Origin of the sequence: Nonomuraea coxensis DSM 45129 (assembly GCF_019397265.1) — a bacterium.
GTDB classification, from domain to species: Bacteria; Actinomycetota; Actinomycetes; order Streptosporangiales; family Streptosporangiaceae; genus Nonomuraea; species Nonomuraea coxensis.
This window is the reverse complement of the sequence record NZ_CP068985.1, coordinates 57,672-112,105: the sequence shown is the minus strand read 5'-3', so window position 1 is coordinate 112,105 and position 54,434 is coordinate 57,672. Positions and strand designations below refer to the sequence as shown.

The 54,434-nt window shown below is 67.9% G+C and carries 58 protein-coding genes, 1 tRNA gene, 2 pseudogenes and 1 riboswitch (2 of these 62 cut by a window edge); of the genes and pseudogenes, 24 read left to right on the top strand and 37 right to left on the bottom strand.

What is annotated here, in order from left to right; translation table 11 throughout:
* Both Nocox_RS00530 and Nocox_RS00525 read left to right on the top strand, forming a co-directional pair.
* Positions 1–442, top strand: the 3' portion of a protein-coding gene (locus tag Nocox_RS00530; protein ID WP_157382947.1) for a hypothetical protein. 47 nt of this gene lie to the left of the window's left edge; the window shows 442 of its 489 coding nt (coding positions 48–489); its start codon lies beyond the left edge, outside the window; its stop codon occupies positions 440–442.
* Positions 443–761: 319 nt separating this feature from the next.
* Positions 762–1,172, top strand: coding sequence for a hypothetical protein (locus Nocox_RS00525; RefSeq protein ID WP_020542335.1), 411 nt, complete (start codon positions 762–764; stop codon positions 1,170–1,172).
* A 6-nt stretch (positions 1,173–1,178) separates the two neighbouring features.
* On the opposite strand, the gene Nocox_RS00520 is transcribed toward Nocox_RS00525, so the two are convergent.
* From Nocox_RS00520 to Nocox_RS00500, 5 genes are all read right to left on the bottom strand, one after another.
* Positions 1,179–1,571 carry an SgcJ/EcaC family oxidoreductase gene (locus Nocox_RS00520; protein WP_020542334.1) on the bottom strand — a complete coding sequence of 131 codons (393 nt, stop codon included), beginning with the start codon at positions 1,569–1,571 and terminating at the stop codon, positions 1,179–1,181.
* 117 nt (positions 1,572–1,688) lie between these two features.
* Positions 1,689–2,255 carry a PadR family transcriptional regulator gene (locus Nocox_RS00515; protein ID WP_020542333.1) on the bottom strand — a complete coding sequence of 189 codons (567 nt, stop codon included), beginning with the start codon at positions 2,253–2,255 and terminating at the stop codon, positions 1,689–1,691.
* A gap of 72 nt (positions 2,256–2,327) precedes the next feature.
* The gene (locus tag Nocox_RS00510; protein WP_020542332.1) at positions 2,328–3,125 is read right to left on the bottom strand and encodes an MBL fold metallo-hydrolase; all 798 of its coding nucleotides are present in this window, start codon (positions 3,123–3,125) and stop codon (positions 2,328–2,330) included.
* Between the two features lie 71 nt (positions 3,126–3,196).
* Complete coding sequence (locus Nocox_RS00505; RefSeq protein WP_020542331.1) at positions 3,197–3,775, bottom strand: alpha/beta fold hydrolase; 579 nt, start codon at positions 3,773–3,775, stop codon at positions 3,197–3,199.
* A gap of 14 nt (positions 3,776–3,789) precedes the next feature.
* Positions 3,790–5,580 (bottom strand): flavin-containing monooxygenase, encoded by a 1,791-nt coding sequence (locus Nocox_RS00500; protein ID WP_020542330.1) that lies wholly within the window; start codon positions 5,578–5,580, stop codon positions 3,790–3,792.
* A 154-nt stretch (positions 5,581–5,734) separates the two neighbouring features.
* Here Nocox_RS00500 and Nocox_RS00495 point away from each other — a divergent pair, with 154 nt between their 5' ends.
* From Nocox_RS00495 to Nocox_RS00485, 3 genes are all read left to right on the top strand, one after another.
* The gene (locus Nocox_RS00495) at positions 5,735–7,069 is read left to right on the top strand and encodes a hypothetical protein (RefSeq protein WP_020542329.1); all 1,335 of its coding nucleotides are present in this window, start codon (positions 5,735–5,737) and stop codon (positions 7,067–7,069) included.
* Positions 7,069–7,785, top strand: a complete 717-nt coding sequence (locus Nocox_RS00490) for a hypothetical protein (protein ID WP_020542328.1) — start codon at positions 7,069–7,071, stop codon at positions 7,783–7,785. The genes Nocox_RS00495 and Nocox_RS00490 overlap by 1 nt, the downstream gene beginning before the upstream one ends.
* 99 nt (positions 7,786–7,884) lie before the next feature.
* A complete protein-coding gene (locus tag Nocox_RS00485; RefSeq protein ID WP_020542327.1) occupies positions 7,885–8,403 on the top strand; it encodes a universal stress protein in 519 nt (172 codons plus the stop codon).
* Here the strand turns inward: Nocox_RS00485 and pdxR are convergent.
* Positions 8,359–9,765 carry a MocR-like pyridoxine biosynthesis transcription factor PdxR gene (gene pdxR, locus Nocox_RS00480; RefSeq protein ID WP_020542326.1) on the bottom strand — a complete coding sequence of 469 codons (1,407 nt, stop codon included), beginning with the start codon at positions 9,763–9,765 and terminating at the stop codon, positions 8,359–8,361. The genes Nocox_RS00485 and pdxR overlap by 45 nt on opposite strands.
* A gap of 67 nt (positions 9,766–9,832) precedes the next feature.
* On the opposite strand from pdxR, the gene Nocox_RS00475 reads away from it, so the two are divergent.
* Positions 9,833–10,282 (top strand): carboxymuconolactone decarboxylase family protein, encoded by a 450-nt coding sequence (locus Nocox_RS00475; protein ID WP_020542325.1) that lies wholly within the window; start codon positions 9,833–9,835, stop codon positions 10,280–10,282.
* A complete protein-coding gene (locus Nocox_RS00470; RefSeq protein WP_020542324.1) occupies positions 10,279–11,514 on the top strand; it encodes an MFS transporter in 1,236 nt (411 codons plus the stop codon). Before Nocox_RS00475 ends, Nocox_RS00470 begins: the two co-directional genes overlap by 4 nt.
* On the opposite strand, the gene Nocox_RS00465 is transcribed toward Nocox_RS00470, so the two are convergent.
* The 3 genes from Nocox_RS00465 to Nocox_RS00455 are packed head-to-tail and all read right to left on the bottom strand — an operon-like array spanning position 11,491 to position 15,002.
* Positions 11,491–13,701, bottom strand: coding sequence for a heavy metal translocating P-type ATPase (locus tag Nocox_RS00465; RefSeq protein WP_020542323.1), 2,211 nt, complete (start codon positions 13,699–13,701; stop codon positions 11,491–11,493). The genes Nocox_RS00470 and Nocox_RS00465 overlap by 24 nt on opposite strands.
* A gap of 30 nt (positions 13,702–13,731) precedes the next feature.
* Positions 13,732–14,790: a hypothetical protein gene (locus Nocox_RS00460; RefSeq protein ID WP_020542322.1), complete on the bottom strand. Its 1,059-nt coding sequence runs from the start codon at positions 14,788–14,790 to the stop codon at positions 13,732–13,734.
* Positions 14,787–15,002, bottom strand: coding sequence for a heavy-metal-associated domain-containing protein (locus Nocox_RS00455; RefSeq protein WP_020542321.1), 216 nt, complete (start codon positions 15,000–15,002; stop codon positions 14,787–14,789). The genes Nocox_RS00460 and Nocox_RS00455 overlap by 4 nt, the downstream gene beginning before the upstream one ends.
* 483 nt (positions 15,003–15,485) lie before the next feature.
* On the opposite strand from Nocox_RS00455, the gene Nocox_RS00450 reads away from it, so the two are divergent.
* The 4 genes from Nocox_RS00450 to Nocox_RS00435 all read left to right on the top strand — a co-directional run bounded on the left by Nocox_RS00450 (position 15,486) and on the right by Nocox_RS00435 (position 16,978).
* Positions 15,486–15,605 (top strand): DLW-39 family protein, encoded by a 120-nt coding sequence (locus tag Nocox_RS00450; protein ID WP_020542320.1) that lies wholly within the window; start codon positions 15,486–15,488, stop codon positions 15,603–15,605.
* 15 nt (positions 15,606–15,620) lie between these two features.
* Complete coding sequence (locus tag Nocox_RS00445) at positions 15,621–16,349, top strand: HAD-IA family hydrolase (protein WP_020542319.1); 729 nt, start codon at positions 15,621–15,623, stop codon at positions 16,347–16,349.
* A 17-nt stretch (positions 16,350–16,366) separates the two neighbouring features.
* Positions 16,367–16,439, top strand: a tRNA-Ala gene (locus Nocox_RS00440).
* 125 nt (positions 16,440–16,564) lie between these two features.
* Entirely contained in the window at positions 16,565–16,978 is a 414-nt protein-coding gene (locus Nocox_RS00435; RefSeq protein WP_157382946.1) for a hypothetical protein, read from the top strand.
* Here Nocox_RS00435 and Nocox_RS00430 read toward each other — a convergent pair.
* From Nocox_RS00430 to Nocox_RS00385, 10 genes are all read right to left on the bottom strand, one after another.
* The gene (locus Nocox_RS00430; RefSeq protein ID WP_063711730.1) at positions 16,949–18,283 is read right to left on the bottom strand and encodes an ISL3 family transposase; all 1,335 of its coding nucleotides are present in this window, start codon (positions 18,281–18,283) and stop codon (positions 16,949–16,951) included. The genes Nocox_RS00435 and Nocox_RS00430 overlap by 30 nt on opposite strands.
* Positions 18,284–18,611: 328 nt before the next feature.
* Positions 18,612–19,904 carry a site-specific integrase gene (locus Nocox_RS00425; RefSeq protein ID WP_020547008.1) on the bottom strand — a complete coding sequence of 431 codons (1,293 nt, stop codon included), beginning with the start codon at positions 19,902–19,904 and terminating at the stop codon, positions 18,612–18,614.
* A complete protein-coding gene (locus tag Nocox_RS00420) occupies positions 19,904–20,086 on the bottom strand; it encodes a helix-turn-helix domain-containing protein (RefSeq protein WP_020547009.1) in 183 nt (60 codons plus the stop codon). Before Nocox_RS00420 ends, Nocox_RS00425 begins: the two co-directional genes overlap by 1 nt.
* Positions 20,076–21,410 carry a replication initiator gene (locus Nocox_RS00415; protein ID WP_020547010.1) on the bottom strand — a complete coding sequence of 445 codons (1,335 nt, stop codon included), beginning with the start codon at positions 21,408–21,410 and terminating at the stop codon, positions 20,076–20,078. Before Nocox_RS00415 ends, Nocox_RS00420 begins: the two co-directional genes overlap by 11 nt.
* A gap of 130 nt (positions 21,411–21,540) precedes the next feature.
* Complete coding sequence (locus Nocox_RS00410) at positions 21,541–21,807, bottom strand: hypothetical protein (protein WP_020547011.1); 267 nt, start codon at positions 21,805–21,807, stop codon at positions 21,541–21,543.
* Positions 21,808–21,821: 14 nt separating this feature from the next.
* Positions 21,822–22,475: a DUF2637 domain-containing protein gene (locus Nocox_RS00405; RefSeq protein ID WP_020547012.1), complete on the bottom strand. Its 654-nt coding sequence runs from the start codon at positions 22,473–22,475 to the stop codon at positions 21,822–21,824.
* Between the two features lie 25 nt (positions 22,476–22,500).
* A complete protein-coding gene (locus Nocox_RS00400) occupies positions 22,501–23,835 on the bottom strand; it encodes an FtsK/SpoIIIE domain-containing protein (protein WP_020547013.1) in 1,335 nt (444 codons plus the stop codon).
* Positions 23,828–24,157 carry an SCO3933 family regulatory protein gene (locus Nocox_RS00395; RefSeq protein ID WP_033411164.1) on the bottom strand — a complete coding sequence of 110 codons (330 nt, stop codon included), beginning with the start codon at positions 24,155–24,157 and terminating at the stop codon, positions 23,828–23,830. Before Nocox_RS00395 ends, Nocox_RS00400 begins: the two co-directional genes overlap by 8 nt.
* A 323-nt stretch (positions 24,158–24,480) precedes the next feature.
* Positions 24,481–25,677: a helix-turn-helix domain-containing protein gene (locus tag Nocox_RS00390; protein ID WP_246649826.1), complete on the bottom strand. Its 1,197-nt coding sequence runs from the start codon at positions 25,675–25,677 to the stop codon at positions 24,481–24,483.
* Positions 25,678–25,679: 2 nt separating this feature from the next.
* On the bottom strand, positions 25,680–25,976 hold the full coding sequence (locus Nocox_RS00385) for a putative quinol monooxygenase (RefSeq protein WP_246649706.1): 297 nt from the start codon (positions 25,974–25,976) through the stop codon (positions 25,680–25,682).
* A gap of 185 nt (positions 25,977–26,161) precedes the next feature.
* Between Nocox_RS00385 and Nocox_RS00380 the strand changes: the two genes are divergently transcribed.
* Positions 26,162–26,590, top strand: a complete 429-nt coding sequence (locus tag Nocox_RS00380) for an ATP-binding protein (protein ID WP_020547017.1) — start codon at positions 26,162–26,164, stop codon at positions 26,588–26,590.
* A gap of 938 nt (positions 26,591–27,528) precedes the next feature.
* Here the strand turns inward: Nocox_RS00380 and Nocox_RS00375 are convergent.
* From Nocox_RS00375 to Nocox_RS00335, 9 genes are all read right to left on the bottom strand, one after another.
* Positions 27,529–28,164, bottom strand: coding sequence for a hypothetical protein (locus tag Nocox_RS00375; protein WP_169577090.1), 636 nt, complete (start codon positions 28,162–28,164; stop codon positions 27,529–27,531).
* A gap of 262 nt (positions 28,165–28,426) precedes the next feature.
* Entirely contained in the window at positions 28,427–31,840 is a 3,414-nt protein-coding gene (locus Nocox_RS00370; RefSeq protein ID WP_020547019.1) for a DEAD/DEAH box helicase family protein, read from the bottom strand.
* Between the two features lie 45 nt (positions 31,841–31,885).
* Positions 31,886–33,073 (bottom strand): restriction endonuclease subunit S, encoded by a 1,188-nt coding sequence (locus tag Nocox_RS00365; protein ID WP_033411166.1) that lies wholly within the window; start codon positions 33,071–33,073, stop codon positions 31,886–31,888.
* Complete coding sequence (locus Nocox_RS00360; protein ID WP_026215132.1) at positions 33,070–34,587, bottom strand: type I restriction-modification system subunit M; 1,518 nt, start codon at positions 34,585–34,587, stop codon at positions 33,070–33,072. Before Nocox_RS00360 ends, Nocox_RS00365 begins: the two co-directional genes overlap by 4 nt.
* 356 nt (positions 34,588–34,943) lie before the next feature.
* Positions 34,944–35,273: a hypothetical protein gene (locus Nocox_RS00355; RefSeq protein WP_020547022.1), complete on the bottom strand. Its 330-nt coding sequence runs from the start codon at positions 35,271–35,273 to the stop codon at positions 34,944–34,946.
* A gap of 72 nt (positions 35,274–35,345) precedes the next feature.
* Positions 35,346–37,262 (bottom strand): MGMT family protein, encoded by a 1,917-nt coding sequence (locus Nocox_RS00350; RefSeq protein WP_020547023.1) that lies wholly within the window; start codon positions 37,260–37,262, stop codon positions 35,346–35,348.
* A 513-nt stretch (positions 37,263–37,775) separates the two neighbouring features.
* Complete coding sequence (locus Nocox_RS00345; RefSeq protein ID WP_157383445.1) at positions 37,776–38,093, bottom strand: hypothetical protein; 318 nt, start codon at positions 38,091–38,093, stop codon at positions 37,776–37,778.
* Between the two features lie 429 nt (positions 38,094–38,522).
* The gene (locus Nocox_RS00340; RefSeq protein WP_020547024.1) at positions 38,523–39,155 is read right to left on the bottom strand and encodes an HAAS signaling domain-containing protein; all 633 of its coding nucleotides are present in this window, start codon (positions 39,153–39,155) and stop codon (positions 38,523–38,525) included.
* A 3-nt stretch (positions 39,156–39,158) separates the two neighbouring features.
* A complete protein-coding gene (locus Nocox_RS00335; RefSeq protein WP_026215134.1) occupies positions 39,159–39,521 on the bottom strand; it encodes a PadR family transcriptional regulator in 363 nt (120 codons plus the stop codon).
* A 282-nt stretch (positions 39,522–39,803) separates the two neighbouring features.
* Between Nocox_RS00335 and Nocox_RS42665 the strand changes: the two genes are divergently transcribed.
* The 5 genes and pseudogenes from Nocox_RS42665 to Nocox_RS00315 all read left to right on the top strand — a co-directional run bounded on the left by Nocox_RS42665 (position 39,804) and on the right by Nocox_RS00315 (position 44,654).
* Positions 39,804–40,325 (top strand): hypothetical protein, encoded by a 522-nt coding sequence (locus Nocox_RS42665; RefSeq protein WP_020547026.1) that lies wholly within the window; start codon positions 39,804–39,806, stop codon positions 40,323–40,325.
* Between the two features lie 77 nt (positions 40,326–40,402).
* A complete protein-coding gene (locus Nocox_RS00330) occupies positions 40,403–42,508 on the top strand; it encodes a glycosyltransferase (protein ID WP_020547027.1) in 2,106 nt (701 codons plus the stop codon).
* A gap of 144 nt (positions 42,509–42,652) precedes the next feature.
* Positions 42,653–42,894 (top strand): annotated as a pseudogene (locus Nocox_RS00325) (hypothetical protein); the annotation flags it as partial.
* Positions 42,895–43,158: 264 nt separating this feature from the next.
* The gene (locus tag Nocox_RS00320; protein WP_219495483.1) at positions 43,159–43,617 is read left to right on the top strand and encodes a hypothetical protein; all 459 of its coding nucleotides are present in this window, start codon (positions 43,159–43,161) and stop codon (positions 43,615–43,617) included.
* 29 nt (positions 43,618–43,646) lie between these two features.
* On the top strand, positions 43,647–44,654 hold the full coding sequence (locus tag Nocox_RS00315; protein WP_219495536.1) for an IS3 family transposase: 1,008 nt from the start codon (positions 43,647–43,649) through the stop codon (positions 44,652–44,654).
* Positions 44,655–44,689: 35 nt separating this feature from the next.
* On the opposite strand, the gene Nocox_RS00310 is transcribed toward Nocox_RS00315, so the two are convergent.
* Together Nocox_RS00310 and Nocox_RS00305 are read right to left on the bottom strand one after the other, a co-directional pair.
* A complete protein-coding gene (locus Nocox_RS00310; RefSeq protein ID WP_020547467.1) occupies positions 44,690–45,451 on the bottom strand; it encodes a neutral zinc metallopeptidase in 762 nt (253 codons plus the stop codon).
* 484 nt (positions 45,452–45,935) lie between these two features.
* Positions 45,936–46,145 (bottom strand): NUDIX domain-containing protein, encoded by a 210-nt coding sequence (locus Nocox_RS00305; protein WP_084685963.1) that lies wholly within the window; start codon positions 46,143–46,145, stop codon positions 45,936–45,938.
* A 383-nt stretch (positions 46,146–46,528) separates the two neighbouring features.
* On the opposite strand from Nocox_RS00305, the gene Nocox_RS00300 reads away from it, so the two are divergent.
* Both Nocox_RS00300 and Nocox_RS00295 read left to right on the top strand, forming a co-directional pair.
* Complete coding sequence (locus Nocox_RS00300; RefSeq protein WP_020547465.1) at positions 46,529–46,837, top strand: hypothetical protein; 309 nt, start codon at positions 46,529–46,531, stop codon at positions 46,835–46,837.
* A gap of 134 nt (positions 46,838–46,971) precedes the next feature.
* The gene (locus Nocox_RS00295; protein ID WP_219495563.1) at positions 46,972–47,313 is read left to right on the top strand and encodes a VOC family protein; all 342 of its coding nucleotides are present in this window, start codon (positions 46,972–46,974) and stop codon (positions 47,311–47,313) included.
* Between the two features lie 22 nt (positions 47,314–47,335).
* On the opposite strand, the gene Nocox_RS00290 is transcribed toward Nocox_RS00295, so the two are convergent.
* Complete coding sequence (locus tag Nocox_RS00290) at positions 47,336–47,836, bottom strand: HIT family protein (protein WP_033411440.1); 501 nt, start codon at positions 47,834–47,836, stop codon at positions 47,336–47,338.
* A gap of 201 nt (positions 47,837–48,037) precedes the next feature.
* Here Nocox_RS00290 and Nocox_RS00285 point away from each other — a divergent pair, with 201 nt between their 5' ends.
* The gene (locus Nocox_RS00285; protein ID WP_020547462.1) at positions 48,038–48,472 is read left to right on the top strand and encodes a DUF3626 domain-containing protein; all 435 of its coding nucleotides are present in this window, start codon (positions 48,038–48,040) and stop codon (positions 48,470–48,472) included.
* 330 nt (positions 48,473–48,802) lie between these two features.
* Here the strand turns inward: Nocox_RS00285 and Nocox_RS00280 are convergent, their stop codons facing one another.
* The 4 genes and pseudogenes from Nocox_RS00280 to Nocox_RS44070 form a co-directional block, all read right to left on the bottom strand.
* Positions 48,803–49,231 (bottom strand): hypothetical protein, encoded by a 429-nt coding sequence (locus Nocox_RS00280; RefSeq protein ID WP_020547461.1) that lies wholly within the window; start codon positions 49,229–49,231, stop codon positions 48,803–48,805.
* 150 nt (positions 49,232–49,381) lie between these two features.
* Positions 49,382–50,002, bottom strand: a complete 621-nt coding sequence (locus Nocox_RS00275) for a hypothetical protein (RefSeq protein ID WP_020547460.1) — start codon at positions 50,000–50,002, stop codon at positions 49,382–49,384.
* A gap of 101 nt (positions 50,003–50,103) precedes the next feature.
* Positions 50,104–50,466 carry a cupin domain-containing protein gene (locus Nocox_RS42660; protein ID WP_246649705.1) on the bottom strand — a complete coding sequence of 121 codons (363 nt, stop codon included), beginning with the start codon at positions 50,464–50,466 and terminating at the stop codon, positions 50,104–50,106.
* A gap of 234 nt (positions 50,467–50,700) precedes the next feature.
* Positions 50,701–50,922, bottom strand: a pseudogene (locus Nocox_RS44070) (hypothetical protein); the annotation flags it as partial.
* 239 nt (positions 50,923–51,161) lie between these two features.
* Here Nocox_RS44070 and Nocox_RS00265 point away from each other — a divergent pair.
* Positions 51,162–51,734, top strand: a complete 573-nt coding sequence (locus Nocox_RS00265) for an RNA polymerase sigma factor (RefSeq protein WP_020546416.1) — start codon at positions 51,162–51,164, stop codon at positions 51,732–51,734.
* Positions 51,727–52,566 (top strand): CU044_5270 family protein, encoded by an 840-nt coding sequence (locus Nocox_RS00260; protein WP_020546415.1) that lies wholly within the window; start codon positions 51,727–51,729, stop codon positions 52,564–52,566. Before Nocox_RS00265 ends, Nocox_RS00260 begins: the two co-directional genes overlap by 8 nt.
* 59 nt (positions 52,567–52,625) lie before the next feature.
* On the opposite strand, the gene Nocox_RS00255 is transcribed toward Nocox_RS00260, so the two are convergent.
* Positions 52,626–53,069 (bottom strand): anthrone oxygenase family protein, encoded by a 444-nt coding sequence (locus tag Nocox_RS00255; RefSeq protein WP_246649825.1) that lies wholly within the window; start codon positions 53,067–53,069, stop codon positions 52,626–52,628.
* A gap of 77 nt (positions 53,070–53,146) precedes the next feature.
* Here Nocox_RS00255 and Nocox_RS00250 point away from each other — a divergent pair, with 77 nt between their 5' ends.
* Entirely contained in the window at positions 53,147–53,806 is a 660-nt protein-coding gene (locus Nocox_RS00250; RefSeq protein ID WP_020546413.1) for a TetR/AcrR family transcriptional regulator, read from the top strand.
* Between the two features lie 36 nt (positions 53,807–53,842).
* Positions 53,843–53,934, top strand: a riboswitch (SAM riboswitch).
* A 7-nt stretch (positions 53,935–53,941) separates the two neighbouring features.
* Entirely contained in the window at positions 53,942–54,310 is a 369-nt protein-coding gene (locus tag Nocox_RS00245) for a hypothetical protein (RefSeq protein WP_020546412.1), read from the top strand.
* Positions 54,311–54,379: 69 nt separating this feature from the next.
* Here the strand turns inward: Nocox_RS00245 and Nocox_RS00240 are convergent, their stop codons facing one another.
* Positions 54,380–54,434 carry the 3' portion of a type II toxin-antitoxin system VapC family toxin gene (locus tag Nocox_RS00240; protein ID WP_020546411.1) on the bottom strand. Its footprint extends 356 nt past the window's final position, so 55 of the gene's 411 nt are visible here — the last part of the coding sequence; its start codon lies beyond the right edge, outside the window; its stop codon occupies positions 54,380–54,382.

Here is a 54,434-nt window from a genome sequence, read left to right as displayed (position 1 = left end):
CACGTGGATGGGTCGTGTGAAGACCCGGGCCGTGCACACCGGCCAACGCATGTCGCCGATGGCGGGCCAGGCCAAGATGGCCGCCACGCACCGTATCGAGGACGCCCGCTCATGGGCGGCGCCGCGGCTGGAATCCGCTGCGCACGGCATCGAGGACCAGGTCGCCCCGTACGTCAGCTCCATGCTGACCGCGGCGGCCCGGAAGATCGAGCCGGCTCGGACACGGTCGCGCAAGTGGCCGATGCTCGTTCTGATGACCGGACTCGCGGTGGGTGCGATGGGCTACATGGCCTACCGCCGCAATGCCCAGCAGTGGACCGAGCACATGAAGGACTCCGCCTCCGATGCCTCACGGTGGGTCAACGAGAAGGCGGAGCGTACCGCCGATTCCGCGAACCGGATGGCGGAGCGGGCGGACGAGACGTCTCGCAAGATGTCCTGATCCGGCGGCCAGGGTAGGCGCCTCCGTGCTCCGGCACGGGGGCGCTTGTCCTTTTCCAGAGGGGTTCCACCGCCGCGACTTCTCCGACCGCAGCCAAACGACTACTGTCTGCTATATAGACGAGGAGATACAACCAGTAGACAAGAGAGGCGAGCCATGGATCTGTACGAGCACTCGCTCGACCAGCCGGTCTTCCGCCGTCTGTGCGGAGGCAACCAGGGCGAGGAGGACTAGCGAGACCCCAGGACGGGCGGGCGGCCCCTGCCTGATCACAGCAAGCAGGGGTCGCCCGCCTCAAGGTTACGGGAGCTGTCTGATCATGCACTGGCACGCCTACCAGTGGACCGGCAACGGCGCCGACCGGGGCGACGAGTCCGGGAGACGGCCAGGTTCGCCCGGCTTCCCCACCTCTCCGCTGCCGCCCATGCGCACCGGTGACTGGCTGGCCAAGCCCGCCTCTCGCATCGCCGGCACCTTTGACGACATCGAGGCAGCTGTCGGCTGGCTGGCCCACGAGTACGGCAAGGCGGGCGCGTCCCTCATCCGGCCGGAGCGCATACCCCTGGAGGAACGCCTCATCCATGCCAGGGACGCGCTGCCCCGGGGCGTGGACGTGCAGTGGGGCGAGTGGCTGAAGGGCGGCAGGTTCGTGACCCTGGGGCTGATCTGCTGTCCGAACCGGCACGTGGCGCGCCCCTGCCCCCTAAGGGCACAGGCGCACGCCACGTGACGTGGCTCAGGACTGGATCACCCGTGAGTTGTGGAAGGAGGCGAAGCGCCAGCCCTCGGGCGTGCGCAGGGCCGTGAAGGTGACGGTCGAGGTCCGGCTCGGGTCGGGGACGCCGTTCACGGACGACGCCCCGCCCACCACGACCACGGCGACGTCGTCGGTGATGTACCTGATGCTCGGCTCGACGTCGCTCTCGTCGAGCTTGATCGACGTCTCGAACAGCCCGCGGTGCGTCTCCTCGATGGCCTCGCGGCCCTTGAGGTGCAGGCCGAAGAAGGTGACGTAGTCGGCGTCCGCCGTGAACAGATCGGCGTAGCCGGCGGAGTCGCCGGCGTTCCAGGTCTCGGTGAGGCGGGCGAGCAGGCGGTTGATCTCGTTCGTGGCTTCGGTGGTGGACATGACGCGGTTCCTCTCGGTCGCGGCGCCTATCCTGGGAATGCGAGTCCGGACAGGGCAGGCGCCTTGGGTCGGATGCCGGCCGCCGGGGTGTTGGCGCACCCCGGCGGCCGTTCTTTCTCACAGGGGCGGGCTCCAGTCGAGCTCGCCCCTGTCCAGCCGGTCGAGCAGGTCGCCGAGCCAGGCCAGCTCGGCCCGGTGCAGCGCCTGCTCGTACTCCAGTTCCAGCACGAGCACGTCGGGCAGGCCGTCCTCGGCCAGGGCCCGCCGGTGGGCGTCCATCCCGGCGAGGACGCCCTCGATCGTCGCGGCGCGGGCGCGCAGCGCCCGCTGGGCCTCGGGCAGCGGGAGGCAGCCCATGAGCGAGACCGCGGCGACGAACGCTCGCCGGTCGGGGTCGGGCCGTTCCAGGAGCCGGCGCAGCCGGGCGGCCAACTCCTCCCGGCCCTCGTCGGTGATCTCGTAGACCGTGCGCTCGGGCCTGCGGCCCTCGCGGTCGGTCTTCGCGGGCACGATGAGCTCGTCCCTGGCCAGCCGCTCGACCGCGTGGTAGAGGCTGCGCGGCAGGCCGGTGATGTAGTCCTTGTGCCAGTCGACGATGAGCCGGTGCAGCTCGTACGGGTGAGCGGCGCGCAGCGTGAGCAGGGCCAGGACGGTCAGCCCGACCAGATCGTGGCGGCGCGCCATGATGCTCCTTTCTATAGTGCAATTTGCACTATAGCCAGACGCAGCACCGGAAGTCGAGGGGGTCGGCGGCGATCAGGCGTCGAGCTGCAGGAAGGCCCGGTCGATCGCCTGCCTGCTGGTCTCCTCCGGGTACGGGAACCGGCCGATGAGGTCGCGCAGCCCCTCCGTGTGCGCCCGCCTGGCCAGGTCGGCCACCAGCGCCAGCTCGGCCTGCTGCCCCGACGCGAACGCGCGGTCCACCACCGCGCCGTGCCCCGGCACGATCACCGGCTCGGGCATCTCCCTGAGCATCGCGGCCAGCGTCACCGGCCAGTCCAGCGGGTACGAGTCCGCGAACGCGGGCGGCGCCCCCTCCTCCACCAGGTCACCCGCGAACACCACCCCCGCGTCCGGCACCTGCACCACGACATCGTTGCTGCTGTGCCCGAGCCCGAAGTGCCGCAGATGCACCATGCGCCCGCCGATGTCGAGGCTCGCGGCGCTGGTGAACGTGCAGTCCGGCGCCACGACGGTCACCTCCTCCAGCTCCTCGCGCCACTCCGGGTTCCGTTCCACGAGGACGGCGCGCTGCTGCTCGCCGTACGTCTCGATCTCCTCGGCGCAGCGGGCGTGGCCCCAGATCTCGGCCGGGCGGAAGAGCGCGTTGCCGAAGTAGTGGTCGAAGTGGGAGTGACTGTTGACGACCGTCCAGGGGCCGTACGTGATCGTCCTGATCGCGGCGATCAGGTCGGCCGCCTGCCGGTGCGAGGCCCGGGTGTCGAGCACCAGGCAGTGCCCGTCGTCGCCCACGACGAGGCCGGTGTTCATGTCGTAGGACCGGTGCCGGCGGACGTAGACCCGGTCGCCGATCTCCTGCCACTTCTCGTCCATGGCAACGAACCCTACTTTTCACCCCCGTCCAGGGCATGTCCCCCTTATTCCCAGCAGAGCCGTGCGGGGAATCAGGGGCTGAAGAAGCGGGTGAGGACGGTGGCAAGGGACGTGGGGTCGGTCCCCTGGACGACGACCCGCTCCGGCACCGGCAGCGCCGCCGCGATGGCGTCCGCCGCCCGGTCGAGGAAGCCGCCCCCGGCGAGGGGGCCCGTGGCCACCAGGGTCGGGCAGTGGATCTTGGCGAGCCGGTCGAGCGTCAGGCGGTCGAGCGTCAGGCCGTCGGCCGGCTCGTCGGGGGTGTCCTCCGCCAGGGCGTACGGGACCTCGTACACGGCGAGCCTCGCCACCGGCAGCCCGGCCGCGGCCGCCTCCAGGGCGAGCGCGCCGCCGGAGGAGGCGCCGTAGAGGTGCGCGGCCCCGCCCGCGGCCTCCATCAGCGCCGCGAGGTCCTCGAGCTCGCGCTCCACAGCGCATGGAGGCGCGCCGTCGCCCCGCCGGTCGGGGTTGTGGACCGTGAAGTGCGCGGCCAGCTCCGCGGCCAGGATCGCATGGTCGGCGCTCGCGCCGCCCACCAGGACGACCGCCGGCCCCGACCCCAGCCGGTCGTACGCGATGGACGTGCCGTCGCTCGACGTGACGCGGTGCATGCGACTCCCTCAGCTCAAGGGTGGAACCGGAGCCCTTCGAACGCCCCGGAGGACCGCCACCGGTCAATATAGGCGAAGAACGCCGCCGCGCCCCCGGGATACCCGCCGTTCAACCGCCCGCGTACGCCCAGGTCACGGCCCTCGTTGTTGTAGTAGCCGGGTGTGCAGTCGGGCGAGCCGAGCAGCGGGCCGTTGCCGGACAGCAGCAGGTCCACCCAGCCGTCCTCGGCCTCCTTGGTGACCTCGACCTCGGTGTGTCCGTGCGCCAGGGCGTGCGCGACGACGGTGGCGACCGTGCGGCCGGCCTCGGTGAGGTTGTGGGGGATGTTGGAGAGCAGGTTCGCGCCCTGGGTGTGGCCGATGAGGAAGGCGTTGGGGAAGCCGTGCACGTGGATGCCGTGCAGCGAGCGCATGCCGTCCGCCCAGTGCTCCGACAGCAGGCGGCCGTCGCGGCCGGTCAGGTCGTAGCCGGCGCGGCGGGTCCAGTCGGTGCCGACCTCGAAGCCGGAGGCGTAGATGACGCAGTCGACCTCGTACTCGCGGCCGGCGGCGACGACGCCCTTCTCGGTGACGCGCTCGACGCCCTTGCCGTCGGTGTCCACCAGGTGGACGCCGGGCAGGTTGAACGCCTGGAGGTACTCGTCGTGGAAGCAGGGGCGCTTGCAGAGCTGGCGGTACCACGCCTTGAGCCCGCGCGCGGTCTCCGGGTCGCGTACGACGGCGTCGACGCGGGCGCGGATCTCCTCCATCTTCTCGAAGTCGGAGTCCTCGAAGGCGGCCAGCAGCGTCTGCGGGGTGACCTCGGGCAGCTCGGCGATCCTGGCCCTGACCCGGCGGGCGAGGTCGGTCCAGCCGTCCATCACCAGGTCCTCCTCGGCCTGGGCGCCGGTCTGCATGGCGGTGAAGTTCTCCAGCCAGCGGCGCTGCCAGCCGGGCGTGGCGATGCCGGCGAACCACTCGGGGTCGGTGGGGCGGTTGCCGCGCACGTCAACGCTGGACGGGGTGCGCTGGAAGACGTACAGCTCGGCGGCGGCCCTCGCCAGGTGGGGGACGCACTGGACGGCGGTCGCGCCGGTGCCGATGATCGCGACGCGCTTGTCGGCCAGCCGGTCCATGGGGGCGCCGGCCGGGTCGCCGCCGGTGTAGGCGTAGTCCCAGCGGCTGGTGTGGAAGGCGTGGCCGCGGAAGTCCGCCATCCCGGGGATGCCGGGGAGCTTCGGCACGTGCAGCGGCCCGATGCCCATGACGACGAACCGCGCGGTGAAGGCGTCGCCGCGGCCGGTGCGCACCAGCCACCGGCCGCCGAGCCATTCCAGGCCGGTGACCTCGGTGTGGAACAGGGCGTCGTCGTAGAGGCCGTAGTGTTTGCCGATGCGGCGGCAGTGCTCCAGGATCTCGGGCGCGTGCGCGTACTTCTCGGACGGCATGTGGCCGGTCTCCTCCAGGAGCGGCATGTAGACGTACGACGCCGTGTCGCACTGCGCTCCCGGGTAGCGGTTCCAGTACCAGGTGCCGCCGAAGTCGCCGGCCTTGTCGAGGACGCGGACGTCCTGGACGCCGGCCTCCTTGAGCCTGGCCCCGGTGAGCAGCCCGGCGAAGCCGCCGCCGATGACCGCGACGGTGACGTGGTCGGTCTTGGGGGCGCGCTCGGTCCGGGGGGTGTACGGATCGTCCAGGTAGTCGGCGGGCAGGCGGAGGTACTGGTCGTTGCCGTCCGGGCGGAGCCGCTTGTCGCGCTCCTCGCGGTATTTGCGGCGCAGGGCCTCTTTGTCGATTCCGTCGATGCTGCCGGTCGCGGCTGTCATGCGTCCTCCGGTGGATTGTCCGAGGCAATTCCAGAATCACATTCGGTGCCGGTCGCCGACAAGACCCCCACCGTCGGCGGCCGTCGGGCGAGCTCGGGGCCGCTATGGTGATTAATCCGTACATGAGGAAGCTGCCCGAGGAAGCTGCACCGCCTTGGCTCACCGCGCGCTGGTCATCGCCCTGCTGCCCGCCATCGGGCTGCGCGTGCTCGCCGTGCTCGGATTCCCGCCCGCGCTGCTGTTCTACGGGGACTCCTTCGCGTTCCTGCGCGAGGAGCTGACGCCCGGCACCGCCCGGCCGTCCGGCTACTCCCTGCTGCTCGCGCTGCTGCGCCCCGCCCACAGCCTGACGCTCGTGACGGTCCTGCAGCACCTGCTGGGACTGGCGCTCGCGATCGGCGTGTACGCCCTGCTCAGGCGGCGCGGCCTGCCCGGCTGGGGCGCGACGCTGCTGGTCACCCCGCTGCTGTACGACGAGTTCCTGATCCTCCTGGAACACATGATCATGGCGGACGCGGTCTTCGTCGCGCTCGTCACGGGAGCCGTCGCGCTCGTGGTCCGGCGCGTCACCCCCGCCACGGCGGCGACCGCCGGCCTGCTGCTCGGCCTGGCCGGCATCACCCGGACGGTCGGCCTGCCGCTGCTGCTGCTCACGGCCGCGTACCTGCTGGTCCGCCGGTACGGCTGGCGCCCCCTGCTGGCGCTGGTCGTGGCCGGGGCGATCCCGCTCGGCGCGTACGCCACCTGGACCAAGGCGGAGAAGGGCACGTTCGCGCTCACCGAGGCGGACGGCAACTTCCTCTGGTCGAGGACCATGAGCTTCGCCGACTGCGCGGTGATCGACCCGCCGGAGCGCCTCGCCGTGCTCTGCCCGGACATGCCCGTCGAGCAGCGCCCGTACCCGCCCCACTGGCTGTGGGAGGACTTCTCGCCGCTGCTCAAGGTGCCGGGCACGGCCCACCGCAACCAGCTCGCGGGGGAGTTCGCCCGGCAGGCCATCCTCGCCCAGCCGGTCGACTACCTCGCCGCCGTGGCGACCGACCTCAGGCAGCTCCTGCGCTGGGAGCGCACGGCCGTGGACGAGAAGACGCCGTACAAGCTGCCCGCCGCCGAACGGCCCATCAGCCAGTCGGTGCGCGGCATCGCGGAGGCGTACGAGGCCGGGCCGGCCGCCACGCGCGTCGTCGAGCCGTACGCCGGCTGGCTGCGGGCCTACCAGCGCTTCGGGTACGTGCCGTTCCCGCTGCTGATGGTCGCGCTGGTGGCCGCGTTCGGGCTCATGGTGTGGCGGCGGCGCTGGGACGCGCTGCTCCCGGCGCTGGCGGCGCTCGCGCTCGTCGTCTCGCCGCCGTTCCTCGCCGCCTTCGACGTCCGGTACGTGGTGCCGGCGATCCCGCTGATCTTCCTGGCTCTCGGCCTCACCCTGGCCGGCCGCGCCCCGGAGCCGGCCGCCCCCCAGGAGCCCGCGCGGCTCAGCCGGGCAGGCTGATGCCGAAATTTCGGGACCTGCCGGAATATGCGGCGGCGATCGCCCCGGTCATCGACGCGGCCTGCGTCAACGTGCACGCCACGGCGCTCCGCGCCGCCACCGAGCTGGCCGAGACCTCCAGCGTCACCCCCGGGCTCCTGCTCGACCTGCGCTTCGTGCTCCCCCTGCGCCCGGTGACCCGCGCCGGGCTCGCCGCGATCCACCGCTACCACGACCCCGCGGCCCTGGAGGACGCCGTCCAGGAGCACCTGCGCGAGGGCACGCTGACCGGCGGGGACGACGGCCTGCGGCTGACCGCCCGCGGCCTCGCGTACGTCCACCGCCTGTACGACGTCCACGCCGCCGCCACCGCCCGCGCCTGGGCGGGCCGCGACCTGCCGGCCCTGGCCGGCCTGGCGGGGCGCGTCCTGGAGCACGCCGAGCGCGTCCCCGGCGGGGCGCTGGAGCTGGTGGCGCCCCCGTACGAGCCGGGCGGCGCCTCCCCCGGCGTGCTGCTGTTCAACCGCCTGGCCGCGCTCCGCTACCACCGCGCCGACGCCCACGCCGCGGCCTGGGAGGCGGCGGGCCTGACCGCGGCCGAGATCGTCGGCCTGCGCGACGGCCCGGTGCGCGCCGGCGTCGAGGCGGCGACGAACCTCCGCGCGGCCGGAGCGTACGCGGCGTTGTCCGCCGCCGAGCGCGACACGCTCCACGACGGCCTGCTCACGCTCATCTGATCCGCGTCCGCGAGCGGCGACTCCATAGTTCGCAAAGTCCCACCTCCCGGTAACCGGCCGGGTGGCGCACTATGGTCGTACTTCTCATCAGGAGGCACCGTGGAACAGGATCTGCCCGGCGGTGCGAGGCTGATCGTGGGAGTGGACGAGTCCCCGGCCTCGCGCTGGGCGCTGGCCTGGGCCATCGGAGCGGCCAGGCTGCACCGGATGGCCCTGGTCGCCGTGCACGTCAGCCGCGCGCCGGTCCATCCCTTCCCCGAGGCCCTGCCCGTGCAGCACGCGGTCCGGGCGGGCGAGGAGGCCCGCTGCGCCGAGGTGATCACGGCGGCGTTCGAGGACGTGGCGGGCGGGGTGCCCGACGACCTCACGACGGCCGCGATCGGCCGGGTCGGCGACCCCGGCTACCATCTCGTCGATCTCGCCGGCGAGGGCGACCTGCTGGTGCTGGGCCGGGGGAGACGCGGGCTGTTCAGCCGCATCTTCCTGCCCTCCACCAGCATGTACTGCGCCCGGCACGCGCGTACGACGGTGGTGATCGTGCAGCAGCCGGCCGCGCCCGACGACCCCGAGCTGTCAGGTGACCGCGGCCGGCGGTCCTGGGGCCGCCGGCATCCGTAGCGAGCGCCGCAGCCGGCGCAGCCCCTCAGGGAGCAGGTCCGTGGTGATCCCGCCGTAGCCCAGCACCAGCCCAGGCTGCGGGACGCCGTCCGCGCAGTACGCCTCCAGCCGCTCCACCGCGAGCCCCGGCGCCGGCTCGACGGACACGCCGGGCGCGAGGCGGGCGCACAGGTGCAGCCCCGCGCTGGAGGGCACCGGCCGCAGCCGCTCCTCGGCGGCCAGCGCCTCGGCGATGAGCGCGTGGCGGGCGGCGTACTCGCGGGTCGCCTTCCTGATGTGCCTGGCCAGCAGCCCTTCGTCGATGAAGCGGGCGAGCGCCGCCTGCGTCGGCAGCTCCCCGTGCCAGTCCGAGAGCTGCCTGGCGGTGCGCAGCGCGGGCGCGAGCGAGGCGGGCGCGACGAGGAAACCGAGCCGCAACATGGGGAGCAGCGTCTTCGAGAACGAGCCGACGTAGACGACCCGGCCCGCCCGGTCGAGGCTCTGGAGGGGTGCGAGCGGGCGCTCGCCGAAGCGGAACTCGCTGTCGTAGTCGTCCTCGATGAGCACCGCGCGGCGGCGCTCGGCCCAGGCGAGCAGCGCGGCGCGGCGGGCCGGCGACATGGGCGTGCCCAGCGGGAACTGGTGGGACGGCGTCACGTACACGATGCGGGCCGCGCCGGGGATGGCCGCGACGTCGATGCCCTCGGCGTCCACCGGCACGGCGGCGACGCGCGCCCCGAGCGAGCGGAACAGCAGGCGGGCGGGCCAGTAGCCGGGCTCCTCGACGGCCACGCAGGTGCCCGGCTCGATCAGCACCCGGCCGATGAGGTCGAGGGCCTGCTGGGCGCCGTTCGTGATGAGCACGTCGCCGGGGCCGGCGTGGACCGAGCGGCTGAGCCCGATGTGCCGGGAGATCGCCTCGCGGAGCGCCGGGTGCCCGGCCGGGTCCGCGTAGCCGCCCGTGCCGGCGCGCAGCTCGCGGGCCACCAGGCGGCGCCAGGTCTGCATGGGGAACAGGCGGGGGTCGGGCATGCCGACGCGGAAGTCGTACGGGGCGGCCGGGATCTGCGCGGGCGGGCTGAGGTCCGCCCAGGGCGCGCGCGGGCGGATGACGCCCTTCGGCGCGGCCCGGCCGCGTACCGGCGCGGCGGAGACGAACGTGCCCGCGCCCGCCCGCCCCTCAAGGAAGCCGTCGGCCACCAGGCGGTCGTAGGCGAGCGCGACCGTGTTCCTGGAGATGTCCAGCCGGCGGGCCAGCTCGCGCGTCGGGGGCAGGCGCTCGCCCGAGCGCAGGCGGCCGTCGAGGATGGCGTCCATGAGCTGGCGGTACACCTGGGCGGCCAGGTTGCCGCTGCCCTCATGAAGGGTGATGTGCACGTCCATCTTGGCCCAATCATTTGGCTTGAAATTGGAGCTTATCGTGGGACAAGCCGGGCGCGAAGATGAAGTCATGACCGAACGCATGAACCTCGGCTCCCTGGCCCGCGAGGCCTACCGTGGAATGGCCTTCCTGGACCACTTCGTCGCCGCGAGCCCGCTCCCCTCGTCCCTCGTCCACCTGATCAACCTGCGCGCCAGCCAGATCAACGGCTGCGTCTACTGCGTGGACATGCACAGCGCCGACGCCAAGAAGGAAGGGGAGAGCGACGCGCGGCTGCACGCGGTCGCGGTGTGGAGGGAGGCGCCGTTCTTCACCGAGCGGGAGCGGGCCGCGCTCGCCTTCACCGAGGCCGCCACCCGGCTGTCCACCGACGACGTGACCGACGCCGTCTGGAACGAGGCCGCCGCGCACTTCGGCGAGGAGGAGATGGCGGCGCTCGTGGTCGCGGTGGCCGCGATCAACGCCTGGAACCGGATCGGGGTCTCCACCCGCATGACGCCCGAGTCGTACCAGCCATGACCGCCGTCACTCTCGCCGCCCCGGCGTCCGCCGCCGGCCGCCGGGGCTCCGGGCGGCGGGTGCTCGCCCAGGCGCAGTTCGCGAACTCCGTCGGCGACGGGGCCTACCTCGTCGCCTCCGCCTTCTACTTCGCGAAGGTCGTGGGCCTGCCCCCGGCCCAGATCGGGCTCGGCCTCACGGCCGGCTGGGCCGCCGGCATGGTGGCCGGGGTCCCGCTCGGGCACCTCGCCGACCGGCGCGGCCCGCGCGGCATCGCCGTGACGCTGGCGGTCGCGACCGCCGTCGCGGTGGCCTCGTTCGCGCTGGTCCGCTCGTTCGCGCCGTTCCTGCTGGTCACCTGCTTGTACGGCATCGCGCAGACCGGCCTGTCGGCCGCCCGCCAGGCCCTGCTCGCCGGCCTCGTGCCGCCCGCCGGGCGGACCGCGGCCCGCGCGATGCTCCAGGCCACGCTGAACGGCGGCCTCGCCGTCGGGGCCGGGCTCGGCGGGATCGCGCTCTGGCTGGACACGCCCGCCGCGTACACGGCGCTCTTCGCCCTCGACGCGGCCGGCTTCCTCGTCGCCGCCGCCCTCCTGCTGCGGCTCCCCGCACTCCGCCCGGCGGGCGGAGCCGCGGGCGGCGCCGTTCCTTCCGGCAGGCTGACCGTGCTGCGGGACCGGCCGTACGCGCTGGTCACGCTGATCAACGCGGTGCTGCTGTTCTACATGCCGCTGCTCAGCGTCATCGTGCCGCTGTGGATCGCCGGGCGGACGTCCGCGCCGTCGTGGGTGGTGGCCGCGCTGCTCCTGGTGAACACCGGCAGCGTGCTCGCCTTCCAGGTGCGGGTGGCCCGCCGGGTGCGGACCCTGCGGGAGGCGTCCGCGTCGGTGCGGCGGGCCGGGCTGATGATGCTGGCGGCCTGCGCGGTGTTCGCGCTCAGCCCGTACGGGTGGCCGTACCTGCTGCTGGGCGCGGCGCTGCTGGTGTGGGGCGAGATGCTGCTGGCCGCCGGCGCCTGGGAGATCAGCTTCGGCCTCGCCCCCGACGACCGCCAGGGGCAGTACCAGGGCTTCTTCGGCACCGGCACCGCCGTCGCCCGCATGCTCGGCCCGGTCGCGCTCACCGCGCTCGTCCTCGGCGGCGGGACGCTCGGCTGGCTCGTCCTCGGCGCGATGTTCGCGGCGGCCGGCGCCGCGATGGCGCCGGCCGTCCGCTGGGCGCTCCGCCGCTCAGCGGAACGCGCGCAGCCGTAGGCTGTTGCTCACGACGAACACGCTGGAGAACGCCATGGCCGCCCCCGCGATCATCGGATTGAGCAGCCCCGCCGCCGCCAGCGGCAGCGCCGCCACGTTGTACGCGAACGCCCAGAACAGGTTGCCCTTGATGACCGCCAGCGTCCGGCGCGAGAGCCGGATCGCGTCCGGCGCCACCCGCAGGTCGCCGCGCACCAGCGTCAGGTCCGCAGCCGCGATGGCGGCGTCGGTGCCGGTGCCCATCGCCAGCCCCAGGTCGGACTGGGCCAGCGCGGCGGCGTCGTTGACCCCGTCGCCCACCATGGCCACGACCTTGCCCTCGCCCTGGAGCCGCTTGACGACGTCCACCTTCTCGGCGGGCAGCACGTCGGCGATCACCTCGTCGATGCCCACCTCGTGCGCCACCGTCGTGGCCACGGCCTCGTTGTCGCCGGTCAGCAGCACCGGGGTGAGCCCCAGCGCCCTGAGCTGCGCGACCGCCTCCTTGCTGGTGGGCTTGACGACGTCCGCCACCACCAGCAGCGCCCGCGCCTTCCCGTCCCAGCCGACGGCGACGACCGTACGGCCCTTGGCCTGCTCCTCCTCCAGCTTGCCCGCGAGGTCCGCGGGCAGGTGCTGCGACCACTCGGCGAGCAGCCGGGGGCGTCCGACCAGCACCGCGTGCCCGTCCACGACGCCCTGCACGCCGAGCCCCTCGACGTTCGCGAAGTCCTCGACGACGGCCTCCGAGGCGGCCTCGCGGGCGACGGCCTGGGCGATCGGGTGCTCGGAGGCGTTCTCCAGCGCCCCGGCCAGCCGCAGCACCTCCTCGCGGGTCTCCCCCTCGGCCAGGTGCACGGTGGTCAGCGTCATGCGGCCCTCGGTGACCGTGCCGGTCTTGTCCAGGACGACGGTGTCCACCTTGCGCGTGGACTCCAGCACCTCGGGGCCCTTGATGAGGATGCCGAGCTGCGCGCCCCGCCCGGTGCCGACCAGCAGCGCCGTCGGCGTGGCGAGGCCCAGCGCGCACGGGCAGGCGATGATCAGGACCGCCACCGCGGCCGTGAACGCCGCCCCCGCCCCGTTGCCGGTGCCGAGCCAGTAGCCGAGCGTGCCGACGGCCAGCGCGATCACGACCGGCACGAACACGCCCGAGATCCGGTCGGCCAGCCGCTGCACCTGCGCCTTGCCGGTCTGCGCCTCCTCCACCAGCCGCGCCATCTGCGCGAGCTGCGTGTCGGCGCCGACCCTGGTGGCCCGCACGATGAGCCGGCCGCCCGCGTTGACGGTCGCGCCGGTCACGCCGTCGCCCGGCTTGACCTCGACCGGCACCGACTCGCCCGTCAGCATCGAGGTGTCCACCGCCGAGGTGCCCTCCTCGACCACGCCGTCCGTGGCGATCTTCTCGCCCGGCCGCACCACGAACCGGTCGCCGGCCTGGAGCCGTTCGACCGGCACCCGGCTGCCGTCGGCCAGCTCCACGTCCTTCGCGCCCAGCTCCATCAGCGCCCGCAGCGCCGCGCCCGCCCGCCGCTTCGAACGGGACTCGAAGTAACGCCCGGCCAGGATGAACGCCGTCACCCCCGCCGCCGCCTCCAGGTAGATGTTGCCGGAGCCGTCGGTGCGCTCGATCGTGAACTCGAACGGGTGCGTCATCCCCGGCGTGCCCGCCGAGCCGAAGAACAGCGCCCACAGCGACCAGCCGAACGCCGCCAGCGTGCCCATGGAGATCAGCGTGTCCATGGTGGCCGCGCCGTGACGCAGGTTGGCCCAGGCCGCCTTGTGGAACGGCCAGCCCGCGTACACCACGACCGGCGCCGCCAGCGTCAGCGACAACCACTGCCAGTTCGGGAACTGCAGCGGCGGGATCATCGCCATCGCCACCACCGGGACGCTCAGCACGATCGCGGTGATCAGCCGGCGGCGCAGCTCGTCCGGCTGCCCCTCCTCCTTCTTCTCCGCTTCCTCCTCGGCGGCGGGTGGGGCGGGGAGCGCGGCGGTGTAGCCCGCCTTCTCGACCTCCTCGACCAGCGTCCGCGGATCGAGGTCCTCCGGGAAGGTGACCTTCGCCTTCTCGGTCGCGTAGTTGACCGTCGCGGTCACGCCGTCGAGCTTGTTGAGCTTGCGCTCGATCCGGTTGGCGCAGGACGCGCAGGTCATGCCGCCGATCGTGAGCTCGACAGCCTTGCCCTCGGTTACGGAGGACATGTCACCTCTCCCTTCGTCGCGTCCGTGCCGTCAGTGGCCGTGGTCGTGGGTGGCCGAGGGCGCGTGCCCGTCGGCGAGGGTGGCGGGAACGGTGAAGCTCGCCGGCCGCACCTGGTCGTCATGCTGGAAGTCGAGGAACAGCCGGTAGTTGCCGACGCTCGGCGCCTCCACGTAGAACGTGATCTCCGGCCCGGCCTGCGCGCTCTCCTCCGGATGCACGTGCAGGTAGGCGAGGTCACCCGCGCGCAGCGCGACCAGATGTCCGTACGCGCCCAGGTAGGGCTGCAGATCCGTCACCGGCTTGCCGTCCTTGCTGACCGTGAGCGTGAGCTTGCTCGACCGGCCCGGCACCAGGTTACCGGCGAGGTTCACCGTGTAGTCGCCGACCGTCGCCGTACGGCTGACGTGCGGCAACGGCTGCGGCCGGTAGTCGCCCGCGGCCTGGAGGTCCGCGCCCAGCGTCAGCTTCTCGCCGCCCTCAGGGCCCTCGTGGCCCTCGTGGCCCTCGTGGCCCTCGGGGCCCTCGGGGCTTTCGGGGACGAAGTCGGCGAAGGCGCGGTAGGCGCCGGGGGCGGGCAGCGTCAGGCGGGTCTTCCAGGTGCCGTCCGCGGCCAGCTCGGGGTGGACGTGCTGGAAGCTGGTGAGGTCGCGGGAGACGACGATGAAGTGCATCTTCTTGTCGTGCTCGACCTTGTAGGCGGTCACCGGGCGCTGGTCGGGGCCGGTGACGCGGAACGTCAGGTCCATGGGGCGGCCGGCGACCGGGGTGGTGAGCAGGGAAAGGGTGTAACCGTTCTGGGACACCTGGAGCCCCCCGGGGGTATCGCTCTTGGTCTTACTGTCGGCCTCGCCGTCGGCGTGGGCATTGTCGTGGGCGTCGTCGTGGGCGTGTTCGCCCTGGGCACCCGTCTTGTCCTCGGCCTTGCCGCTGGTCGAGTCGCTGGCCGGCGCGGCGGCGGACGCGGAATCCCTTCCGTCGCCCGAGGCCGCGACCCGCCCCACGCCCAGGGCCCCGCCGAACACGACAGCCAGCCCCAGGACGTACGCGCCCAACTTGCCGGCCGCGCCTAGCTTGCCGGCCGCGTTCACGACCGGCCCGTCAGTTCGTACCCGGCCTCTTCCACCGCCGCGGCGATCCTCGCCTGCTCGACCGGCTCGTCACTGCTGACCGTGAGCAGCCCACTCTCCAGCTCGACCTCGACGGAGGTGACGCCGGCGACCTCGCCGACCTCCTCCTTCACCGAGCTGACGCAGTGTCCGCAGGTCATGCCCTTGACGGTGTAGGTGGCGGTAACGGTCATCACGGTCTCCTCAACATGCTCAAGTACGTCCTCATCGAATCTAACACCGTACCCCCCTAGGGTATTTCGACGTCTTGCCTCTCCCCTTGACGTACGGACGAAAGCGCTCCAGCGGCGGGCCGTTCGCTCACGGCGTCCAGCCATCCCGGCGAAAGTAGCATACCCCCCTAGGGTATGTTCAAGCCCCTGAATCCGGACACGCGGCCCTGTCGGCACGTGAGAACCGTCACCCCTGGATATGGTGGGCCCTTGAGGACGACGCGAAGACTCGCCGAGCACTCGCTAGCTTGAAAAGTTGCCTGAGCAGTTGTTTCGGCACCTGCTCGTATCCCTACCCATCCCCCAATCCACACATTTCACCGCCCAATCCGCACATCTGGTCCGCGCTCAACACGAGGACCGCAGCCATCCCTTGCTAGGCTGCATGTCAACCGTTGGGTCTCACCCCGGCAGGTGAGGCCGTCGAAGAAGTGGGGTCACACCGTGAAGAAGCTGCTCGTTCTTGCGCTGATCGCCCTCGGGGGGTTGCTGATCTGGCGTAAGGTGCAGGCCGACCGCGCCGAGCTCGATCTCTGGACCGAGGCGACCGGCAGCGAGAACTAACCGACCGGCGAGGCGATGAGTGACATCGTCCCCATCAAGCTGGTGTGCCTGGACCTTGCAGGCACCACGGTCGGTGACATCGCCATGGTCGAACGCGCCTTCGCCGAGGCGATCGCGACACAGGGCATAGTGCCCGGGACCGGAGCGTACGCGCGAGCCATGGTTCACGTGCACCGGTCCCGGGGCTGCCCCAAGATCGACGTCTTCCGCGGCATCTTCCCCGGCAACGAGGCCCAGGCCCAGGCGGCGAACCTGACCTTCGAGCGCTCCTACGAGGACGCCCTGGAGCGCGCGGGTCTCGAACCCATGCCCGGTGTCCTCGAAGTCCTCGACAAGCTCCGCGGCAACGACGTGAAGCTCGCCCTGATCACCGGCTTCAGCCGCACCACGCTGAGCCGCGTCCTCGGCATCCTCGGCTGGCACGACCGCATCGACCTGGCCATCTCCCCGGAAGACGCGGGAGGCCGCGGCCGCCCCTGGCCCGACATGGTCCTCCACGCCGTCCTCCGCCTCGGCGTACCCGACGTGCGCAACGTGGCCGTGGTCGGCGACTCGGAGAGCGACATGCTCTGCGGCCGCCGCGCCGGCGCCTCCATCGTGGCCGGCCTCATGACCGGCGTCCACAGCCGCGAACGCCTCCTCAAGGGCGGCGCGACCCACATCCTGGACTCCATCGTCGACTTCCCCGGCCTGATCCTGACCGACGACCTCGACACGACGCAGGTGGCATCCTCCGCCCGGTAAGCTATCTTCGTCTCGAAGGGGCCTTAGCTCAGTTGGCAGAGCGCCTGCTTTGCAAGCAGGAAGTCAGGAGTTCGAATCTCCTAGGCTCCACCGCAGCTCAAAGGCCACATCCCGTGATCGGGAAGTGGCCTTTTCGATCTTGTACAGCTGCAAAGTACAGCTACACCTCCAGTTCGGCTAGCACAGGAGCAAGCAAGCCCGCGATCATGATGCGCGTGGCATTACTCAGGTTGCTGGCGATCGGCCTTCTCAGCGGTGTCGTAGCGCTGCCGTTCTTGTGGATCCAGCGCGGCGAGAATTTCGAGCACGCACGACTCGCAGCCTTGATGGCGCTGGACGCTGGACAGGTCGTAACCGTTCCACTCGGGTTGCTGGTGGGCATCGTGCTGACCGCCACACGGTCGTGGACGCGTACACCTGGCTATGCCCTGGGTTCGATCACGATGCTGTTCGGCGTGATCGTCGCGACGCAGGCTTGGGCCACGATGAACTGGGTCGAAGGACGACCTTCCGGGGTCGGTGATCCAGACGGCGAGTTTGTCATGGCCTTCCTTGCCCTGTTCTCTGGCGTGATCACGACCTTTGTCGGGTCATCGAACTTACGCGGGGATAGCTCGGTTTCGGCTTGAGCGGGTGGTTGCGCAGCGTGATCGGAGGCGTTGATTGCTCGTGTTGCGGAAGCCGTACGCGCAGCGCGCTTCGAGCTTGATCACGCGATTGGTCCCTTCGCTCTTGGCATTGGTGATGCCCGTGCGGATGAACGCCTCGATCTCGGCCCACCAGGCGGCGATGCTCTGGGCCAAGGTGACCAGTTCGGGCAGGTAGGCGTGGTCGGCGCACCAGGCGAAAAAGGCGTGCAGGCGGTGGGCGATCCGCGAGCGGGCCGGGTTGGTCCGGGCCAGCGCGAGCAGGTGACGCAGTTTCTCCTTGGCGTGCCAGCCTGCCAGCAGATGCCTGCCGGCGGTGCCGATCCTGCCCACGTCGCGTTCCAGGACGGCACGCTGCTCGGCGGTCAACTCCTCGGCATTGGCGCGCAGCAGGCGGCGGTGGTCGTATTCGGGGTCGCCCTTGCGTCCACGGCGTCCGCGCATCTTCCAGGTCAGCCGCCGCCGCAGCTCAGCGAGCTTGGCGTTGGCCAGTTGCACCAGGTGGAAATGGTCCACCACGATGATCGCGTGTGGCAGCGCGGCGCGGATCGCCGAGCGAAACACCGCGCACATGTCGATCGCCACGTAGGAGACGGCGTTGCGCCATGCGGCGGGCCGGGCGTTCAACCAGGCCGTGACCGACGTCGCCACGCGGCCTTCGACCTGGCCGAGCAGCCCTTGCTCCCCGCACAGATCGGTGAAGCCGACATGCCATCGGTCGGCGATCAGCCGGTACTTGCCGGTGGCCGCATCCTGTTCCCAGCGGGGAGCGCCCCGCCGGATCTCATCGATCCCGATTGCCGAGGTCGGCAGCGGCTCGGCGGGCAGCACCTCGGTGGCATAGGCGCGCATCTCGCGCATCGCCACCGGCCAGGACAGCCGATGGTCACGCCCGGCCTGGGAGATGGTGCGCCCGCCGTCCACCACGCTGCGCCCGCAGGCCCGCCGCAACCTGGCGGTGGTCCGCATCCTCGCGCCGACCTGCGGAACCTGCTCGGTGAACGATCCGCGCCGACAGCGTTCCTCCCGGCACACCCAGCGGCGTTTGTGCCACAGCAGGCTGATCGTCTCACCGCCGGCGCACAGGTCGCGGGGCGAGGTGAGCACACGTTCCTTGACCCGGGTGGCGAACACCCCGCACGCCGGGCAGGCCCGTGCCGTCTCATCATCAGTGATCATGTGGACCACCCGATGGCCGTCATCGTCGCGTTCCACCCGCACCACCGCCACGCCTTCCAGGCCCAGCAGCAGTGTCGCATCCGAAGAAATCTCTATAGTGTTCTGCACGCCCGTGGTTTCTTGAAGATCGACTGCCTAGACAACAGTCATGATCCACAAGAGCCGCGGGCATCTTGCATCCGGGGTGATCTTCAGCCTTAGCCGTCACTCAACGTGACCAGAGAGCGGACTCCTGCCGCCCCTCCCCGATCAAACTCGAAGACCCCCTTTGTCGGCGTGCTCATCCTTCTCTTTCGATGGACTGGGTATGAGTCGCAAGCGGAACCGTCGTCGCGTGGCGGCGGCAGGAGAAGTCGTCAGCCCTTGTCACACGTTGAAGGCCACTCCCCGTGAGTCGAGGAATGGCCTAATCGATTTTCGTCAGTGCTGGGTCTCGCTAGGAGTCGAGATGATCACCAAGCTTCTTCAGAGCTCGGCGCGTCTCTGCGGACGAGACTTCGCTGTATACGTTCATGGTCACGGAGATCTGTGAGTGACGAAGGATCTGCATGGCCACGCGTGGATGAACGTCGAGGGCGACGAGCAAAGACGCGCAGGTCTTGCGGGTGGCGTGGACATGGACTCTTCGTACGTTTGCCTTGGCGCAGGCGTTCGCGAAGCTGCGCCGGAAGTTGGACGGTTCGATCGGCCGACCACTGGCGGTGGTGAAGACGAGGCCGGTCTCCTGCCAGTCGTCTCCCGCCGCATCCCTGGCGGCATCGCGTACCCGTTGACGGGTACGGAGGGCCGTCGTGACGATCTCGGGAAAGGGCAAAGTGGCGTCGGAGGCATCCGTCTTTGTCTGGCGGTGCAGCAGCTTGCCGGCGACTCGCTGGAGTTGCCAGCCGATCGTCATCTCGGCCTGGTCGAGGTCGACGTCCTCCCAACGCAGCCCGAGGACCTCGCCGAGCCGCAGACCCAGGACGAGCACCAGGACGTACGCCGGGTACATCGGGTCCTCCCGAGTACGGGCTGACTCCAGGAAGGTCCTGGCCTCGTCCACCGACCAGGGCTTGACCTTGCGCTTCCGAGGGACCGACATCTTGACGTTGGCCGCGACGTTGCGCGTCAGGGCTTCTTCGCGGACGGCGTTACTCAGGGCGGCCCGCAGCGTCATGTAGGCGTCGTGGACGGTCCACTCCGAGGGTTCGGACTTGCAGCACTTGCCGACCGCACAGCAGTGCTGACGGCGCTTTGGGTTGCTGTGGATTTCTGGACGAGCGGCGTCCTTGCGTTGGTCGCAGCATTGGCAGGAGCGGCGGATCTTGTTCACCCACGTCTGGACGTCCCGCACGGTCAGCTTGTCGAGCCGCTTGGAGCCGAGCGCGGGCGTGATGTAAAGCCGGGCGAACATCTCGTAGTTCGCGGCGGTCTTGGGCGCGAGGTTGGGCTCCACGACGTTGGCGAGCCAGTACGTCAGGTAGTCCGAGAGCTTCGGCGATTTGGTGACCACCGGCCCCCTGCGGGCCAGTTCGTGAAGCTTGAGCCACTTCTCGTGGGTCTCCTCGCGGGTCTTGCCGTACGCCCACTTGCGGGTTTTCTTGCCTTCTGGCGTGGTGACCCAGACGTAGCCTGCCCAGCCGTTCTTGTACGGGAAGATCGAGCCTTCGTTGTTGGCGCGGGTTCGCCGGCTCTTGCGAGGGCCGCGCTCGGGCTCGTCGGGTGTCGCGAGGGTGGTCTTGGTGGGCATCAGGCGGCCTCCTCGCATAGCTGGGTCACGTACGCCTCCAGCGCGGAGGCGGGGATGCGGCGGCAGCGGACGCCGACGATGATCGAGCGGAGTTCGCCGGAGCGGATGAGGTTGTAGAGCGTCCAGCGGCTGACCTTCAGGACGGCCATCGCTTCCGGGACGGTGAGCAGTTCAGCGGTCATCTGGTTCCCTGAGGTGTGGCGCGTGCTGGCCGGTGATGGCCGAGGCGAGGAGCTGTTCGCCGAGGGAGAGCCCTTGTCCGGCGTAGGCCCAGTGAGCAACGACGAGAACGGTGTCCTCGTCGAAGAATGGGAGGTGTCCGGTGCTGATCTGTTCGGCGCGCATGTGTTCTTCGCGGGCGGCGCGCAGGGCGCTGAGGGTGGTGGAGTAGCGGCGGGACTTGGTGGAGAAGTGGCCGCGGAAGCCGAGCATGTGGGCCCAGTGGGTGAGCCGTAGGTCAGCCAGGCCGGGCTCACTGCCCAGCCGCATGCAGGCGGCGATCAGCCGGCGGGCGTGCTCGCGTACCGGGAGTGCGGCCAGGTCGTCCAAGGGCTGAATACGGCGGTCGAGGGTGCCGACGCATTCGGCGGCCTTGGTGGCGTACTTCGCGATGTAGGCGGCTACGGCTCGTTCGGTGAGGTCGCCGTCCATGGTGATGGGGCGGACGTCGAGCTGCGTGCCCCAGCGGAAGGTACGGCTCAGTGGCTTGATCTCCGCGGTGACGACTGCGGCGGCGTGCTGGACGGCTTGGGCCAGGGCGTCACCGGTCGCCCAGGGCGGTGGCGGCGAGTCGGGACCGTCGGGTCCGTCGAGGCGGATGACGGCGTGGAAGTGGACGACGCCGCGGCGCTGGTATTCGGCGACCTTGGCGAAGGCGATGCTGACGTGCTCCTGTAGGGCCTTGACGGTCAGGCCGTTGAGGCGGGCGAAGCGGCGGCGCAGGGCGAGGGTGAAGCGTCGCCACAGTTCGGGGCTGATGGCGTTGAACAGGACCGAGCCGTCGTAGTCGTAGCAGTCGAGGCACAGCGGTTCGCCGAGGCGCGGGTCGTCGGCGCTGTGGCGGTCTGTGCAGGACATGACCTGTCCGTGCGAGCAGGTCTCGGCGTCGCGGCGGGCGTGGCAGGGCAGGACCTTGCCGTTCTTCTCCCGCCGGACGTGTACGGCTCCGAAGGACGGCGCGGTGAGGGTGACGAACAGGCACGGGTGCGCGCTGACCGTCTCGGGGACGCCCTTGCCGCCGATGAGGCCGGCGCGGACGAGCTGGTAGGTGTCGGCGCGGTAGACCTCGGCGCAGGCCCGGCAGCGGGAGGCGCGGCGGGTCTTGCACGCCACGCGCAGGACGCCGTCCGGTTCGGTGCTGGTGCTGTAGCGGTGCAGGAGGTGGCCGGTGGCCTGGTCGTAGTGTTCGACCTTGCCCCGCAGGTGGATGGGCTGGCGGCAGCCGCCGGTACGGCGGATCTGGCCGGCCCAGCGGTCGTAGTCGGATTGGTTGAGCCGGTGGATCATTCCAGCCACGGCGTGGCTGTGGGCAAGGTGGGGCAAGATGGGTTCCGTCCTATCCAGTGACGCTGGTGTGGATGGCCCCCGGCCTGGCGCGGATCTTGGCGGATGTGTGGCCAGGCGGGGGGCGCTACGGCTATGCGCCGTGGTTGTCGATGCCGGTGCCGTGGCAGTCGGCGCAGGTCTGGTCGTCGTAGAGGCCGGTGCCGTTGCAGGTGCAGCAGCGGTAGTGGATGAGGGGCGTCGCGTCCGCGGTCATCGGCATGTCGGCGTCTTGGGCATCGGGTACGAAGTGATGAACGACGGTGCTTCGTGGGATCGGTACGTCGGGACGGGCTTCCAGCAGTTCGGCCAGGGCGCGTAGCCCGGCGATGAACGCGGGCCGCGAGTGAAGAGCGGACATGGACGCCGTTCCTCTCAGTGAGCTTGAACGGGTTGCAGGACGTGGAGGAGATCCGTGGCGAGTTGCTCGGAGACACCCAGGCGGGCACGGATGAGGTCTGCCGAGATGTGCTCGCCGTGCTTGGCGCGGTGCTCGTCAGCGACGCGGCGGGCGTAGTCGACGAGGGCCGGAGCTGGTGTCGGGCTGTCGTGGCGGGCCGGGACATCCCGGGACCCTGCGGAGGCTGAGGACGTCTGCGCGGAGGGCGAGGACGTCTGCGGGACGTCCTGTGGTGTGTCGGCGCTGGTGGTCGTGGCGCGGCGTTCGAGCATGGAGACCGCGACCAGGAAGGCACCGGCCGGGGTGGCGGCGGTGATCCAGCCCCAGACGGTTGGTGTGGCTTGGGCAAGGTTGGCCGCCAGGGACAGGATGATGCCGCCAGTTAGGACGAGGACGGGCCAGGAGACCGGGCCGCGCCGGGTTCGGCCGGTCTTCTTGTCGCGTTGGCGTTCGCGGGCGGCCATGACGCAGGTCAGGTCGATGCAGATGGCGATGGCCCAGGACATCCAGCCGGTCTGTCCGTGTTCGCTGGCGGTGTCGCGGATGTGGGTGAACGAGCCTGCACCCGCGATGAGTGCCAGGACGAGGACAGAGCCGGTGTCGAGGAGCCAGGCGGTGATGCGGCGCATCTCAGTTCCTCCTCGGAGTGCCGGTTCAGGCGGTTTGCTGGTCGGGCGTCTCGATGGGTTGGGCGGTCACCACCTCGGACCAAGGCGGCGCCAGGTGCGCGTAGGTGCGGGCGGCGCGCTCGGCGGTTTGCTCAGTGACGTAGAAGGAGCGGGCGCGGTACCACTGGCCGTCCTGGCCGGCGACGATGGCGACGCCGGGCGTCTCGGCGGCGATAGTGCGAGCCGAGTCGAGCGCGGCGGGGTCGAGGTCGCCGAGGGTCATGGTGGCGGTCTCGGGATCGTTGACCCGGTGGCAGATCCGGCCCGAGCACTGCGCCCGGAGCGCGGTCACACCGGGACCGAGGTCGGAGCCGATGCGCTGTCCGCAGCAGAACAGGTAGATGCCGAACGCCCGGCCGAGCTGGGCGACCCGCAGCAGGGCTGTCGAGGTCTTGGCGATCTCGTCTTTCTCCGACTTGTCGGCCATCAGGTAAAGCTCGGCCAGCTCGTCCACCAGGACCACGATCGGTACCGGCCGCATGGTGGGCGGGAGTTGCCAGATGTTGCGGGCGCCGGCCATCCGGCACACGCCCATCCGGTCGGTCATGAGCGCCACCAGGTCCTCCAGCAACCCGCCACACTCGGCGCGGGAGGTGGCCAGCGCGGACAATCGTGGTGCGTACGGGGTGAACTCGACGCCGCCCTTGAGATCGAAGCCGATCAGCGCGACCGGTTGCGGGGCGAGGCCGACGATGAGGGCGTTGGCGAGGTTGGACTTGCCGGACTGTGTTGCTCCGGCGTTCAGCCAGTGCGGCACGGTGCGGAAGTCGATCACCCACGGTGTGCCGGTCTCCAGGCGGCCCACGGTGACCTTGAGCAGCTCGGTGGACGGTGGCAGTTCATCGACCTTGACCAAGGGGTCATGGACGGTGGCGGCCAGCCGTACCCGGCCGGGCTTGTCGGAGGAGACGCGTACGGCGTGCACGCCCCAGGAGTGCGCGAGCCGTTCGGCGACCTCGGCGTAGTCGGCGGGAATCTGTCCTTCCAGGGTGTGCAGGGTGACGCGCCAGCCGTGACGGGCCGGCAGCGGTAGCCACATGAACGGCTTGGTGTCCACGGCGATGCGCTGCCACTTGCGCCGCACCCGGACGACGCCGGTCGAGGCGACCAGGCCGGGAACGGTGGTGAACCAGAAGCGCTGCCGCTTCTTGGTCAGGCCGCAGCCGAGGGCGACCTTGCGCCAGGTCGCCCGGATGGTGATGGCGATGATCGGGAAGCCGATGACGAGCCAGAAGGACGGGTAGTGGAAGCGGCGCCAGGCCCAGAGCCCGGCCGCGAGAGCGGCCAGGACTGCGAGCATCGTGTAGAGCTGGTCAGACATCGGCGGCCTCCTGCTGCGGAAGCAGGGCGGTCGCGCGGTAGGAGATGCCCCATCGGCCGGCGATCTCCCAGACGTAGCCGAGCAGCCCGACCGCGTTGACGGCGTCGCCGGCCTTGATGGGCGGCTCTCCGGTGATGCCGATCTTGACGAGCTCGATCCGGCCGAACTCGTCCTCCACGGACACGGTGACCTCGTAGACGGTGTTGCCGTTCTTGTCGGTCTTGATCTCGCCGGTGTCGCGGTTGAGCACGCGAGGGCGCGGGGCCTTCACGCAGGTGATGGTGAGCTTGCTGACGTCCACAGGGATGGGGACGGTACGCATGGCGAATACACCTCTCGTCAGCCTGTTGATCAGGCGTTTCAGGACGAGGGAGACCGTGCCGTCAGCTCGGAGGCGATAGCATCGAAGCGCCAACTAGGGTGCTAACGCATCCGGCCTGGGCGGGTCTCCCGCTCAGGCCACTTTCATGTGTGGCCTTCTCTCCGCCTTCCGTGAGCGGACCTCCTTGATCCACCCCTGAAACGCGAAGAGCGTTCGTGCTGGGCTGCCACCCTCCGACTACGGAGAGTTCCAGCTACAACACGAACGCTACCTGATACTGAGAGTAATCACTAGTACTTAGAGTACGTGGACACGTACTTTTTCTACGCCCCCACTCGCTCGGCCAGTTCCCGTAGCTCCGTCGATGCCGGGTCCTGCATCGACACCAGGTCGGAGACGAGCTGCCGTACTACCCGATGGTTACGGATCTGCTCGGGCGTCACGTCCTCCGCCTCCAGCAGCCGCGCCACCGCCTCGTCCACCTGGCGACGCTGCGCATGCGCCCGCGCCAGATCCACCGCGAGCCGTGCCCGCCGCTCGGCCGACAGCGTCGAGACGTCCACCGCGGTTCCGACCCGCAGCGCATGCCCGGCGTCACCGACCTCCACCGCTACGGCCACCTCATGCAGCGCCACGTTGGCCGGCCCGAACTCGGTGTTGTAGTCGTTGCGCCCTTCACCGACCCGCGCGGCCATGCCGCGGGCTCGCGACAGGTGCTCGTAGGCGACATCGGCCTGATTGAGCCGCGAGGCCGCGACCGCCCGCTGCAAGGTCAGGCCGCCCCACAGCGACATCGCTTCCACGTTGCCCTGATCGGTCAGGAACCACAGCGCCTCAGCAGCCGTACGCGCAGTCTCCTCCACCTGATCGAAGTGACGCGCCCCCAGGAACACGAACCCCAGCCGGAACGCCCCGGCCGCCATCATCAACGGGTTACCGGCACGCTCGGCCGCGCTGATGGCCCGATCGGCCGCGATCCACGCCGCCTCCGGCTCACCCAGCTTCGCCAGCGACGCCGAACACGCCTGATAGGTGACCGCCAGCAGCTCGAACAACTCGGCTTGCCGTTCAGCGGGCGCGGACCGTACCGCGTTCTCCAGCGTCGGGACGAGCCCACGCAGCAGCTCCGTCAGCTCGACGTAGCGGCTCTGATGCGTCAGCTCCCAGGCGTGATCCACCCGCGGCTTGAGCTGTTCGGTCGGCGGCACCGGCGTGGCGTGCAACATGGCCTGCAACGAGTGCGCCCCGGACAGCACCAGCCGTAGCCCGGCCGTCCCCGGCATCTCCTCGGTCGTGGCCGCCACCACCGGCGCCTCAGCGGCCAGCTCCGACAGCGGTACGTCCAGCGTCTCGGCGACCTTCTCCAGCACGGACATGCGATCGACCTTGCGGACGCCCCGCTCAACTTGCGAGATCCACGCCACCGACCGGTCCACCAGCCGCGCCAGCTCAGCTTGCGACAGGCCACGCCGTTTGCGTTCTTGGGCGATGCGCCGTCCGAGCGCCCGCTGATACTCCATGCTCACGACGTCGTGCCCTTCCCGCTCAGCAGATCCAGCCAGTCGACCTCGACCGAGGCCAGCAGTTCCTCGCGAGCGGCCAGGAAGCGCCTGGTGTGCTCGGTCTGCTCGTGGGCGTCGAAGGCGTCGCGGTCCCGGTACAGCTCGTAGAAGATCCGCTGGAGCGGCTGACCGTCCACCCGGTGCGAGGCGTACACGATCGTTCCCGGCTCGTGCCGGCGGATCGCCTCGATTGTCTCACCGACGAGGGCGTCGAACGCTGCGGCGCTCTCCTCGTCCTTGCAGGTGAATCGCACCATGAGTCCGAACATGTACGCCTCCTGAGTCGCCGTCACGGTCTGGGATCTCGGTGTCTTCACTCGACCAGTACTTATTGTGCGGCGCAAGTACATCAAGTCGCTTGTACTTGAAGTATAGCACCAGTACTTTAAGTACGGATAGCGGATCGCAGGGCGTTGACCTGCATGAACGCAAGGAAACGGCGATGTACCCAGCGCTGAACAGCCGCCAAGAAATCCACCGGTGGTGTCGCAACTTCCCCGGCACCAAGGCCCAGATCAGCGAAGCGCGCCGATTCGTCAACAGCTACCTCGGCGACCGCCCCGAGGCCTACACCGCCGAACTCGTCACATCCGAACTGGCCACCAACGCCATCCGCCGCACCCGCAGCGGCCAGGCCGGCGGCCGATTCGGCGTCACCCTCCACGCAGGCACCACCCTGCTGATCCTCGCCGTCCACGACGAAGGCGGCCCCTCAACTCCGCGCCGATGCCAGGCCGAGAACACGGATCAGAACGGCCGTGGGCTGTACCTGGTGGAGAGCCTGACGACACGCTGGGGCGTCCACGGCGACGACGGCGGGCGCACGGTATGGGCGCTCATCCCTCTCAACTCCACCGGCCAACCCACATGAGCGACTGCCTGTCACCTCACCCGCCTCAGCCGCAGCCGAACCACATGCGGCTGGCCTGGTTCACGGCTCGTACGGATGCACGACGACGAATCATCGCCTGGACCTGCCACTGCGACGCGGTCATCTACGAGCTCTGCACCACAGGCGGACAGTTCTTCCTGCTCCGCACAGACCTCGCCGCGAAGGAGGTCCGCGAGACCCGTCGCATGCGGCTCCGAGAAGGACAGGCCGTGTGGCAGGCACTACTGCAGGGCCGAGCACGGTAGGACAACAGCGCCAGTTACCAAGATCATAAACTCGGCATCGTCGCTGGATGAGAACTTTCTCTACGGCTTTAAAGGCGGCCCGCTGCGCGGCCCGCCGGGCGCGCCGGGCGGTCTGCGTGCCCGGCTGCGGCTCTTCGGCCGGTCCGGGCACGCACCGCCCGCGCCCCAGAATCGGCATTACTGGGTACCTTTACCGCGAGCATCCATCGCATCACCGCTCGCCGCATTAGCTCGGACGGCCGCCAGTCGCCGGTCATCAATCACACTGGAAGTCGTCCCGCCGTCAGGGCTGGCCTATGGGTCAGCCGCCATACATATACAGGTTGCGATCGCGCGGTGGTCACTCACCATACGAGTTGAGGGCGATCGAAGGTCCGGGGCTTCGTTCCTCAGCCCCGACCCACCGAACGGCGGAGTGATGCCTCGTGCGTGGCGGACGGGCGAGGACTCAGGAGGTGATCGAACTGCGGCGTTCAGTCGCGGTGACGTCGCGCCAGACGCCATGATGGCGGCCCATGCGTTCGCCGACACCGATCACTCGGAATCCGGAACGGGTGTGCAAGGCCAGACTGCCGCGGTCTCGGGGAGTGCCAGCCACCATAACGATCAGCCAGACGCTGCAGACAATTCAACGTTACGGGGTGCTCCCATATCTCGGACGTTCAGAGCCCGCTACTCCGCGGACCTGATCCACCGTTCGACCGGGATGAGCAACAAGTCGCTGATCGGGCCGAGACTTCCGGGGGATACAACGTAGAGCTCCGACAAGCAGGCTTGCCAGAGGGCGAACGTCTTCCCTGCCTCCGTAGCTACCTTCCTGACGTAGCCAAGTTCTGTACGGGCAGCAGGACCGGAACCGTTGTTCGCGGCCTCATTGGCTTCCTGCCAATGCTCAAGTGCCTGGCCAAAGAGGTCTCGGAGATGATTTGCACACGCGTTGACGCGTTCGTTCAGAGCCGAGACCTCGTAATCAACGTCATCATGGTCGTCGGATTGGGTGGGCTCGCGCTTAGGTAGCCTATCTTTGGACAGGGTCGGGATCTCCGCGCCGCACGACATGGAATCCCCTTCTCCATTCTTGATCTCGGAAAGCTTGATTAGGTACTCGAGATCGTCTTCGATGTCCTCTCTGAAAAGGCCTACGAGTTGGCTCACCGCCTGTTCTACCTGTATGAAGTCGTTCTCAGCGAGGTAGTCGTCGATGCTGAACGCGAGTTCCTCGATCTGGCTGTACACCGCACCGAGTTGCTCGTCCAGCCCGGCGATCTCGTTGTCCAGCCGTTCTTCAAGGGCCTCGAGCTCATCCATCCGCCACTGTGGGGGGGTGGTCATGGTTACCTCCAGGATGAACGCTGGTTACGAAACCTACTAGCTGCGGCTGACAAAATGGATTATTCGACTGCTGTACGTGTGGCTCCTCCGTGTCGGGCGATCCGGGGCCGAGGCGACGCGACCGTCCCTTTGGTGAACGTCGCCTCGGTTGCCTTGCCCGCCCGCAAGGCCAGCTTCATCGAGCACGCCCTAAGTGACAACACACCCTGCTCACGAAGATATTACCTACTGTTGATCGTCAACTCGCTTCAGCTTCTGTTGGGATCGCGGTCTCTTTCACCAGCTTCAGGACGTTGACGATGACGTCGACGTCGGAAGCGTTGCGGAAGACAACGTCGGGATCACCAAGCCGCTTGAAGGGTGGTTCATACAGGTCGCCGACGTCCAGATAGCCGTTTTTCGTGAGGGAGTCGATGATGAGCTCGAGGAACCTGTACTCGGCAGGACTGAGGTTGCGGCCCTGCTGGAAATCATCAAAGGCACGGATGGCAGTTTCGCGGCTCAGGCCGGTGATGGAACGCAGGAACAGACCCAACCCTTCGTGCTGCTCAGCGATCTCGTCCATGTCAGCCTCGGTGCCGAGGCCTAGGTCGAGAAAGGCGTTCTTGAGTTCGTCCAGATCTGAGCTGGTGATCTGGCGGCCACGCAGGAGCTTTTGAACGACGAGGTTGTCGTCGTGGCTGCGCAGATAGGTGCGAACCTTCCGCTCGAACTTGGTGCGGTCGGTGCCGATCTCCAGGCCCCTGAGCTCGGAGTGGCTGAGCTCGCCGAGCTCGTCCTCAAAGTCCGTGTAGACGACGGCGCGGTGTTTGGTGGGGATGAGCCGGACCAGGCCACGCATGGTGCGGCGCATGGTCTCCAGCATGGGCAAGGTGATGTCCTGCCACCAGTCCTCGCCCGCGACGTCGGTGAGAAACTCGACGTGCCGGCCAATTACGGGATTGTTGAGGGTGGTGGGGTCAAGCAGGTCCTCGGCGATCCGCTGTACCTGAAGCTTTAGTGCGTTATACCCGGGATCAGCGACAAGCAGCCCGAGTTGTAGCCGCAATGCGAGCAGATCGAACCGTTTGGCCTCCTCGCTGGTGTCGTCGTCTTTGTAGGTTGAGGGCAAGCCAGCCAGCTTCTCCTTAAGCTCGTCGCGCTTCTCGGCGGTGATCTGCTTCCACGACTCGGGGTCGAGGAAAGCGTCCACCTCGCGCAAGTGCCGCCGCACCTCGACGTTATTCCTGTTCATGCCGGCCACCTCGCCCTGCAAACGGGTGGCCACGTCGTTGCGTACGGTGGCATCGCCTTCGGTCGAAGGTTGCTCCTGGTCCAGGACATAGAGCAGGTCGGCGCGCTGGGCGAACAGTCGCTCGCTCAGCGACTTCTGCGTACGTCCCTGGGCTTCGGGGATATCGGCGTTGAAGTGCTCCACGTTGCGCGCCAGGTCGAAGACAAGGAACTGTTGCTTGTCCTGCCCGGGGCCGAACAGGTCCTTACACAGCCGTGTACCCCGGCCGATCATCTGCCAGAACTTTGTCTTGGAGCGGATAGCCTTAGCCAGGACCAGGCTCACGACCTCGGGGATGTCGATGCCTGTGTCGAGCATGTCTACCGAGACTGCCATACGCAGCGCCGAGTCCTTGCGCCGGAATTCGTCGATCAGCAGATCCGCGCCCCGCGTCCGATGGCTGATCACTCTGGCGAACTCGCCTCCGTGCTCTGGATAGAGCAGGTTGAACCGCGCGACGATGAACTCAGCGTGCCGCTGATTGCGCGCGAACACGATCGTCTTGCCGAGTCGGTCGCCGCCGTCGACGCGGTAGCCGTAGGTCATGACGGTCTGGAGCATCTTGTCGATGGTGTCGTCGTTGAACAGGAACCGGTTGACCTCGTCGGCGGTGACCTCGGTCGGGGCTCCGTCCTCCTCGTCCCAGTCGAGTTCGTCCCAGCGAGCCTTCTCCTCCTCCGAGAGGTCGTCGTAGCGGACGCCGCGCTGCGGGAACTTCAGCGGCACGTTGATGGTGAACGGACCGACCAAGTAGCCGTCCTTCTTGGCCTGCTCCAAGTCGTAGGCGTCGGTCGGGTTGCCCTCCTCCAGGTTGAAGACCCGGTAGGTGTTGCGGTCGATCTCGTTCTTGGGGGTGGCGGTGAGTCCGACCAGCAGCGCGTCGAAGTAGTCGAAGATTGCCTGGTACTTGTTGAAGATCGACCGGTGCGCTTCGTCCACGATCACCAGATCGAAATAGCCTGGCCCGAACTTGCGTTCGCCGCTGTCGGACACCTTGTTGATTAGGTTGAGCATGGTCGGATACGTCGAGACGTACACCCGGGCGCTGTCGTCCTTCTCCGTTAGGAGGTTGATTACAGGCGTGCCGCGCAGGTGCTGCTTGAACGCGTTGGTCGCCTGCGCCACCAGCTCCGTGCGGTCGGCGAGGAACAGCACCCGCTTGATCCAGCCGGCCTTCTGCAACACGTCGACCAGCGCGATGGCGGTTCGTGTCTTGCCGGAACCTGTCGCCATGACGAGAAGAGACTGGCGTTGGTTGTCCCGGTCGAAACGTTCCCCAATCCGGCGGATGGCACGATTCTGGTAGTAGCGCTCAACGATCTCCTCGTTGATCGGCGTGCTGCTAAGCGCCTGCCGAGACGCCCGCCGCGCGATTAGCGAACGCAGTTCGTCCTTCGTGTAGAATCCCTGGGTCGGCCGCGGTGGGTACTTGTTGCCGTCGTCCCAGATCCAGGTCTCGTAACCGTTGGTGTAAAAGATGACCGGACGCCTGCCGAATTTGCGTTCCAGGGCATCGGCGTACCTTCTGGCCTGCTCCTGTCCTTCCATGGCCGAGTGAGTGGTGGCCTTGGCCTCCACTAGGCCCAACGGTCTGCCGTCGTCGTCCCACAGGACGTAGTCCACCTTGCCCTTGCCGGACGTGGTCGATGGCAGCCCTTCCACCGGGTACTCCCGGTCCTCGGCCTTGTCCAGCGGCCACCCTGCCTCCTGGAGCAGCAGGTCGATGATGTGGGCGCGGGTTTCGGCCTCGTTGTAATCGTGAGTGTCACGCCGTTGGGCGTTAACGAGCTTGGCTGCCTTGATCTGCTCCCGCAGCCGCTGTATTTCGGCGTCGAGATCCTGGCTGCGCCGGCGCTCCCTGGCCAGCTCCTCCTGCTGCTCGGCGAACCGGGCAGCCATCGCCTTCAGTTCGGCCTGCTTCTTAAGCCGTACTGAGGCGGGCTCGGGTACCGGTATCAGCGATGCGTCGAACCCGAGCCCGGACGGCGGGACGTCCGCCTCGTGCTGCGCGTAGTTGCGGGCCAGCCAGTACAGCACATGGAACAGCTCTGCCACGGTCCGCGTCGCGTCCCTACTGTGCACCTGCCTGGCCGAGTGCACTGCCAGGTTGCCCTGCCTGCGGATCACGTCCATCTTTGCCCGCAGCCCCGGACCTGCCAGGCTGACCAACGTCGGCTCGTTGATCATCGCGCTGAGGTCGCGGTGGTAGGGCTCCCTCAGCGAGGCATCGGCCCTATACAGCCAGTTAAGCGCCAGCTCGATCGTTCGCCGTGCGTAGAAGCACGACGTCCGAGGGTCGGCGATCGCTAACCGCTCCGCCCGGATCGCCTCGCTGTACAGCTCCAGCCACTCCGTCTTCAGGAACCCGAAGTTGCTCACGACAACCGCCCTAACCCACTAGCACGGACAGAGGTCGCGATTCTCTCACAACTCCCCGCGAAACGCCTTAGCTTGCAAGGAAGAGAAGAGCTCATCAAGTGCTTCTAGGTGTGATACGTGCGCCGCTCTCTGCTGCTCCGTCGCCTGCAGCCTCTGCGCGAATTCCTGTTGAAGCTTGAGGGGCGGCGCTGGGATGCGGATGCTCTGTAGCTCGCGGGCGTTGATGTTAGCCATGCCGACGATGCTCTTGCACATATTTCGCAATATCTTCTTGCCATAACGGCTATTCAGGAAGGCTGAGATGTACTCTGGGTGATTTTGTGGATTCGTTCGCACTCGTACGAGGTAGCCTGCGTAGGCCATTGGGGTGTTCTCGCGAAAAACGGCGGTCTTGCCTACGAGGTCCGCGCTGTTGGTTCGATTAAACAGTATATCATCCTTGCGAACAATGTGACGTTCTCCCACTTCAGACGTCGGGAGATATTTCAAACTGGAAAGATCAATTCTTCCTTGGGCTGTGAGATTCCCCATGCGAAGAACCGGAAAATCTCCAGCCGTGTGCGCCTTTTGGCTTGTGCCATAGGTTGCCGACTCGATCAGATCGCTGACTGTGCGGATTACCCAGCCCTTCGGGTTTGTGGCGGGGTTGCCGAACATGTCTAGGAAGATGGACTGTGCAAGGTCGTCAAGGAGAGCAATAGCCTGTTGCCGCTTGGCTCGCAGATCGTCTACCTGATCTAGCAGACCTGCGAGCCGCCGCTGCTCCTCGAGTGGTGGAACTGGAATATTCAATGCAAGACATCTGTGAATATCCAGGTTGGAAATGTTTGTAGTCTGCCGACCAAAGCTTCTGACAGCTGCTTGGACTGTCGGCGAGGAAAACCACCAGTAGAGATAGCGCGGATGAAGTCTGGCGGGGTCGGCTCGCAGTGCCGTTATGAACCCTCCGAACGTAGCCTCATTGTCCAGCTGTGGAGTCCAGCAGCACTTTCCAACAAGGTTCCAGCTATTTGCGCTGGACACGAGAACGTCGCCGAACTGAAGAATCTGTTCAGGGCGCTTGACATGCGATCGGGAGATTGACCAAACGTCACTCAGGTCGAGTTCGGTTTGAATATTCCTTGTTCGCATACACCAAAGACTGTCCGGCGAATTCCCGCTTACTATATCGGACGGCTTGAAGGTCACTCCCCGAACAAAGAAAGCTACTTCGCCGAGAGAATTAGTCTTCATCGGATAGCTGCCTTCAGAATAGAGAGGCCAGACTGAATCTCGGATTCGAGTGATTCCAGGTCCGCGATGATGTCCAGGGGCGGACGGTGTTCGCCCTCGTCGTGGACGATTTCCTTGTAGCGGTTCAGGCTAAGATCGTAATTTTGTGAGACGATGTCGGCTTTGACAACGGTGAAGCTCTGGGCGGTCCGGGGGCGCTCCAGTTCAGAGTTGCCGCGGCGGGCCCAGCGGGCAAGAACGTCGGGGAGGTTGTTCTTCTCATGATCGGCCTCATCGAGGGCAACATTGGGACGCGGCCCCAGCTTCTCCTCCGACAACAGTGGGGTGCGCTTGTCGTCGAGGCTGTATCCGTCCGCGGTAACCTCGTAGAACCAGACGTTGTCGGTACCGCCCGCGTTGGTCTTGGTGAAGAAGACGATCGCGGTGGAGACCCCCGCATACGGCTTGAAAACCCCCGATGGCAGCTTGACGATCGCGTCGAGCCTGTGGTTTTCGACCAGCATCTTGCGCAGACCCACATGGGCCTTGCTAGAGCCGAACAGCACTCCGTCCGGGACGATGACGGCAGCGCGGCCGCCGGGCTTTAGCAGTCGCAGGAACAGGGCCAGGAATAGCAGTTCGGTCTTCTTGGTCTTGACGACCTGGAGCAGGTCCTCGGCGGTGGTCTCGTAGTCGAGGCTGCCGGCGAACGGCGGGTTGGCCAGGATCAGGGAGTACTTCTCCGTCTCGTCGGCAACGTTCTGGGCCAGCGAGTCGCGGTAGCGGATGTCGGGCTCTTCGATCTCGTGCAGCAGCATGTTCATGCTGGCGATCCGCAGCATGGTCGAGTCGAAGTCGAATCCGTGGAACATGCTGTTGTGGAAGTGCAGTTGCTGGTTGCGTTCCAGAAGGGCGTCGTAGTGCTCGCGTTGGACGTACTCGGCGGCGGCCACCAGAAAACCAGCGGTCCCGCAGGCCGGGTCGCAGATCTCATCTCTTGGGCTTGGGTTCATCATCTCGACCATGAGCTGGATGATGTGCCGAGGTGTGCGGAACTGGCCGTTCTGGCCGGCCGTGGCGATCTTACTGAGCATGTACTCGTACAGGTCGCCCTTGACGTCACCCTGATCAAGGGGCAACTCGTCCAGGATGTCCACAGCCTTGGTGAGCAGGTTCGGGGTGGGGATAGTGAACCGAGCATCTTTCATGTGTTGGGAGTAGGTGGACTTCTCACCGCCGAGCCCTCGCAACTGTGGGAAGACCTCGTTGGCTACGATCTCGTACATCTGGTCCGGCTGTTTCTCCGTGAACACCGACCAGCGCAAGTCCTTGGTGTCGGCCGAGTAGATCGGGCTATCGACCTCCCCGCCGGTGCGGTTGGCCTTGTGTTCCTTAGTGGTCTGGATGCCGTCCAACCGCTTGATGAACATCAGGTAGGTGATCTGTTCGATGACCTCCAGCGGATTGGAGATCCCGCCGGACCAGAACGCGTCCCACAACCTGTCGATCCTGCTGCGTAGCTCACCCGTAATCACGCTGGGAGCATAGTGCAGGCCAGCGACAGCAGAGGGCTTGTTCCCGAACGATGCGGTCGTTGGCGATGGGGCGCTTGCCTTCCGTTGCAGATCTATCGAACTTGCGTTCGGACACCCGTCAGGGACGGACGTCGCCCGTTCGGGCACCTGTCCTGCATTACTGTGTGCGCCGCCACCAGAGCGGACCACCTTGCCGGAGATCAGCGGCCATACACAGCGCAGACGGGAACATTCACCGGATGATCCTGTATAGCCCCTGCGCCGCTTAGGCTATTTACCTCAGCTCAGGTGGCCTGAGCGGTCCTCTTCTGCACTCCCCGAAAGGTGCGGGCGCGCCCGGTGACGAGCGTAGGGGGTCATATTCTTTTGACAACGATCGTGTCCGGGACGAGCTTCTCCAGGTCGTCTACGTCCGAGGTGAAGACGGTGACCTGTCCCTTTTGCTGCCGTGCGATGACGGCGAGAACCGCGTCGATCGCGTACTTGTGGCCGTGCAGCTTGGCGTCGGCCAGGAGTCGGCGTGCCTGGCGGGCCTCGTCTTTCCCGATATTGGAAACGTTGAGCCGGGAGAGCACCCAGTCCCAGCGTTGCTCGGTGATTCTGCCGTCGCAGGCCTCAACCATCGTCATTGGAGACGTCACCACCTCTGCCTGACCCCGGACGGCGAGGTCGAACCAGGCGATCATTTTTCTGTCGCCACGCGCGGCCAGGGACAAGGCCTGGCAGTCGCGTACGAGGCTGTCTGGAGACCTGCAAGATCATGCCTCTTCACCACCTGCGGCCAGCAGCGCGCCAATGGAACTGGTGATGATGTCGGCCGCAGCGGGCCGGGCCAACGCGATCGGAGTGAGGGACGGACGCTTGGCATAGTTCGCCGCGACCAGTTGCCCGGGCACACCAGCCCAGCCAGGCAGCCCCGACAAGGTCTCTGCCAGTTCTGACAGGACCTCAGGGGCAACTCCACGGTTGCGCATCCACTCGAAGTTGATCGAGAGCACGGACTCGCTTGCCCCGGTGTAGATGCTCCAGACGGCGACTTCGTCCGTACCAACGCTGAATCGTGCCGTGGCGGAGGGGTATGCGCCCTCGCCGTAGTAGTAGCCCCGGAATGCCGGGTGACGCTCGGCGTGCCGGTACACCTCCAACAGGGTCCGCGCCACGTCATTGGAACAGTACTGTTCGATGGTCTGGAGAAGGCTTTCCTCATCCCACTTGCGTCGGGCACGAGAAGTTGTTGTTCGGCGCTCGCCGGCAGACATCGGCACAGCTCCCAGGCCGCCCGCCTCCGCGGGGGCGGCGTCGTAGTCCGCTGTCGGCAGCGGGTCGCCGAGGGCGAGTTGGATCGCAATCGCTATCGATTCGAGCCAGTCGATGGTGGCCTCGGCTGCTTGCGCCGTGATTGCGAGCTTCTGTCCGGGGTTATCGGGGTCGTGGTCGGCCGTGTGGGCGATGTTGTTGCGACGTCGAGCGATGTCTCGCATTCTGGCCCGCACGCCGTCAGAGGTCACCGGTGACGTCGGATCCTGCTCAGTGAGGATCTCGGCCACCTTCACCCAGAGCTTAACGGAGCTGACGTGCGCGAACCCCTCTTGAATCTTCTCGGGGTTCTGGAACGTCTTGTACTCGAACTCCTGCTCCAGGTGCGTACGAAAGACCTCAGCAAGCGGGGCGTCGTGATGGTGGATCTTCTCAAACAGCGCGACCGGTAGTGTCAGCTTGTCGAACTTGGCCGGTCGGGGCGCGCCCGGCTGCAACGCGAGCGCGACGCCCCGCTCGATGATCTCCCGCGTGATCCAGTGGTCGAGCGCTGCGACCGACTGAGTCCAGGCCGCGCGGTAGAGGTCGGTGACATCGAAAGCACCAACACCCAGCCGTTCCAGGTTCCGTCCACCATCGAGGAGTTGCCGCGCGTAACCAAGGTTCTGCTGGAATTGCTCGAACGGTGCCGGAATGCCCCATCCGGGCTCCTGCTCGGGCTCAGAAGCTCGTAGCACGCCAGCGTCGGAAAGCATCGCCCGGAGCTTGCCCGCGGTCACCCGCTGACTGGAAGCCGCTCGACCGTACTGGTCGAATGTCACGCCCTCTTGCTCCAGCACCTCGCGCGGATCATCGGTTCGCTCCGGGTCGAGCCAGCGAAACCCTGGCGAGATCTTGCCGCCGGACTGGAGGACCCGGTGGGCACCCGCGGCCTCGCCCGCCTCGGCCATGAACCCGCCCACTGATTGGGCGGACATGCCGACCACCTCGGCGATGTCCCCGTAGGTCGTCCAGGAACCGGGGGCCAGCCGAGCGAGCGCTTCCAGCACCACCTTCCAGCGCGGATCGGCGTACGTCCGCGTCTGGGCAGACTGGCGACGCGCACGATACTGACGCACTAATTCCCGATAGAGCTCAATTCCCGGAAAATCCTCCACTGCCTGAACCCCGGCCGGAGTAATCGCCCAGCCGTTCCGCTTGGTCATCCAACCCAGCGACGCCGCCTCGCCCGTGCGAAACCCCAACTGAGCGTGCCATCGCACCTGACCGTGCGCGTTGAGTACCTCCTGCCCAGGATCGATGGAGACCCGCCCGGCCACTGCTTCTCGCACTTCGGCAGGCTGCATCGGACGGCCCGCATCCCGAAGGATCTCCAAGGCCGCACGGAAGATGGGTGCGATGTGCTCGGTGAAGGACATGGGGGGGATTCCTTGTTCTTCAGTTGCATGGGGGTAAGATCAACATTCTAAGGCTGCGATAGTTCCCTACGTCTCGTCTTGGCTGAGTGCGTCCGTGATCGCCTCGAACTGGGCGAGGGTCGCTTGGAGGCCGCGGTGGATGATTGCTTTCCGGGATATGCGCGGGATGATCTTGCTCGATCCAATCGCTACATCAGCTGTTTGCCCAGCTCAAGGCACCTGAACGCGCGGAGAAACCCCCACTCTCCTAAACCGGGTGTCGGTTGGCTGAGGCCGTGACGATCGCGGACTTCGGTGCCCGTCTCACAGGTGGGGGCGATCGCCGGCAAGGCCCTCCTCCGTCGGGCCTTGCCACCGGGTGACCATGGCTGAGCTGATAGCAGCGCTGACAGCAACGTCCCTACACGCCGACGCGTCCGCGCCACCGCCTACACCCGCCTGACCACGGCCTCGATCAGGTGAGCAGGGTGTTTGTGCTCCGCCTGACAAGCAGACGTTCACTTGCCCTACGGGTTAACAGGAGCTACGCCGTACAGCAAACTGGTTGCCTTGCAGGTGCTCTAGAACGAGCGCTGGCGGGTTTCCTTTCGGCCACGGAGCCAGGTCTTGCTTGATGAGCCAGTGGCCAATCTCTCCGCTCCTGAGCTCGGTGCAGCGTCGCCAGAAAGATGGTGTGATGGGGACAGCGACGAGTTGATCCTTTTCTAGTTCCAGCAGCACGCTGTGCCAGCGCCGATCGAAGAACCGGTCCCGGTCCGCCTTGGAGATCCGAAGCCCGTAGCCAGAGCCGTTGGGGTTATGGCTGCCGTTGTTCCATCCGGTGACGCGCATGGGCTGCTCCATCGGTCGATCTGGCCTCAGGGTGTCACGTCATCGGGAAGGCGTACAGCAGCGAAGTACAGCAACAGAGCCGCACAACTTCTCACTCCGACACGCACCACCACACGCCGGAGCAGGCGAAGGAGTTGCCCAGGTGGTGACTGGCTCCCGTTTGCAAGCAGGAAGTCAGGAGTTCGAATCTCCTAGGCTCCACCACCCTCACGACACGAAGAAGCCCAGGTCAGGCATGGCCGCCTCACCTGGGCTTCGATCTTCATCCGGCCCCGTCCGGCTCCCGTGCCCGTTGCGATCGAAGATCCACTGCTCGTTCCTCACCCTGGCTCGCCGAAGGGCATGGCTGAGGTTGGCATACCTACTAGTTGGACGACCTGCCGTGAGCTTTATACGGCTCGACAGGCTCGACCGCTTCCTTGCCGCTTTTCAGGTGCGGTGGGCTCGTAGAACGAGGCGGATCACGGTGAAGACGGATGCGAGCGCCAGGACGGCGGCGAGAAGGACGCTCAGGGTGGGATCCAAGCCGCTGCACTCCATCACAGCTTGACCGCCTCCCTGTGTCGCGGCGCCTACGCAAGTCTGGCTCCCGGCGGTCAGCATGAGAACCGGAAGGGCCAGGCCGCCAGGAACCAGCAAGGTTCCGAGCAGCTTGTCTCCGAAGGACCATCGTCGTGAAGACCACATCAGGATAAGTCCGATGAGCCACCCGATTCCGAACAGGAAGCCCCCGACGAGTAGCAGGATGACAGCGATCTTCTCCAGCAACCTGGAATCGGCCCGAGCGGTGGCGTTCGCCGAGGTCTCCGCGGGAAGGTCAGCGATAGCCGCCGCGGCGATCGCGTCAGGGTCGCCGAGGTGGCTGAGGATGCGGCTCATGGCGGCGTCATCCTCGACCCCGTCAGGTGAACCGGACGCGGCCTCGGCCCGAGCGACCGCGATGTGTGAACGAACGTCGGCGAGCAACTCGGCTCGGCGGTTCACGGGGAGGGCGGCTGCAGCCCTTTCGATCTCGGCGAGGTATTCCTCGGCAATCGTGTTATGACGCAGGTCTTTAGTCATGACTCAGGGCGCCTCGTTCTTCGGCTCGTTCTTGGAGAGGAAATGCAGGACAGCGGCGTGGAACCTGGGCCATTCCGCTGTGAACTCCTCGAGCGCCCGCGCACCGGACGGCGTGAGTTCGTAGTACTTGCGTGGCGGGCCGCTGGTCGACTCCTGCCACGTGGTCTCGACGAGACCTTCTCGGCGCAACCTGGATAGCAGTGGATAGATGGTCCCCTCGCTGGTGACCATGGCGTCCACCTCTCCAAGCTCGCGAAGCAGCTCAATGCCGTAGCGCCTGCCGCCTCGAAGCAAGGCCAGCACGCAGTACTCCAGGACACCGCGCCGCAGTTGACTCATTGCCTTCTCGGTGTTGCCTGGTTCCATGCAATGCAAGGTACTAGGTAGAGCATGCTCAATCAAGGCGGTATGCCGACGCGGGCGGCGGCGCGCCAACGACCCTCAGGCGAAACTCCTGCCAGTTCTTGGCGAACCAAGGTTCGAGTGGAGGCCGAGAGGTGAGCGGACCTGCGGAATCAGCTACGCTTATGCCCGATTCCTCCCCAAAGCAGGCTATGTGTCCCCCCTGTCTCTGCCCGAGAAAAATCCGCTCCCCCTGACGGCGCGGTCTTCGTCGACCACAGCGGTCGGCGGAGGAGATGGCTCTCGGTGGGCGCGGCCGTGGTCAGCACGCTCACCCTCGCGATGACGGCGACGCTCGTGGGCGCGGTGCTCGCGGACACGCCGCTGTCGGACGACGGCTGGCCCGGATGGCCCGCAAGCCCGCCCGGCACGATCCTCGACGCCACTGCTTCCAGCGGCGAACCGGCCGAGCGCGAGCTGTCCTCCGCCCCGTCCAAGACCCCGCCGACCCCGTCCCGGTCCGCGTTCCGGCGGGAACCCGGCCCTCGCACGCCTGCCGCGCCTTCCCGTACGCGCCAGATGACCCGGTCAGCGTCTCCCACCACCGCGTCCGCGCGGCCGTCGCGCACGTCCGAGCCGCCGGAGAGGGCGCCGGAGAGGGCGCCGGCGACCGGGCGCGAGACGGAGGCGGCGGTGGAGCCGGAACTCGGCACGATCCACGACATCGTGCCGCCCCGCAAGCCCGAGGCGACGGCGAGCCCCGAGCCCGAATCCATCGGGCAACCGTCGCCGGCCCCGGCCGCCATCGCTTCCGGAGCACCGGCGTGACTCCCGCCCGGCGCCGCCGCCGTCCCCGCCCCGGCACGACCCCCGGGCCTGTGCGGGCAGGTGACGCCGGTCATGGGGTGAAGAGGCGGGCGCGGCGCCGGGACGGCGAGCCGTCGGGTCACTGGCTGTTGCTGCTCACCGTGATGGCGCTGGTGGGGTGCGCGCTGGTGCTCGACGGCTTCGTCAGGAACGTCGCCGGCGAGACGGGGCCCGCGCCCGGTAGCGGCAACCCCGTGGCCTGGCTGGAACCGCTGCACCGGGGCGGCCCGGTGCTCAACCTGACCGGCGACGAGCCGTCCAGCGCCCGCCCGAAGGCCCGCACGGTGGCGCTGACGTTCGACGACGGGCCCGACCCCGACTGGACGCCGCGCCTGCTGGACGTGCTGAAGGCGCAGGGGGCCAAGGCGACGTTCTTCGGTGTGGGCTCGAAGATCGCCGCCCATCCGGAGCTGACCCGCCGGATCGTCGCCGAGGGCCACGAACTCGGCAACCACACCTACACCCATCCCGACCTGGCCGCTATCCCCGCCTGGCGGGCCGAGCTGGAGCTGAACCTCACGCAGAAGGCGCTGGCCGGAGCCACGGGCCTGCACACGACGCTGGCCCGTCCCCCGTACTCCTCAACCCCGGGCACCATCACCGTCGAGCAGTGGGACAGCCTTGCGGCGCTCGGCCGCCAGGGCTACCTGATCGCGCTGACCGACCTCGACACCCGGGACTGGCTCAGGCCGGGCGCGTCCCACATCGTCAAGGCCGCGCTCCCGTCCGGGGGGCGCGGTGCGGTGGTGATGATGCACGACTCCGGCGGCGACCGCGCCCAGACGGTAGAGGCCGTCAGCCGGCTGCTCGACGAGCTGGACCGGGCCGGCTACCGCGCCGAGACGCTGACGTCCGCGCTCGGCATGCCGTCGGCCCACCGCCCGGCCGAGCAGACGGCGTGGATCGCCGGCACCGCGCTCGGCCTGGCGCAGCGCGGGGCCGGCGCGTTCACGGCCGCGCTGTGGTGGGTGCTGTTCGTCACCGGGGCCCTGACGCTGGCACGGCTGGTGCTCCTGGTGGTGCTGGCCCGGGTGCACGCCCGCCGGTCGCGCGACCCGGAACGGGCCGGACGGTGGGACCGTCCGCCGGGGGTGACCGTCATCGTGCCCGCGTACAACGAGGAGGCGGGGATCGCGGCGACCGTGCGCTCGCTTGTGGCGACCGCGTACCCCGGACCGGTGGAGGTGCTGGTGGTGGACGACGGCTCCACCGACGGCACCGCCGAGGCCGTCGCCGCGACCAGGCTGCCGGGCGTACGGGTGATCAGGCAGGCGAACGGGGGCAAGGCGGTCGCGCTCAACACCGGCATCCGGCACGCGCGCCACGAGATCCTCGTCATGGTCGACGGTGACACGGTGTTCGAGCCCGGCACGATCGGGCATCTGGTGCGCCGGCTCGCCGACCCGCGTGTGGGCGCGGTGAGCGGCAACACCAAGGTCGGCAACCGGCGCGGGCTCATCGGCCGCTGGCAGCACATCGAGTACGTGATCGGATTCAATCTGGACCGGCGCGCGTTCGAGCTGCTCGACTGCATGCCGACGGTGCCGGGGGCGATCGGCGCGTTCCGGCGCGACGTGCTGGTCGCGCTCGGCGGGGTGAGCACCGACACGCTGGCCGAGGACACAGACCTGACGATGGCGCTTTGCCGGGCGGGCTGGCGGATGGTGTACGAGGAACGGGCGATCGCCTGGACGGAGGCGCCCGCGACGCTGCGCCAGCTCTGGCGGCAACGCTACCGCTGGTGCTACGGCACGATGCAGGCGATGTGGAAGCACCGCCGCGCCCTGGCCGAGCCGAGGCCGTTCGGCCGCCGCTGCCTGGGTTACCTGGCGCTGTTCCAGGTGCTGCTGCCGCTGCTGGCGCCGGTGGTCGACCTGATGGCCGTCTACCACGTGGCCGTCGGCGACCCGCTGCCCGCGGTGGCGGTGTGGACCGGGTTCGTCGTGGTGCAGGCCGCCTCCGGCTGGTACGCGCTGCGCCTGGACGGGGAGCGGGTCTCGGCGCTGTGGGCGCTGCCGCTGCAGCAGGTGGTCTACCGGCAGCTCATCTATCTGGTGGTGTTCCAATCGGTGGCGACAGCGCTGCTGGGGGTGCGGCTGCGCTGGCACACGGTGCGCCGGCAGGGCACTTTCGCGGCACCGTGAGGGCGCGGATTGCCCTTACGAGGATGACGAGTGGCGTGTTGGTGCCATCCAGCTACTGGGGGTGCGCGAGGTGATCGGTGTCATCGAGACGCGCCGCATGCCGGAAGCCCAGCCGCAGTGCCCCTTGTGTCCCTCTGTGTCTGGCCCATCGTGTCCACCTTCGCCACCGTCCGGCATCGGACCAAGGTCACCAAGGGTCCCGGCTTGCGCGCCGCCGGGCTGGCGATGGCCTCCAAGCTGATCGAGTCGGCACAAAAGCGCCGGCGGGCGGTCAACGCACCACATCTCATCGCCCTGGTCCGCGCCGGGGCGACATTCGTGGGCGCAAGCTCGTCGAGCGGCCGGACGAGACGTCCCCAGAAGGACGGCCATCCGTCGCTGCTTGAAGCTTTGATCCACGGATATTGACGATTGCTCCCGTCCCGCACGGACACACACCACGACAGCTGCGAGGTCAGCTGCGGGACAAACAATCTTGAGACGACGACGAGGACGGCCACGGCGGGAGGCCGAAGACTTTTGACGTCGCGTAGACGTCTGTCGCCGGCCCTCGGGCCGCGTTGTCATCCCCTCTCTGTCAGACTGCTGTGAGACATGGGATGAACGAGTCCTTTTGATACGAAGCAGGGCGAGACAGGACGATCGAGACAGTGACGATGACCCTCGCCGACCAGGCCGCCATGAGCGGGCAGAACGGTCAGGCGACCGACAAGCAGGTGAGCCGGCCGACGCGCCGGACGTTCACCGCGGCCTACAAGGCACGGATCCTGGCGGCCTTCGACGCTCTGCCCGAGGGCAGCTCCGAGCGTGGCGCCCTGATGCGCCGGGAAAGGCTGTATCACTCGCACATCGAACACTGGCGAAAGCAGCAGGAGAACGGGACGCTGGCCTCCTCGACAGGTAAACCGAAGAAGGACACGGAATCTGAGGAACTGGCCCGGCTGCGGGCCGAGAACAAGAAGCTCAAAGCCGACGCGGCCAAGCTTGAGGCCAAGAACGAAAAGCTCACCAGCGAACTGGGGAAGACGAAGACCGCGCTGAATATCGCGGGAAAAGCATTCGCGCTGCTGGACGACATCTCACGCAGCGCGGACTCCGACGAGACCTGAACCGCATCATCGACGAGCATTTCCCGGGCATGGAGACGGCCGTCGGCACGACCAAGGCGTGCGAGGTACTCGGCAAGGCCCGCGCCAGCCTGTACCGGCAGCGAAATCCGAAGCCGCGCAGGCAAGGTCCGCGCCGGCCGTTTCATCACCCGGCGGAGTTGTCCGAGGAGGAACGGGCGCAGGTGCTGGCGGTGCTGGACTCGTCCCGGTTCGCCGACAAGTCGGCGGGCCAGGTATGGGCGATCCTGCTGGATGAGGGCACCTACCTGTGCTCGCAGGCCACCATGTACCGGTTGCTGCGCGAGCGCGGCCAGTCCGGCGAGCGGCGCGCGCAGGCCACCCATCCGGCGAAGAAGAAGCCCGAACTGGAGGCCGACGGACCGAATCAAGTATGGAGCTGGGATATCACGAAACTGAAAGGCCCGGCGCGCGGCGTCCACTACCTTCTCTACGTCATCCTCGACATTTTCTCCCGCAAGGTCATCTGGTGGGAGATCTGGCCGACCGAGAACGGCACTCTGGCCAAGGAGTTCATCGAGCGCGCCATCGAGCGCAACGGCGGGATCGCACCTGACGCGATCCACGCCGATCGCGGCACGTCGATGACGTCGAACACCGTCACTGGCCTGCTCGCGCAGCTCGGGATCGATCAGTCGCATTCACGGCCGCGCGTGTCCAACGACAACCCCTACTCGGAGGCGCAGTTCAAGACACTCAAATATTGCCCGGCGTTTCCCGGGAGGTTCGGCTCGATCGAAGACGCCCGTATCTTCTGTGAGCAGTTCTTTGATTATTACAACAACGAGCATCGTCATTCGGGTATCGCGATGCACACTCCCGCGTCCGTGCACGACGGCACCGCCGTCAAGATCCACGCCCAGCGGGTCGCCACGCTGAACGCGGCCTTCCTGGCCCGCCCCGAGCGGTTCCGCGGCCGGCGCCCCAACCCGCCGTCGCTGCCGGCCAGAGTGTGGATCAACAGGCCACCTACGACCCTCCAGAGCGACGCTTCACCTCAAACCACACAAGTAGCCTGATGTCTCATTCGGTTTGACAGGCACCGATCAGTCGGTCAGGCCACGCGCTTGACAGGCGCGGCCCAGGTGTTGCACGCCCCCGGATCGCCCGTGTTGAACCCCTGGCTCATCCAGTAGGCAATGTTGCTCCTTGTCCCATTGTCCTTGTCGGTCCAGCTCTTAACCTGTGAAAGCAGCAGCTTCCAATCGGCCGAGGAGCGGTCGAGGGAGTTCCAGACACTCGCCAGGAAAGCGGCACCGAAGCAGTTGCTCTGCAATGCATAGCGGCGGTTCTGCTCCTGAAGCTCCTTCTTGCTGCGGAAGTCGATGTCCTCGTACTCGCTGTAGATGTCGGTGAGCGTCTGGACGTGCTGGCCGTATTCCATGCTCACCAAGTTGAAGAGGTACAGATCGGAAGGGTCGTCGAGCAGGTCGTTGCTGAGCACGATAAAGATCGTCTCAGTCTGGTCGCAGTAGTACGCGTCCTGCTCGGACTGATCCCACTTGAGCGCGCAGAACTTGGCGGGTGGCTTGGTGACCAGCTTCAGCTTCGGGCGCCTGAATGCCTGACCCGACTTCTCGAACTGGGCTGCCCATGTGGTGTTGAGGCAGCCCACGACGACCTTCACATAGGCCTCGGCGAGCTTCACGTTGCGCCGCTTGATGGGCTTCTCCGGACACTCGGTGGTGTCGAGGGCTCCGCTGCTGTAGATCGCGTTGACGGTGAGGGTTTTGTTCTTGATGGGATACGCGTGGGCTGTTCCGTAGGGGAGCATGACGGCGACTATGCCGAAAAGAATGATCAGAGCCCGGTTCATGGTGATCAAGATTAGAAGGATGCAAAGCCGTAGGTAAAGGCCTGTCGGTGACGGTCTCAGGGGGTCGCGTCCGCAACCGCCCGCCCGTCTGCACCCGGGCACCCCGGCGAGCGACTCGACGCTCGCTTCTATCCGCGGCTGAGGTTGCTCGCCTTGCCTTCGGCCGCGCGACAAGGTGTACGCCGCAGCACATCATCTTATTTTTCGCATGTTCTGGTGACTGGATTCCTGAGCCACCGCGTCTGTCAACGGCGTCTGTGGGCTCTATGAGCAGGGAGAGGAGCTTCCAGCATGACCGCCCAGCCGCAGGAGTTCGTGTCCCCGGCTCACCTATGCCCGGGAAGAGCTTGAGGGCCATCCGCGCCGCCCTGGTCGTGCCGCAGGACCGTGAGGCGTTCGACGCGGGGCTTAAGGCAGTGCTCGATGAAGTTCGAGTGAGGCGGTCCGGATCCCATGCGTCGGCGGGGCGCGGGCCGGACGGCTCCTATGCCGTGATTCCCAACTCCTCCCGAAGCTCGCGGACAAGGCTCTCTTTCGGGTCCTCCCCCTCCTCGACATGACCGCCCGGCAGGTCCCACACGTCGGGATACCAACGGCGTCCGGCGTTTCGATGACACAGCAGCACCCGATCGCCGTCGCGAAGAACGGCCGTCACAAAGCGGACGGGACCAAAGCTGTCAGCGGAGATCGTCATCGGCATAATCTGACCCACGCGAATCCGCCCCAGACAGGGCGCGCAGTTTGAGCGTTTCGCCGAGCCCCAGCCCGAGAACGAGCACCAGGACGGGGGCAGGGCACATCGGGTCGCCGCACCTCAACCGCCCTCGTACCGGCGTTCCGCGTAATTCAGTAATTTCAATCGTCTCGGCGAATTGAAGCTGCAGGTGAGAGCAGTGGGGCTGCCTTCATGGGTCAGAATTACCTGAAGACCGATTCGCGGCCGACCTTTGGCCATGTGCTCCACCATGAGGAAACGGCCGCCATATTCTTGTGACCAAATGGTAAATACCGCCGATATATCGGCCTGCGCTAAATCTATGTCGATCGGTCACATGCCCGCCCCTCGTGAGGAGAAGCATGCAGAAAGTCACTTGGCTCCACCGGCTGGGCCTCGTCTCAGCGGTGGTGGCGGTCGGCCTCGCGATCGCACCCGTGGTGGCCTCGCACGCCGACGGCTATGACACTCCCCGCAGCGCAACTGCTCGGGGGGCGGGCAGCACCTACGCGGCCGGGCTGGCGGCGGCCGAACAGCGGGCCCGGCAGGACGTCCTCGCGGTCGGCCACGACTGCACCCCTGGGACCTACAGCTCGCTGCTGATCTATTCCTCTCCAGGTGGCGGCACGTGGGTCTTCGAGTCCACCCACAACGCGATGTGCGTCGACTGATCTGGTTCGGAGCTCCCGCTGTGAGCGCGGCCCACCACGCAGGGCGATCCGGGAGGCGACACGGCCCGCGTACGGCGTTTCGTCCTCGTTTGCTGGCCGGTGACTTCGCTCGGGCCTTTCACTTCGATGACGCCGTGCTTCCCGAGCTGATCGGCGCCGAGCGCGTGCAGGGCACCGAAGCCGGCCCGTACGCCCACTGGGACGCCTGCGGGCAGGGTGTGCTGACGCTGTTCGACCGCGAGGCCATGGCTCGGGTGGCCGGCACCGCCCAACTGCCGGAGCACGGCCCTGCGACGCAGGATGTGGTGATGTTCGTCAGCTGGGTGGCGGACGTGAACGCCGACCACCGGTTCTGCCTGCGCCGGGGCGGCCGGGCCGTGGCACCGCCGGCGGACCGACCGGAGTGGGCCCCCGGCCTTCGTGCGGCACACCTGCGTGATCTGGAGGACAACCTCCCGGAGTTGCAGGCGTACTGACGGCCATCCCTGCGCGCACAAGCTACGTGCCTAAGGCATTCCGTATGGTGGCGGCCAAGGCGGCGGCTTCCTCGGGCGTGTGCTCGATGATCCCGTTTTCTGCCATGAGGGCGTGATACTGCTGCTGTTCGTACGGCACACCAGGCGGCAGAGCCGCGACATGCCAGTGCAGGTGGGCGTTGCCCTGCTGGCTGCCCAAGGACAACAGATACGTTCGCTCGCAGGGCACGCTTGCCTCCAAGGCCAGAGCGACTCGGCGCACAACCCGCATCACCGCGACGAACTGGTCCTCAGTAAGGTCTCGGACGACGTGTTCGATGTGGGCTTTGGGCGCCACGAGGACATATCCCGGCAGTGAGGCAAAGCGGGCGAGAAACGCGATGCGTTCGCCGTCGTCGTAGATCATCTCCTCCGGCTGACCGGGATCTCTGCTGACGATCGCGCAGATGAAGCACGGTCCCGTCCGTGAACGGCGACTGTAGCTTTCCACATCGAACGGCACACGCCTGATCGAACCAGTCATCAGTGCCCCTCCCGGGTGAGGTTCTACCCGCAGCCGTCCCGTGCCAGCCGCAGAGGCCTTGTGCGAGGAGGCTGGGCCAAATGAGCAACTAGCCCAAAGGATGCTCGACGACCTCGACGGGGCGGCCGGCGCGGACGGACGGGCCACTAGCATGCCTCAGCAGGAGCGCCGCCCTCCCCCTCAGGGAGCGGCCGCGTCGGCGTGGCCGAGGCTGACCACCCCGACCTCCTGGACGACTACATCGAGGCTCAGGTGCACGGGCCGGTCAGGCTCGAACGGGACGTGGAGGCGCTGATCCTCGACCCCGGCTATCGCGGCACCGCCGTGGAGGACGCGGCCCGCCGGCTTCCGTGCCCGGTGGAATGGCATTCCGGATTCCGCCTCACCGTCGAGCATCTGCGGCGCCACCCGGACTACCGGGGGCAGGAGTACGTGGCGCTCGGCGCGGAGATCGCGGTCGACGGTCTGCTTGATCCGCGGATCGTCGGAGACGCCGTCCGTACCGGACGCTACGACTTGCAGGCGCTGAAGAAGGTCTGGCACTGCGTGGCGCGCTTCGGCTCGCAGCTGCCACCAGCCGGCGAGATTTCAGGCCTGACCACTGTCTGCTGTCCTCCTCGGCGGGGAGGCCGGTGAACTGACTCGATCGCCGGCGGGTGGAGGCGGTGGCCCGGCGGCAATGGTGGATGGGGCTGTGAAACTGACGGCTCTGGCCCGTAATCGGTGGTGGCTTGAACGATCCTTCGTGCGGCCGTCCGGATCTCCTGTGCTCGGCTCCAGGTCAAAGGCCACATGCCCGTGATCGGGATGTGGCCTTTGCGGTTTGCGTAGCGGCGAAATTCAGGAGCGGCGGCGAAGTCGGTTGTTCACCGAGCCGTCGTTCCTGAGATCAGGAACCTGAGGGATCTGAACCCGGATTGAGCCGGCTTCTGGCCCGCATGAGAGCGGTGGTCGGTCCGTTCCACGTCAGGCCGGGATCTGCTTCTCGTGCCAGGTGTAATAGAGGTAGGTGCTGCCGGGCCCGGTCAGCGTGCCGTAGACCTGCCAGAAGCTGTTGGGGGCGAGCGAGTAGCGGAAGATCTTGTCCCCGGGTCGGTCGTCCACGAACGAGCTCTGTGTGCCGTTGTTCCAGATCCGTACCTCGATCGTGAAGGTCGAGGTGTCCGGGATGTCGAGGCAGATCTCGTACGTGTACCCGTCCGGGCCGCCGATGTTGTAGCTGTGGCCGTCGATCGCCGGCCTCTCGACGTTGGTGGGGACGTAGCTGTTCACGACCCGGGTGTATCCGCCTGCTGCGCAGTCGATGGCGGAGGTGGATGCGGATGCGGGACTGGTGCCGGTGAGCGTGGCGCCGAGGACGCCGGCGGCGACGAGAACGGAGATGGTGCGCTTCATGCCTCTCCTATCCGTGCGGTGACGCTCCAACCGAGTAGTTGAAGGCTGAACTGATTCTGGCGTGGATCACTGCGCCTGGACAAGACCGGGCAAGAATTCGTGCATTTTTGAGTCAAAAGGGGACGTCACGGGATCAGTGGCCGCTCTCGGTCAGCGAGAGGCTGCGGTCACGTAAGCGATCGGGCCGCCGGCCGTGGAGGTGAGCCGCTTGCCGAGAAGGAGCCCGGCGATCCGCAGGTCGTCGGCCGGGCCGACCGTGATCATGTTGGCAGGCGTGCTGAGGTCGCTGATGCAGCCGGCGAGTCTCGCGTCGAAACGATGACGGGTCAGGCCGTTTTCCGTCACTTTTCTGTCCCAGCCGCTGAGCCCCGTCAGTACGGCGACGACGAAGCCGCCGAGTGTCACCGGGAGAATGCCGGCCTGGGCGATCTTTTCCGGCTTGCCCACCCACCAGCCGCGCAGCGCCTCCAACAGGTCTTCAGGCGTCAGGTCGGCATGAAAGCCGATGAAGGGACGATCTTCATCGGGGACGGGCTTCGCGGCGTCGACGCGCAGCACCGCCATCGTGGCGGCGCCCGTTGTCGTCGGCAGGAGGTCATGGAGCGCTACGGCGGAACGAGCCTGGAGTCGTCGTGCCACGTCCGTGGAGATGACGGGCTTGCCGGCGTGGGGGCCGACGTCAGGGAGCAGGCCGGCCGCCGCGATCCTCCGGAGAGCGTCGTACGAAAGGTCGAAGCGCTCGGCGGCTTGCCGCAGGGTGATGAGGCTCATGTGCTCGCCAGGTCGTTTCTCGGCTCGTCGCGCTCAGACCGTCGAAGTTGATCAGGTGGACGTGGCGGTTGTCCAGAGGGGCCCGGCGGGATCGCGGTGGCTCAGGACTGCCGGGGGGAGCGGATCAGCAGAGTGGCCAGCGCCTCGTCCGGGCCGACGGTGCCGTAGACGTGGGGGACGTCGGCCTGCCAGGAGATGTGCTCGCCCGGCGCGGCCACCAGAGGGGCGTCGGCAGGGCCGGCGCGCAGCACGCCCGCGTACACCGTGACGTGTTCGGTCACGCCGGGGGCGTGGGGCGGCGAGTGTTGCACGACGCCGGGCCGGACGCGCATGCGCAGCAGCTCGAACGTCGCGGTCGGCTCCTCGAAGACCTCCAGCAGCGTCGCCGTCACGGCGGACCCCGGCACGCGGACGGCCTCCGCGGCCGGTGCGCCGGCCTCCAGGACGAGGGCCGTCAACGGCACGCCCAAGGCTCCTGCCACCGCGTAGGCGCTCCGGCCGCTTTCCCCAGGGCGAGGTCCCAGAGACGGACCTCGCCGTCCTTGCCTCCGGCGAGCGCCACCGCCCGGCCGTCCACCTGGGTCGCGGCCACGGCGGTGACGGCGCCGGTGTGGTGCGTGAAGCGGCCGGCACACCTGATCGCCGGTCTCCAGATCCCACGCCCGTACGGTGCCGTCGTCACCACCGCTGACCACGACGGGCCGGCCGTCCAGCACGGACATCGCCAGCGCCCGCACCGCGTTCGTGTGACCGGTCCATGGGGCGCCGATCAGCTCACCGGTGGACAGATCCCAGACCCGTACGGTGTTGTCGCCGCTCCCGGTGACCGCCACGGGACGGCCGTCGAGGACCGTGGTCACCACCGACGACACATAAGTGGTGTGGCCGTCCGCGGAGCCCAGCGGCGGGCATGACTTCATGCCCGTCGGCAGCAGGCTGGTCCACCTCTGCCGGACACGCCAGGCAGCAGGACGACTGATCGATGGCTCATGGCGGGGCAGGGACGACATGCCGCGCATCTTAGGTGCCTATAACGGGACACGTCCCGAAAACCTGGGGCATGCCGCCGGTGTGCGGGAAGACGATTCCGGCCTGCGGCGAAGGATGGGTGATCGAGACCGCAGACCCAGAAGGCAGACCGCATGCCGGAGACAAGAACGTGAGCGCCGAAGCGAGCGAGCAGGTGACCGACGCCGAGCTCGTCGCCCGGTACCGGCGCGACCCCCACCTGTTCACCGCCGTCCACGACCGCTACTACCGCGACATCTACCTGTACGTCGCGGGCCGCCTGGACACGCAGATCGCCGAGGACCTCGCCGCCGAGACGTTCCTGCTGGCCTTCGACCGGCGCGACCGGTACGACCCGGAACGCGGAGACCTCCGGCCCTGGCTGTTCGGCATCGCCACCAATCTGATCGCCAGGCACCGCCGCAAGGAGACCCGCCACTACAAGGCGCTGGCCAAGCTGGGGCCCGAGCCCGTCGTGGAAGGCCACGAGGACCGGGTCGTCACCTCGGTCGCCGCCGAGCGCCTGCAGCCGCAGCTGGCCAGGGCGCTGGCCGCCCTGTCCGGCGGCGAACGCGACGTGCTGCTGCTCGTGGCCCTGGGCCAGCTCAGTTATGACGAAGTGGCTCAGGCGCTCGGCATCGCCGTCGGCACCGTGGGCTCCCGGCTGAGCCGGGCCCGCAGCAAGATCCTCGCCCTCATCGACAAGGAGAACGCCCGTGAATGACCTGGACGCCGTCGCGACCCTTCTCGCCAAGCCCGAACCGTCCGCCGAGGCGGTCGCCCGCAGCAGGAGGCGCCTCCAGGACAGGATGACGCGGGGCCGCGCCCGCCGGCGCCTGCCGGTGCTGGGCATGGCGGTGGCCGCCGCGGTGACCGCCGCCGTGATCGTCACCAGTGTGTTCCAGCCCGCCACAGCGCCGGTCTCGGGCAGGGACGTCCTGCTCATGGCGGCGGCCAGCGCCGAGCACACCCTCCAGGGCAGGGGGACTTATTGGCACATCACCCGTACGTGGCAGGTCCCGGACGGGACCAATGTCCAGGAGAGCTGGACCGCCCGCGACGGCCGGCGCTGGTCCAGGAACGAGTCGTCCGCCACGCCCGATTCCGCCGTCGAGGACCCGGCACCGTTCAGGCTGATGGGCGCCGAGATCGGGTTCGAGGAGCTCGAAGGGCTTCCGACGGAACCGGAGAAGCTGAAGGAGCGCATCGCCGGGCTGCCCCGCCATGACAGCGCCATGCTTCTCGCCGACCGGGAAGGCGAGCTCGTCTCTCCGCTGATCACCCTGATCACGGAGCTGCCGACGCCCGCCCAGGTCCGTTCGGCGGCATTCGAGGCCCTCGCCGCGACGCCCGGGGTCAGGAACGCGGGGCCGGCCGAGGGCGGGCAGGAACTGCTGATCCCGCTCTCCGGGGAGATGGAGATCAGAATGGTCGTCGATCCTGAGACCGCCCGGGTGGCGCGCGCCAACATCCTGCTGACCGCCGAAGGAGGCGCGGCGCTCAGCAACTCGTACATCTCGGTGACCACCGAGTGGACGGACGAGCTCCCGCGCTGATTCCGCCGTAGCCGGTTCGCGGGCCGGCGTTCAGGTGCGGTCGAAGGTCTGGACGGTGATCAGGCAGGCGAACGCCGCAACGCGAGCGCGGTCCGTACGAGGTGCAGGTTCAGCCACCGCCGGCGGCTCTCCTCCCAGTCGGCGGGCAGGAGGTCGGGGTCCCAGGCGTCCGCCAGCCGGTTGAGGGGCTCCAGGCCCGCCAGGGTGAGGGCCACGGTGATGATCACCAGGATCAGGGCGGCCGCGGTGAGGCCGAAGGCGAACCATCCGCGGCGCCACGACAGGGCGGCCGCGACGACCAGCGCCACGATGCCGGCCAGCAGCAGCGGCGGCATGGCCCGGCCGTAGTCGACGTTGAGCGCCTGCCAGTGCCGGACGTACGCGGGCCCTGGCAGGCGAGCCACGGACGGGGCGAGCACGACGAAGACGACGCCGCCCGTGTACAGGCCGATCAGCAGCAGCGCGACCATCCTGGACGCGGTCAGCAGCGACGACACCGGCACCTCCAAGATTTGACTAGAAGCAGACAATTTCATTAGAAGTACCTCTAGTCAATACACTTCTGGAATCATGGCCGGCGATGACCGAGCAGAAGAAGCGCCGCCCCTACTCCAGCGCTCTACGGCAGGAGCAGGCCGAGGCCACGCGGCAGAGGATCGCGGGGGCTGCGCGGGAGCTGATGATCAGGAAGGGCTACGCGGACACGACGATGGCCGAGGTCGCCCGTGAGGCGGGGGTGGCGCTCCAGACGCTGTACACGTCCGCCCCGGGAGGCAAGCCCGCCCTGGCCAAGCTCGTCTACGACATCACGCTGGCCGGCGACGCCCGGCCCCTGCCGCAGAGCGACCGCCCCGAGGTGCAGGCGATCATCGACGAACCCGACCCCGCACGCAAGCTGGCCCGGTACGCCGCCATGGCCACCGGGATCCTCCGGCGCATCCAGCCCGTGCACCGCGTCCTGCGCGCGGCCGCCGCGGCCTCCCCGGCCGACGCGGGGCTCCAGGAGGTCCTGGCCGACATCGAACGCGAGCGGCTGAAGGGCAGCCGCGGACCGGCCCACCACCTGCACGCGCTCGGAGCCCTGCGGCCGGGCCTCACTCCTGACAGGGCGGCCGAGCAGATCTACGTGCTCACCTCGACGGAGAACTTCGAGAAGCTGACCGAGGTCTGCGGGTGGACCGAGGCCGAGTACGAGGAGTGGCTCGTCGGGATCCTCGCGGCCACCCTCCTCCAGGGTTGACGCCGCCAGCGGTCATTGGGGAGGATCGGCCTTCGACGATCATCCAGAGGATCTGAGGGGCCTGGCCCTGTGACGGTCCGGCAACCTGCCCAGCTCGGGCAAGGTGCCAACGCCAGGAACGATGAGGAAGGTCTGATGAGCATCCAACTCGATGTTCTCGTGCTCGCCGGTTCCTCGGTACGGCTGGAGCCGTTGACCATGGAACACGCGGCCGGCCTGGCGGAGGCCGCCGAGGAGGACAGGGCGTCCTACGGATTCACGCTGGTTCCCAGGGGCCCCGGGATGCGGGGATACGTCGCGACGCAGCTGGCCAGGCGCGGGCTGACGCCGTTCGCCTGGTCGATGTCCTGGGCGCCCGGCGAGGAGGGGATGCTGCGGGACTCGGCGATGTTCGCGGTGGTCTCGTCCGAGTGGCCGGCCGTCCGGCAGACCCTCATGACCCGGCTGGCCTCGGCGTCGGTGCCTGGCTCGGGCCGAAGCGGTGGCGGTACTGCAGGGGGGTGAGGCCCACAAGGGCTTCCGTCATGGTCAGACGAATAACGCGCTCCTGCTCCGGTATGAGGGCGGCCCAGCCTATTGCGGACGGGTCACCGGGACCACGGTGAGCAGGTGGTCAAGCCCTTTGAAG

Coding starts and splice junctions, on each gene's coding strand:
- Nocox_RS00525 (WP_020542335.1), top strand. CDS start 762: ATGCACTGGCACGCCTACCAGTGGACCGGCAACGGCGCCGACCGGGGC.
- Nocox_RS00520 (WP_020542334.1), bottom strand. CDS start 1,571: ATGTCCACCACCGAAGCCACGAACGAGATCAACCGCCTGCTCGCCCGC.
- Nocox_RS00515 (WP_020542333.1), bottom strand. CDS start 2,255: ATGGCGCGCCGCCACGATCTGGTCGGGCTGACCGTCCTGGCCCTGCTC.
- Nocox_RS00510 (WP_020542332.1), bottom strand. CDS start 3,125: ATGGACGAGAAGTGGCAGGAGATCGGCGACCGGGTCTACGTCCGCCGG.
- Nocox_RS00505 (WP_020542331.1), bottom strand. CDS start 3,775: ATGCACCGCGTCACGTCGAGCGACGGCACGTCCATCGCGTACGACCGG.
- Nocox_RS00500 (WP_020542330.1), bottom strand. CDS start 5,580: ATGACAGCCGCGACCGGCAGCATCGACGGAATCGACAAAGAGGCCCTG.
- Nocox_RS00490 (WP_020542328.1), top strand. CDS start 7,069: ATGCCGAAATTTCGGGACCTGCCGGAATATGCGGCGGCGATCGCCCCG.
- pdxR (WP_020542326.1), bottom strand. CDS start 9,765: ATGGACGTGCACATCACCCTTCATGAGGGCAGCGGCAACCTGGCCGCC.
- Nocox_RS00475 (WP_020542325.1), top strand. CDS start 9,833: ATGACCGAACGCATGAACCTCGGCTCCCTGGCCCGCGAGGCCTACCGT.
- Nocox_RS00470 (WP_020542324.1), top strand. CDS start 10,279: ATGACCGCCGTCACTCTCGCCGCCCCGGCGTCCGCCGCCGGCCGCCGG.
- Nocox_RS00465 (WP_020542323.1), bottom strand. CDS start 13,701: ATGTCCTCCGTAACCGAGGGCAAGGCTGTCGAGCTCACGATCGGCGGC.
- Nocox_RS00455 (WP_020542321.1), bottom strand. CDS start 15,002: ATGACCGTTACCGCCACCTACACCGTCAAGGGCATGACCTGCGGACAC.
- Nocox_RS00445 (WP_020542319.1), top strand. CDS start 15,621: ATGAGTGACATCGTCCCCATCAAGCTGGTGTGCCTGGACCTTGCAGGC.
- Nocox_RS00425 (WP_020547008.1), bottom strand. CDS start 19,904: ATGCCCACCAAGACCACCCTCGCGACACCCGACGAGCCCGAGCGCGGC.
- Nocox_RS00420 (WP_020547009.1), bottom strand. CDS start 20,086: ATGACCGCTGAACTGCTCACCGTCCCGGAAGCGATGGCCGTCCTGAAG.
- Nocox_RS00415 (WP_020547010.1), bottom strand. CDS start 21,410: ATGATCCACCGGCTCAACCAATCCGACTACGACCGCTGGGCCGGCCAG.
- Nocox_RS00410 (WP_020547011.1), bottom strand. CDS start 21,807: ATGTCCGCTCTTCACTCGCGGCCCGCGTTCATCGCCGGGCTACGCGCC.
- Nocox_RS00405 (WP_020547012.1), bottom strand. CDS start 22,475: ATGCGCCGCATCACCGCCTGGCTCCTCGACACCGGCTCTGTCCTCGTC.
- Nocox_RS00400 (WP_020547013.1), bottom strand. CDS start 23,835: ATGTCTGACCAGCTCTACACGATGCTCGCAGTCCTGGCCGCTCTCGCG.
- Nocox_RS00395 (WP_033411164.1), bottom strand. CDS start 24,157: ATGCGTACCGTCCCCATCCCTGTGGACGTCAGCAAGCTCACCATCACC.
- Nocox_RS00390 (WP_246649826.1), bottom strand. CDS start 25,677: ATGGAGTATCAGCGGGCGCTCGGACGGCGCATCGCCCAAGAACGCAAA.
- Nocox_RS00385 (WP_246649706.1), bottom strand. CDS start 25,976: ATGGTGCGATTCACCTGCAAGGACGAGGAGAGCGCCGCAGCGTTCGAC.
- Nocox_RS00380 (WP_020547017.1), top strand. CDS start 26,162: ATGTACCCAGCGCTGAACAGCCGCCAAGAAATCCACCGGTGGTGTCGC.
- Nocox_RS00375 (WP_169577090.1), bottom strand. CDS start 28,164: ATGGATGAGCTCGAGGCCCTTGAAGAACGGCTGGACAACGAGATCGCC.
- Nocox_RS00365 (WP_033411166.1), bottom strand. CDS start 33,073: ATGAAGACTAATTCTCTCGGCGAAGTAGCTTTCTTTGTTCGGGGAGTG.
- Nocox_RS00355 (WP_020547022.1), bottom strand. CDS start 35,273: ATGATCGCCTGGTTCGACCTCGCCGTCCGGGGTCAGGCAGAGGTGGTG.
- Nocox_RS00350 (WP_020547023.1), bottom strand. CDS start 37,262: ATGTCCTTCACCGAGCACATCGCACCCATCTTCCGTGCGGCCTTGGAG.
- Nocox_RS00345 (WP_157383445.1), bottom strand. CDS start 38,093: ATGCGCGTCACCGGATGGAACAACGGCAGCCATAACCCCAACGGCTCT.
- Nocox_RS00340 (WP_020547024.1), bottom strand. CDS start 39,155: ATGACTAAAGACCTGCGTCATAACACGATTGCCGAGGAATACCTCGCC.
- Nocox_RS00335 (WP_026215134.1), bottom strand. CDS start 39,521: ATGGAACCAGGCAACACCGAGAAGGCAATGAGTCAACTGCGGCGCGGT.
- Nocox_RS00315 (WP_219495536.1), top strand. CDS start 43,647: ATGGAGACGGCCGTCGGCACGACCAAGGCGTGCGAGGTACTCGGCAAG.
- Nocox_RS00310 (WP_020547467.1), bottom strand. CDS start 45,451: ATGAACCGGGCTCTGATCATTCTTTTCGGCATAGTCGCCGTCATGCTC.
- Nocox_RS00305 (WP_084685963.1), bottom strand. CDS start 46,145: ATGACGATCTCCGCTGACAGCTTTGGTCCCGTCCGCTTTGTGACGGCC.
- Nocox_RS00300 (WP_020547465.1), top strand. CDS start 46,529: ATGCAGAAAGTCACTTGGCTCCACCGGCTGGGCCTCGTCTCAGCGGTG.
- Nocox_RS00290 (WP_033411440.1), bottom strand. CDS start 47,836: ATGACTGGTTCGATCAGGCGTGTGCCGTTCGATGTGGAAAGCTACAGT.
- Nocox_RS00280 (WP_020547461.1), bottom strand. CDS start 49,231: ATGAAGCGCACCATCTCCGTTCTCGTCGCCGCCGGCGTCCTCGGCGCC.
- Nocox_RS00275 (WP_020547460.1), bottom strand. CDS start 50,002: ATGAGCCTCATCACCCTGCGGCAAGCCGCCGAGCGCTTCGACCTTTCG.
- Nocox_RS00250 (WP_020546413.1), top strand. CDS start 53,147: ATGACCGAGCAGAAGAAGCGCCGCCCCTACTCCAGCGCTCTACGGCAG.
- Nocox_RS00245 (WP_020546412.1), top strand. CDS start 53,942: ATGAGCATCCAACTCGATGTTCTCGTGCTCGCCGGTTCCTCGGTACGG.